The sequence below is a fragment of the Stenotrophomonas maltophilia R551-3 genome, from assembly GCF_000020665.1.
GTDB classification, from domain to species: Bacteria; Pseudomonadota; Gammaproteobacteria; order Xanthomonadales; family Xanthomonadaceae; genus Stenotrophomonas; species Stenotrophomonas maltophilia_L.
Genome location: NC_011071.1, coordinates 4,452,579 through 4,505,000 on the forward strand (window position 1 = coordinate 4,452,579; position 52,422 = coordinate 4,505,000).

The 52,422-nt window shown below is 66.2% G+C and carries 37 protein-coding genes, 2 rRNA genes and 1 riboswitch (2 of these 40 running past the window's edge); of the genes, 12 read left to right on the forward strand and 27 right to left on the reverse strand.

Annotated elements, in window-relative coordinates; all coding sequences use genetic code 11:
* Nucleotides 1-331, forward strand: partial view of an efflux RND transporter periplasmic adaptor subunit gene (locus tag SMAL_RS20090; protein WP_012512498.1) — the 3' end only. The gene continues 875 nt to the left of window position 1, outside the view; the window shows 331 of its 1,206 coding nt (coding positions 876-1,206); the start codon falls outside the window, past its left edge; the stop codon is at nt 329-331.
* A gap of 10 nt (nt 332-341) precedes the next feature.
* Entirely contained in the window at nt 342-3,551 is a 3,210-nt protein-coding gene (locus SMAL_RS20095) for an efflux RND transporter permease subunit (protein ID WP_012512499.1), read from the forward strand.
* A gap of 133 nt (nt 3,552-3,684) precedes the next feature.
* Here SMAL_RS20095 and SMAL_RS20100 read toward each other — a convergent pair whose 3' ends face one another.
* The gene (locus SMAL_RS20100; RefSeq protein WP_012512500.1) at nt 3,685-5,457 is read right to left on the reverse strand and encodes a DUF885 domain-containing protein; all 1,773 of its coding nucleotides are present in this window, start codon (nt 5,455-5,457) and stop codon (nt 3,685-3,687) included.
* Between the two features lie 237 nt (nt 5,458-5,694).
* On the opposite strand from SMAL_RS20100, the gene SMAL_RS20105 reads away from it, so the two are divergent.
* Nucleotides 5,695-6,639, forward strand: coding sequence for an IS481-like element ISStma3 family transposase (locus tag SMAL_RS20105; RefSeq protein WP_012510977.1), 945 nt, complete (start codon nt 5,695-5,697; stop codon nt 6,637-6,639).
* A 211-nt stretch (nt 6,640-6,850) separates the two neighbouring features.
* Here SMAL_RS20105 and SMAL_RS20110 read toward each other — a convergent pair whose 3' ends face one another.
* The 8 genes from SMAL_RS20110 to SMAL_RS20145 form a co-directional block, all read right to left on the reverse strand.
* Entirely contained in the window at nt 6,851-7,198 is a 348-nt protein-coding gene (locus tag SMAL_RS20110) for a lipid-A-disaccharide synthase N-terminal domain-containing protein (protein WP_032973852.1), read from the reverse strand.
* Complete coding sequence (locus SMAL_RS20115; protein ID WP_006402840.1) at nt 7,198-7,920, reverse strand: glycosyltransferase family 2 protein; 723 nt, start codon at nt 7,918-7,920, stop codon at nt 7,198-7,200. Before SMAL_RS20115 ends, SMAL_RS20110 begins: the two co-directional genes overlap by 1 nt.
* Before the next feature lie 90 nt (nt 7,921-8,010).
* Nucleotides 8,011-8,976 (reverse strand): NAD-dependent epimerase/dehydratase family protein, encoded by a 966-nt coding sequence (locus tag SMAL_RS20120; protein WP_012512501.1) that lies wholly within the window; start codon nt 8,974-8,976, stop codon nt 8,011-8,013.
* A gap of 45 nt (nt 8,977-9,021) precedes the next feature.
* Nucleotides 9,022-9,747, reverse strand: a complete 726-nt coding sequence (locus SMAL_RS20125; protein ID WP_012512502.1) for a suppressor of fused domain protein — start codon at nt 9,745-9,747, stop codon at nt 9,022-9,024.
* A 124-nt stretch (nt 9,748-9,871) separates the two neighbouring features.
* Entirely contained in the window at nt 9,872-10,795 is a 924-nt protein-coding gene (locus tag SMAL_RS20130; RefSeq protein ID WP_012512503.1) for a ParB/RepB/Spo0J family partition protein, read from the reverse strand.
* Nucleotides 10,795-11,592, reverse strand: coding sequence for a ParA family protein (locus tag SMAL_RS20135; protein WP_012512504.1), 798 nt, complete (start codon nt 11,590-11,592; stop codon nt 10,795-10,797). Before SMAL_RS20135 ends, SMAL_RS20130 begins: the two co-directional genes overlap by 1 nt.
* 112 nt (nt 11,593-11,704) lie before the next feature.
* Nucleotides 11,705-12,343, reverse strand: coding sequence for a 16S rRNA (guanine(527)-N(7))-methyltransferase RsmG (gene rsmG / locus SMAL_RS20140; RefSeq protein WP_012512505.1), 639 nt, complete (start codon nt 12,341-12,343; stop codon nt 11,705-11,707).
* Nucleotides 12,344-12,382: 39 nt separating this feature from the next.
* Complete coding sequence (locus SMAL_RS20145; RefSeq protein ID WP_012512506.1) at nt 12,383-12,982, reverse strand: 4'-phosphopantetheinyl transferase family protein; 600 nt, start codon at nt 12,980-12,982, stop codon at nt 12,383-12,385.
* Nucleotides 12,983-13,066: 84 nt separating this feature from the next.
* On the opposite strand from SMAL_RS20145, the gene SMAL_RS20150 reads away from it, so the two are divergent.
* Nucleotides 13,067-13,318: a GlsB/YeaQ/YmgE family stress response membrane protein gene (locus tag SMAL_RS20150; protein WP_012512507.1), complete on the forward strand. Its 252-nt coding sequence runs from the start codon at nt 13,067-13,069 to the stop codon at nt 13,316-13,318.
* A 72-nt stretch (nt 13,319-13,390) separates the two neighbouring features.
* Here the strand turns inward: SMAL_RS20150 and xth are convergent, their stop codons facing one another.
* From xth to SMAL_RS20170, 4 genes are all read right to left on the reverse strand, one after another.
* Nucleotides 13,391-14,158 (reverse strand): exodeoxyribonuclease III, encoded by a 768-nt coding sequence (xth, locus tag SMAL_RS20155; protein ID WP_006402858.1) that lies wholly within the window; start codon nt 14,156-14,158, stop codon nt 13,391-13,393.
* A 164-nt stretch (nt 14,159-14,322) separates the two neighbouring features.
* Complete coding sequence (locus tag SMAL_RS20160) at nt 14,323-15,732, reverse strand: coniferyl aldehyde dehydrogenase (protein ID WP_012512509.1); 1,410 nt, start codon at nt 15,730-15,732, stop codon at nt 14,323-14,325.
* A gap of 184 nt (nt 15,733-15,916) precedes the next feature.
* A complete protein-coding gene (locus tag SMAL_RS20165; RefSeq protein ID WP_006403045.1) occupies nt 15,917-17,578 on the reverse strand; it encodes an MFS transporter in 1,662 nt (553 codons plus the stop codon).
* A gap of 98 nt (nt 17,579-17,676) precedes the next feature.
* The gene (locus tag SMAL_RS20170) at nt 17,677-19,104 is read right to left on the reverse strand and encodes a DcaP family trimeric outer membrane transporter (protein ID WP_006403150.1); all 1,428 of its coding nucleotides are present in this window, start codon (nt 19,102-19,104) and stop codon (nt 17,677-17,679) included.
* Between the two features lie 245 nt (nt 19,105-19,349).
* Here SMAL_RS20170 and acs point away from each other — a divergent pair, with 245 nt between their 5' ends.
* Nucleotides 19,350-21,293: an acetate--CoA ligase gene (gene acs, locus SMAL_RS20175; protein ID WP_012512510.1), complete on the forward strand. Its 1,944-nt coding sequence runs from the start codon at nt 19,350-19,352 to the stop codon at nt 21,291-21,293.
* A 121-nt stretch (nt 21,294-21,414) separates the two neighbouring features.
* Nucleotides 21,415-22,080, forward strand: a complete 666-nt coding sequence (locus SMAL_RS20180; RefSeq protein WP_005420420.1) for a response regulator transcription factor — start codon at nt 21,415-21,417, stop codon at nt 22,078-22,080.
* A 54-nt stretch (nt 22,081-22,134) separates the two neighbouring features.
* On the opposite strand, the gene SMAL_RS20185 is transcribed toward SMAL_RS20180, so the two are convergent.
* The 8 genes from SMAL_RS20185 to glyQ all read right to left on the reverse strand — a co-directional run bounded on the left by SMAL_RS20185 (nt 22,135) and on the right by glyQ (nt 38,625).
* Nucleotides 22,135-22,590 carry an REP-associated tyrosine transposase gene (locus SMAL_RS20185; protein WP_012512511.1) on the reverse strand — a complete coding sequence of 152 codons (456 nt, stop codon included), beginning with the start codon at nt 22,588-22,590 and terminating at the stop codon, nt 22,135-22,137.
* Nucleotides 22,591-22,756: 166 nt separating this feature from the next.
* Nucleotides 22,757-23,332 carry a manganese efflux pump MntP gene (locus SMAL_RS20190; RefSeq protein WP_012512512.1) on the reverse strand — a complete coding sequence of 192 codons (576 nt, stop codon included), beginning with the start codon at nt 23,330-23,332 and terminating at the stop codon, nt 22,757-22,759.
* An 88-nt stretch (nt 23,333-23,420) separates the two neighbouring features.
* Nucleotides 23,421-23,510: riboswitch (yybP-ykoY riboswitch) on the reverse strand.
* 262 nt (nt 23,511-23,772) lie between these two features.
* Nucleotides 23,773-27,231 (reverse strand): hybrid sensor histidine kinase/response regulator, encoded by a 3,459-nt coding sequence (locus SMAL_RS20195; protein ID WP_012512513.1) that lies wholly within the window; start codon nt 27,229-27,231, stop codon nt 23,773-23,775.
* A 135-nt stretch (nt 27,232-27,366) separates the two neighbouring features.
* Nucleotides 27,367-29,514, reverse strand: a complete 2,148-nt coding sequence (locus SMAL_RS20200; protein ID WP_012512514.1) for a S46 family peptidase — start codon at nt 29,512-29,514, stop codon at nt 27,367-27,369.
* A gap of 189 nt (nt 29,515-29,703) precedes the next feature.
* On the reverse strand, nt 29,704-33,561 hold the full coding sequence (locus SMAL_RS20205; protein WP_012512515.1) for a translocation/assembly module TamB domain-containing protein: 3,858 nt from the start codon (nt 33,559-33,561) through the stop codon (nt 29,704-29,706).
* On the reverse strand, nt 33,558-35,354 hold the full coding sequence (locus SMAL_RS20210) for an autotransporter assembly complex protein TamA (RefSeq protein WP_012512516.1): 1,797 nt from the start codon (nt 35,352-35,354) through the stop codon (nt 33,558-33,560). Before SMAL_RS20210 ends, SMAL_RS20205 begins: the two co-directional genes overlap by 4 nt.
* A gap of 212 nt (nt 35,355-35,566) precedes the next feature.
* Nucleotides 35,567-37,642, reverse strand: a complete 2,076-nt coding sequence (gene glyS, locus SMAL_RS20215) for a glycine--tRNA ligase subunit beta (RefSeq protein WP_012512517.1) — start codon at nt 37,640-37,642, stop codon at nt 35,567-35,569.
* A gap of 71 nt (nt 37,643-37,713) precedes the next feature.
* A complete protein-coding gene (glyQ, locus tag SMAL_RS20220; protein WP_006403404.1) occupies nt 37,714-38,625 on the reverse strand; it encodes a glycine--tRNA ligase subunit alpha in 912 nt (303 codons plus the stop codon).
* An 83-nt stretch (nt 38,626-38,708) separates the two neighbouring features.
* Here glyQ and SMAL_RS20225 point away from each other — a divergent pair, with 83 nt between their 5' ends.
* Genes SMAL_RS20225 through SMAL_RS20235 form a run of 3 tightly spaced genes read left to right on the forward strand, consistent with a single transcriptional unit; the run spans nt 38,709 to nt 42,225 of the window.
* Nucleotides 38,709-40,544: a GspE/PulE family protein gene (locus SMAL_RS20225; protein WP_012512518.1), complete on the forward strand. Its 1,836-nt coding sequence runs from the start codon at nt 38,709-38,711 to the stop codon at nt 40,542-40,544.
* Nucleotides 40,516-41,262: a glutamine amidotransferase gene (locus SMAL_RS20230; RefSeq protein WP_012512519.1), complete on the forward strand. Its 747-nt coding sequence runs from the start codon at nt 40,516-40,518 to the stop codon at nt 41,260-41,262. Before SMAL_RS20225 ends, SMAL_RS20230 begins: the two co-directional genes overlap by 29 nt.
* Before the next feature lie 51 nt (nt 41,263-41,313).
* Nucleotides 41,314-42,225 (forward strand): BPSS1780 family membrane protein, encoded by a 912-nt coding sequence (locus SMAL_RS20235; protein WP_012512520.1) that lies wholly within the window; start codon nt 41,314-41,316, stop codon nt 42,223-42,225.
* Between the two features lie 90 nt (nt 42,226-42,315).
* Here the strand turns inward: SMAL_RS20235 and tatC are convergent, their stop codons facing one another.
* The 4 genes from tatC to SMAL_RS20255 all read right to left on the reverse strand — a co-directional run bounded on the left by tatC (nt 42,316) and on the right by SMAL_RS20255 (nt 44,777).
* Nucleotides 42,316-43,065, reverse strand: coding sequence for a twin-arginine translocase subunit TatC (gene tatC / locus SMAL_RS20240; RefSeq protein WP_006403544.1), 750 nt, complete (start codon nt 43,063-43,065; stop codon nt 42,316-42,318).
* Complete coding sequence (gene tatB, locus SMAL_RS20245; RefSeq protein WP_006403547.1) at nt 43,062-43,559, reverse strand: Sec-independent protein translocase protein TatB; 498 nt, start codon at nt 43,557-43,559, stop codon at nt 43,062-43,064. Before tatB ends, tatC begins: the two co-directional genes overlap by 4 nt.
* A gap of 15 nt (nt 43,560-43,574) precedes the next feature.
* Nucleotides 43,575-43,802, reverse strand: coding sequence for a Sec-independent protein translocase subunit TatA (tatA, locus tag SMAL_RS20250; protein ID WP_012512521.1), 228 nt, complete (start codon nt 43,800-43,802; stop codon nt 43,575-43,577).
* Between the two features lie 75 nt (nt 43,803-43,877).
* A complete protein-coding gene (locus SMAL_RS20255) occupies nt 43,878-44,777 on the reverse strand; it encodes a lipid-binding SYLF domain-containing protein (protein WP_012512522.1) in 900 nt (299 codons plus the stop codon).
* A 165-nt stretch (nt 44,778-44,942) separates the two neighbouring features.
* On the opposite strand from SMAL_RS20255, the gene hemH reads away from it, so the two are divergent.
* From hemH to SMAL_RS20270, 3 genes are all read left to right on the forward strand, one after another.
* Complete coding sequence (gene hemH / locus SMAL_RS20260) at nt 44,943-45,905, forward strand: ferrochelatase (protein WP_012512523.1); 963 nt, start codon at nt 44,943-44,945, stop codon at nt 45,903-45,905.
* The gene (locus SMAL_RS20265; protein ID WP_012512524.1) at nt 45,902-46,756 is read left to right on the forward strand and encodes an alpha/beta fold hydrolase; all 855 of its coding nucleotides are present in this window, start codon (nt 45,902-45,904) and stop codon (nt 46,754-46,756) included. The genes hemH and SMAL_RS20265 overlap by 4 nt, the downstream gene beginning before the upstream one ends.
* Before the next feature lie 290 nt (nt 46,757-47,046).
* The gene (locus SMAL_RS20270) at nt 47,047-49,152 is read left to right on the forward strand and encodes a methyl-accepting chemotaxis protein (protein WP_012512525.1); all 2,106 of its coding nucleotides are present in this window, start codon (nt 47,047-47,049) and stop codon (nt 49,150-49,152) included.
* 430 nt (nt 49,153-49,582) lie between these two features.
* Here the strand turns inward: SMAL_RS20270 and rrf are convergent.
* Nucleotides 49,583-49,697 (reverse strand): 5S ribosomal RNA (gene rrf / locus SMAL_RS20275).
* A gap of 125 nt (nt 49,698-49,822) precedes the next feature.
* Nucleotides 49,823-52,422 (reverse strand): 23S ribosomal RNA (locus tag SMAL_RS20280) (it continues 280 nt past the right edge of the window).

Genomic DNA, 52,422 nt, shown 5'->3' on the forward strand with positions numbered 1-52,422 from the left:
CCAGCAGGGCGGCGTGGCGGTGATCCGTGCCACGCCGGTGGACGCCTCCTTGCCGCCGGCCGGTTCGCCGGTATCGGCGGTGGTGGTCACCGAAGGCCAGGACGGTTCGCTCAGCGTGCCGGCCGATGCGGTGCAGAACGTCGACGGCAGCAGTGCAGTGTTCGTCGCCGTCGAAGGCGGTTTCAAGGCGCAGCCGGTGCTGGCCGGACGCCGTGCCGGCGACCGCATCGAGATCCTCGGTGGGCTGACCGGCAGCGAGCGCATCGTTGGCAGCAATGCCTTCCTGCTCAAGGCCGAACTGGCCAAGGGCGAAGCCGAGCACGGCCACTGAGGAGGCGATCATGTTCAAGCTGATCATTGAAACAGCGGTACGCCACCGCTGGCTGGTGGTGTTCATGGCGGCGCTGATCGCCGCCATGGGCCTGTTCCAGCTGGGCAAGCTGCCGATCGACGCAGTGCCGGACATCACCAACCGCCAGGTGCAGATCAACACGGTGGCACCGGCGCTGACGCCGGAGCAGATCGAACGGCAGGTGACCTACCCGCTGGAAACCGCGCTGGCCGGCATTCCCGGCCTGACCACCACCCGTTCGTTGTCGCGCAATGGCTTCTCGCAGGTCACCGCGATCTTCACCGATGCCACCGACATCTACTTCGCCCGCCAGCAGGTAGCCGAACGCATGCGCGAAGCATCGGAAGACCTGCCCGATGGCGCGTCGCCGATGCTGTCGCCGGTCACCACCGGCCTCGGCGAGGTGCTGATGTGGACCGTGGACTTCACCGCGTTCGATCCGGCCAAGCTGGCCAAGCCCGGTGAAGCGGGTTGGCAGGCCGGCGAGGTCTACCGCACGCCGGAAGGCAACCTGCTGCGTACGCCGGAAGAACGTGCGACCTACCTGCGCACCGTGCAGGACTGGATCATCGCGCCGCAGATGCGTTCCAGCCCGGGGCTGGCCGGCGTCGATACGGTCGGCGGCTACGTCAAGGAATACGGCGTGCATCCGGACAGTGCGAGGCTGGCCGCGCACGGACTCGGCCTGGCCGACCTGGTCACTGCCCTGCAGCGTTCCAACGTGCAGGCCGGTGCCGGTTTCGTACAGCGTGCCGGCGAAGGCCTGGTGGTACGTGCCGACGGCCTGGCGCTGACCACCGACGATCTGGCACAGGCCCCGGTAGCCACCCGCAATGGCGTGGTGGTGCGCGTGGCCGATGTGGCCGACGTCGACCTGAGCCGCGCACCGCGCTTGGGTGCGGCCAGCCGCAACGGCCATGAAGCCGTGCTGGGTACCGCGCTGATGATCGCCGGCGGCAACAGCCGCACCGTGGCCCAGGCCGCGGCCGCGCGCCTGGAACAGGTCAACAAGTCGCTGCCGGCCGACATCGTGGCGGCACCGGTGCTGGACCGCAGCGTGCTGGTCAATTCGACCATCAAGACCGTGGCCAAGAACCTCACCGAGGGTGCGCTGCTGGTGGTGGTGGTGCTGTTCCTGCTGCTGGGCAACCTGCGTGCAGCAACGATCACCGCGCTGGTGATTCCGCTGTCGTTCCTGTTCGCAGTGATCGGCATGAACCGCTTCGGCATCAGCGGCAACCTGATGAGCCTGGGTGCACTGGACTTCGGCATCCTGGTGGACGGTGCGGTGATCGTGGTCGAATCGACGCTGCTGATGCTGGGCCAGCGCCGCGCCGAACTGGGTCGTGCGTTGACCGCGATGGAACGCCTGCGCGTGGCCGCCGATTCGGCGATGAAGATGGCACGCCCGGCGGCCTTCGGCCAGTTGATCATCCTGCTGGTGTTCGCGCCGATCCTCACCCTGGAAGGCGTGGAGGGCAAGACGTTCCACCCGATGGCGGCCACGTTCATGCTGGCCCTGATCGGTGCCTTCATCTTCTCCTTCACCTTCGTGCCGGCGATGGCCGCGCTGCTGGTGCGCGAGCCGAAGGTGAAGGATGGCGATGCGCATGCCGATGATGGCGAGCACGAAACCAAGCTGATCCGCGTGCTGCGCGCGCGCATCGAACCGGTGATCCGCAAGGCCGTGGACCATCCGCGCACGGTGGTGGTAGGCACGGTGATGATGGTGGTGGTGGGCATTGGTTCGTTCTCGCTGCTGGGCCGCGAGTTCATGCCGACGCTGGACGAAGGCAACGTGGCGATGCAGGCCCTGCGCGTGCCGTCGACGTCTCTGGAGCAGTCGCTGGCGATGCAGCTGGCACTGGAAAAGGCGATTGCCAAGCAGCCGGAAGTGGAAACCGTGTTCTCGCGCACCGGTACCGCCGAGGCGGCGATCGATCCGATGCCGACCAACATCTCCGACAGCGTGATCGTGCTCAAGCCACGCAAGGACTGGCCGGATCCGAAACTGGGCAAGGATGCACTGGTGGCACGCTTCGAAAAGCTGGCCGGGCAGCAGCTGGGCAACAGCTTCGAGTTCAGCCAGCCGATCGAACTGCGCTTCAACGAGCTGATTTCCGGTGTGCGTACCGATCTGGCGGTGATGATCTTCGGCGATGACTTCAGCCAGCTGCAGAAGGTGGCCGACCAGGTGGCGCTGAAGCTGCGCGCGGTGGAGGGCGCGGCCGATGTGCGGGTCGAACAGATCTCCGGCCTGCCCACGCTCAACGTGGCGATCGATCACGTGGCTGCGGCGCAGTACGGCCTGACCGCGGCGGATGTGAGTGACGCGCTGGCCACCGGCATCGGTGGTACCGCCGCCGGCAAGATCTTCGAAGGCGACCGTCGCTTCAACGTGGTGGTGCGCCTGGACGATGCCTCGCGCAATGATCCGGACCAGCTGGCCTCGCTGCCGATCGCCACGCCCGCGGGGCTGGTGATTCCGCTGTCGTCGGTCGCGCGCATCACGGTCAGCGAAGGACCGAACCAGATCAGCCGCAACAACGGCAGCCGCCGTGTGGTGGTGCAGGCCAACGTGCGTGGCCGCGATCTGGGCGGCTTCGTCGGCGAGGCACAGGCGGCGGTGGCTGATGTTGCATTGCCGCCAGGCGCCTACCTGACCTGGGGTGGCCAGTTCGAGAATCTGCAGCGCGCGGAGAAGCGGCTGGCGACGGTGGTGCCGGTGGTGTTCCTGCTGATCGGCAGCCTGCTGTTCATGGCCCTGCGCAGCGGCAAGGAAGCCGTGCTGGTGTTCAGCTGCGTACCGTTGGCGCTGGTCGGCGGCATTCTTGCGCTGCTGCTGCGTGGCATGCCGTTCTCGGTGTCGGCGGCGGTTGGTTTCATCGCCGTCTCCGGCGTGGCCACCTTGAACGGCCTGGTGCTGATGCAGGCGATCCGCGAGCGCCTGGATGCCGGTGACCTGCCGCTGCAGGCGGCGATCAACGGTGCGTCGAGCCGCATCCGCGCGGTGCTGACCACGGCGCTGGTGGCGATCGTCGGCTTCATTCCGATGGCGATCGCCAGCGGTTCCGGTGCGGAAGTGCAGAAGCCGCTGGCCACGGTGGTAATCGGTGGCCTGATCACCGCCACCGTGCTGACCCTGCTGGTGCTGCCGACCTTTGCAGCACGCGTGGCCAAGCCAAGGGCGGTGGGCTGAAAGACCACGGGGTCGGATCGTGCGATCCGACCCCGTTTTCCGATCCCTGGTAGTGCCGGCCGCTGGCCGGCAATGTCGAACGTTTGCGGTGCATGCGGGTTGCCGGCCAGCGGCCGGCACTACCCTTGCACGGTCAGGCCTTCTTGCGTTCGGCGATGTAGGCCTGGATCTGCTGTTCCAGCACCGGCAGGGGCACCGAGCCCTGCTTGAGCAGGGTGTCGTGGAAGCCCTTGATGTCGAACTTGTCGCCCAGCTCCTTCTCTGCCTGCGCACGCAGGCGCACGATGGCGATCTCCCCCAGCTTGTAGCTCAGCGCCTGGCCCGGCCAGGAAATGTAGCGGTCCACTTCGGTGGTCACTTCATGCTCGCTCAGCGCGGTGTGGTCACGCAGGTAGGCCAAGGCCTGCTCGCGGCTCCAGCCCTTGCTGTGCACGCCGGTGTCGATCACCAGGCGCGTGGCGCGCCACATCTCGTAGGTCAGGCGGCCGAAATCCTCATACGGGGTTTCGTAGATGCCCATTTCCACGCCCAGCTTCTCGCAGTACAGCGCCCAGCCTTCGCCATAAGCGGAAATATAGGCGTTGCGGCGGAACTCGGGCAGGTTCTTCTGCTCGGCGGCAATGGCACCCTGCAGTGCGTGACCCGGATCGGACTCATGCAGGGTCAGCGCCGGCAGGTTGTAAAGCGGGCGCGACGGCAGGTTGTAGGTGTTGAGCCAGTAGGTGCCCATGCCACCGCGGCCGGCGGTCCAGAACGGCGCGATGTCCGGCGGCACCGGCACGATGGTGAAGCGCGCGCGCGGCAACGTCATGTACTTGCCCAGCTGGCCATCGGCCCGCTTGGAGATCCATGCGGCGCGCGACAGCAGCTCTTCCGGCGTCTTGGCATAGAACTGCGGATCGGTGCGCAGGAAGGTCAGGAACTCGGCGAAGCTGCCCTTGAACTTCACCTGCTTGATGATGTCGTTCATTTCCTTCTGGATGCGTGCAACTTCATCCAGACCGATGCGATGGATCTCGTCCGGCGACAGGTCCAGCGTGGTGTATTCGTGGATCTGCTGCTTGTAGTACGCCTTGCCGCCCGGCATCGCTTCGGCGGCCAGCGTGGTGCGCGCCTGAGGCACGTATTCGTTGACGAAGAAGGTGCGCAGCTGCTGGAACGCCGGCACGACCTTGCCACTGATCGCTTCGCGCGCCTGCGCCTGCAGCCTGGCCTGCTCTGCGGCCGGAATGCTGTTGGGCAGCTTCTTGAACGGTGCGTATAGCGGCGACTCGGTGGGATCCATCAGCTCGGCGACGGTGGCGATGGACACTTCGCGGCCATCGAGCACCGCGCGCGGCACGCTGAAGCCGCGCTTCAGGCCAGCGCGCATGTTTTCGGTCTGCTGGCCGAAGTAACGCGGTACATCGTTCAGGCGTGCGATGTAGTTCTGGTAGTCCTGCACGGTCTTCATCTCGCGCCGGGCCATGAAGGACAGGTTGGACCAGAACGAGGAGTCGGCGTTGAACGGCATCTCGTAGCCACGCAGGCGCACTTCTTCGGCCAGGTTGAACACCTGATCGCGGTAGATCGCGTAGTTGACCTGGTTGTCGGGCGACAGAGTCTTCGGGTCGATTTTCTTCAGCGCAGCGAGGGTTTCATCCCACACCTTCAGGCGCGCCTGCTGCGCGGCCGGGCCGACGTCGGGCATGCGGGTGGCGTTGGCCGGGGCGTCTTCGTCCTCGCTGGCCTCACCACCGCCTTGCTGGCGCCACTTCCATTCCTTTTCGTACAGCGCGCGGAAGGCGGCATCGGCGGGCGATTCGGTGGCCACGCTGGCCGGTGCGGCGGCGGCGGGCGGTGCGGCCAGGGCCACGGCGGGGGTGGACAGGGCGAGCAGCAGGGCGACAGCAAGACGGGTTTTCACGAGCACAGGTTCCCGGGAAGGCAGACCCCGATCATGGCACCGCCCATCGCCCGTGGCATGGGACGAAGGTCCTGCCTGCGCAGCAGGCAGGACCGGGGACGGCCGCAGGCCGGGACCCCAGCGCCGAAGGCGCGTGGTAGAGCCGACTGTTAGTTGTGATCTCTCTGTAGGTTGTTCATCCGGGACATCTTTGGAAAATGGTGGTTACCACACCGTTCCAGTCCCCAAAGAGCCCGGATGAACAATCATAAAAATGCCCGTTTGACGCCGTTTAGTCGAGCGCTTCTGGTCCGCCGCATCCTCCACGAGGGCCTACGCCCGGAAGAAGCAGCTCAAGCGTGTGGCGTAAGTGTGCGTACGGCCTACAAGTGGCTGGCCCGATTCCGCCAGTTCGGGGCACCGGGCCTGGAAAACCGCAGCTCACGGCCTCACCAGACGCCGCATGCCACACCTGCTCCGGTAGTCGAGCAAATCAAGGAGCACCGCCGTAAGCGGCAGACCTACCTGACCATCTCCAAGGCGCTGGGGGTCGGCCACAGTACGATTTCAAGGCTGATGCGCGCCCACGGCCTCAATCGGTTGTGTCGGCTTGATCCGCCCAAGGAGGTCATCCGATACGAATACGATCAGCCCGGAGGGCTGCTGCATCTGGACATCAAGAAGCTGGGCAACTTCCAGCGGCCAGGGCACAGAACCGATGCCAAGCGCAGGGGAAACGCCGCCGGCGGTGGCTGGGGCTACGTCCACGTGGCCATCGACGATCACTCCCGGGTCGCCTTCAGCAGCGTCCACCCCAACGAACAGGGCGAAACCGCCTGTCAGGCGTTGCTGGGCGCTCTGGAGTACTACGCCAGCCTGGGAATCACCTTCAAGCGGATCCTGACCGACAACGGTGCCTGCTATCGCTCTACCGCCTTTGCCAAGCTGCTCAAATCCCTTGGGATCAAGCACATCAGAACCAAGCCCTACACGCCGCGGACCAATGGCAAAGCCGAGCGCTTCATCCAGACCAGCCTGCGCGAGTGGGCTTACGCCTGCGAGTACGCATCCTCGGACCAGCGCAATTCCGTGTTGAACCAATGGCTGCACCACTACAACTGGCACCGTCCCCATATGGCGATCGGCGGCCAGCCACCTATCTCAAGAGTACGGCTGAACAACGTAGTGGGTTTACACAGTTAGTCGGCTGCTCTTCCGCCAGACACAGCAAACCCCGCGCTGCGCGCAATAGTCGACTGACAGTCGACTCTACCCACAGCAGGCAGGACCGGGGACCGGCCGCAGGCCGGGACCCCAGCGCCGAAGGCGCGTGGTAGCGCGGGGCCATGCCCCGCGAGCGCGCAGCGCGGCCAACGGATACAGCCGCCGGGCATGGCCCGGCGCTACCGGGCGCTCAGTGGCTGGCCTTGTCCCGTTTCCAGCCGCGGTGCTTGATGTCCAGCTGCAGGCTGTACAGCGCGGTGAACGCCGGGAACAGGTTCTGCAGCACGCCCACCGAGTCCTGCTTGGCCGAGAACAGGAAGTAGCTCAGCGTCATCAGGCTGCCGACCACGCTCATGTACCAGAACAGGCGCGGGATGACCGGCTTGCCAGCGCGCTTGGAGGCCACGAACTGGACCAGCCAGCGCCCACCGAACATCAGCGCACCGGTGTAGCCGATCAGTTTCCAGCCGGTCACATGCAGGCCGGTCCAGTACAGCCAGGTCAGCGGCTGGTCGAGCCAGTGCAGGGCCAGGCCCATCATCGCTCTTCCACCGCGGTGCGCTTGCTGCGGGTGATCAGCCACGCCACGCCGCGCAGGTCACGGATGCCGACCAGCGCACGGCCCAGGTTGTTGTACTTGGAAACGCCGGCGGTACGGTGGCGATGGTTGACCGGCACGCTGGTGGTCTTCCAGCCGGCACGCTGCATCAGCGCTGGCAGGTAGCGGTGCATGTGGTCGAAATACGGCAGGTCGAGGAACGCGCTGCGCTCGAACAGCTTGATACCACAGCCGGTGTCGGGGGTGTCATCGCGCAGCATGCGTGCGCGGATGGCATTGGCCCACTTGCTGGCCCAGCGCTTGCTGCCGCTGTCCTGGCGGTTGACGCGCCAGCCGGCGAACAGCTTCACCTGCGCCGCTGCGGCATCACGTGCAGCCAGCAGCTTGGGAATGTCGGCAGGATCGTTCTGCCCGTCACCATCGAGAGTCGCGATCCACGGCGCCAGGGCGTGCTTGACGCCGGTGCGCACCGCCGTGCTCTGCCCACTCTGGTTCACGTGGTGCAGCACCCGCAGTTCCGGGGTGGTGGCCTTCAGGCCCTGCAGCACTGCCAGGGTGTCATCGCGCGAGTGGTCATCGATGTAGACGATCTCGAACGGCAAGCGGCCACGCAGAGCAGCGGTGATTTCGGCCACCAGTGGCGCGACGTTGTCGCGCTCGTTGAACACGGGGACGACGACGGAAAGCTCGGGTTGGCTCATGGGGGGACTCGGCCAAGAGGGAACAAAGACCGCGCATTCTCCGAAGCCAAGGTTATCCGAAGATGAATCCGGCTGTGTGAGGATCCCTCCTCAGGCGCGGTCGCCAAAATACTCGCGGCACCACTGCACGACGGGCGGCAGCCCCGCTTCGATCGGGGTCACCGCGTCGAAGCCGAATGCGTCATGTGCACGCCGGGTATCCGCCATCGTGCGCACCATGTCGCCCGGCTGCATCGGCTTGTAGACCTTCTGCGCAGGGCGGCCGGCAGCCTGCTCGATCACGCTGATGAAGCGCTCCAGCTCGACCGGCGTATGGTTGCCGAGGTTGAACACCCGGTGCGGCACCGGACCATCGGCCGGATGCGCGAGCGCGCCGAGGATACCGGCCACGATGTCGGAGACATGTGTGAAGTCGCGCTGCATGCGGCCTTCGTTGAACACATCGATCGGCCGCCCGGCCAGCACCGCGCGCGAGAACAGCAGCGGCGCCATGTCCGGCCGGCCCCACGGGCCATACACGGTGAAGAAGCGCAGGCCGGTGGCATGCAGGCCGTACAGCTGTGCGTAGGTGTAGGCCATCAGCTCGTTGGCCGCCTTGGTCGCCGCGTACAGCGAGCGCGGCTGGTCCACGCGCTGGTCTTCGGAAAACGGCGGCGTGGCCGAATCACCGTAGACCGAGCTGCTGGAGGCATACACCAGATGCTGCACGCCACGGTGGCGGCACAGCTCGAGCATGTTGACGAAGCCGATCAGATTGCTGTCGACGTAGGCCTGCGGGTTTTCCAGCGAATAGCGCACGCCCGCCTGTGCAGCCAGATGGATCACCGCCGTCGGCTTCACCTCGTCGAACAGCGCGGCCAGGCCCTGCTGGTCGGTCAGGTCGAGGGTGCGCAGGTCCAGCGTCGGGCACAGCGCGGCCACGCGGTCGCGCTTGATCTGCGGGTCGTAGTAGTCGTTGAAGTTGTCCAGGCCGACCACGGACTGGTCGGCCTCCAGCAGCGCGCGGGCGGTGTAGGCACCGATGAAGCCGGCAGCGCCGGTGAGCAGGATGGTCATGGCAGGGCCTGGAAGCAGAAGTACAGGCCCCTGATGTTACCGGCCTCAGAACAAACCGAAACGCTTCTTCGCCACGTTGACGCGGCCAGGCTCGATCACATCCTTGATGTCCTTGGCGTCGAAACGGTCCAGCAGGGTCTCGGCGTCCTTCTTCAGCTTCAGGTCCATCTCCTGCGGATACAGCGGCACGATGGCCATGAACTGGATGATCTTGCCATCGTCCAGCTCCAGCGAGCCGAAGTCGTCCGGAGTGGTGACCGGCGGCAGCACGATGGCCCCGTCGAACCCCACGCCATCGGCATACGGCTCGGACGGATGACCGTTGGGAATGGTGTGACCGAAGCCCAGCCAGGTGTCGTACTCGTGCGGCAGCCGCGCCAGCGTCTTCAGCAGACGCACCGGCCAGTAGTTGCGCTCATCCTCGAAGGCGCCATCGCTGATCGGCCAGTCGGCCGGCAGGGTCACCATCAACTCCATGTACGCCGAGCCGGGTGCACCTTCGGGCAGGGTCATCGGCAGATCGCTCATGCCCGAGGTCACCAGGCGCAGATAAGGATGGGCTTCGGTGGCCGGCACCACGTGCACATCGATATGCACGATGTCGGAGATGATTTCGTGGAAGACCCCGGAGACGGGCCCCAGATGGCGCTCGATATGCGCGCTGATCGCCTCGATGTGTTCTTCGCCGTGCGCCGGCGTGAAGTCCTTCTCGCGGCTGTGCACGAGGATCGGGCTGCCGCCCGGGCTGACGTTGTCTACTTCAATGGTCATGTCCTGCTCCCTGGATGGGCCACGGGCCGGAGAGCAGTGCATCCCCCGGCGCGCGCGGCGGTGCGTTCCCTGTCAATTACAGGACGCGGCGGGAACAGGCCGCACCCCTGTCACTGCGCCGGGCTCAGCCCTGGCGCGTGCGCAGCTTTTCCAGCACACCGTCCAGGGTATCCAGGTCGGTGTAATGGATGATCAGCTTGCCCTTGCCACCGCGGCCGTGGCTGATCGCCACCTTGGCACCCAGCGATTCGGACAGCTCGGTTTCCAACGAAGCGATATCGGCCTGCTGCACCTTCGGCGTGGCCACCGGACGGTTGCTCGGCACCTTGCCGGCGGCGAAGGCCTGCGCACGGCGCTCGACCTCACGCACCGACCAGCCTTCATCGGCCGCTTCCTGCGCCAGCTTGCCGGCCAGCTCGGGGGCCAGGGTCAGCAGCGCGCGGGCGTGGCCCATTTCCAGGCGGCGGGTTTCCAGCAGCAGGCGGATCGCCACCGGCAGCTCCAGCAGGCGCAGCAGGTTGGACACCGCCGCGCGCGAGCGGCCGACGGCCTCGGCGGCCTCGGCATGGGTCAGGGTGAATTCGCTGATCAGGCGCTGCAGCGCCTCGGCTTCTTCCAGCGGGTTGAGGTCTTCGCGCTGGATGTTCTCGATCAGCGCCATCGCGATGACGGTGCGGTCTTCCAGCTCGCGCACCACCACCGGCACTTCGTCCAGGCCGGCCAGCTGAGACGCACGCCAGCGGCGTTCACCGGCGACGATTTCGTAGTTGCCCGCCGGCAGCTGGCGCACCAGGATCGGCTGGATCACGCCCTGCGACTTGATCGAGTCGGCCAGCTCGGACAGCTTGCCCTCGTCCATCTCGCGGCGCGGCTGGTACTTGCCCGGCTGCAGCTGGCCCACGGCCAGCTTGCGCAGCACTTCACCCGGCAACGGTTCGATCACCGCGGTACTGGCCTGCACCTGGCTGACCGCACCCTTGGGACCCAGCAGGGCATCCAGGCCACGGCCGAGGCCTCGCTTCTTGGCTGCCGGCTTGCTGCTGGTCATCAGACGGTCTCCACGGCCTTGCCGGCCTTGTTGCGTTCGTTGTTGCGGCGGATGATCTCGCCGGCCAGGCCCAGGTAGGCCACGCCACCGCGCGAGGCGCGGTCGTAGCCGACGATGCTCTGGCCATGGCTGGGTGCCTCGGCCAGGCGCACGTTGCGCGGCACGATGGTGCGGAACACGCGGTCGCCGAAGTGCTCGGTGAGCTCGGCCGAGACCGCGTTGGCCAGGTTGTTGCGCACGTCGAACATGGTGCGCAGCACGCCTTCGATCTCCAGCGCCGGGTTGAGGTTGGCACGCAGCGCTTCGATGGTTTCCACCAGCGCGCTCAGGCCTTCCAGCGCGTAGTACTCGCACTGCATCGGCACGATCACCGAGTCGGCGGCGGCCAGCGCGTTGAGCGTCAGCAGCGACAGCGCCGGCGGGCAGTCGATCAGGATGTAGTCGTACTCGTCGCGGATCGGCGCCAGCGCACGCTTCAGGCGCTGCTCGCGCTCGCTCTGCGCCATCAGCTGGATCTCGGCCGCAGTCAGGTCGATGTTGCCCGGCAGCAGGTCGTAGCCTTCGGCCGTCTGCACGCGCACATCGGCGGCGCTGGACTCGCCCAGCAGCAGATCGTAGGTGGAGGAGACCAGCTCGCGCTTGTCCACGCCACTGCCCATGGTCGCGTTGCCCTGCGAATCCAGGTCGACCAAGAGCACGCGCTTGGGTGCGTTGGCCAGGGAAGCGGCCAGGTTGACGGCGGTCGTGGTCTTGCCGACGCCACCCTTCTGGTTGGCGATGGCGATGATGCGGGCCATGCGGGTGTGCCTCGTCGACGTGTGCTGGGACCGGTCATTATGCGTACAACCGGCCCCTTGCGGAAATCGTGAATCGCCAACCCGTTGTTCCACAAGGGGCTGGCGACGGGAATCAGGGACCTGTAACGGTGACCAGGTGGCGTTCGCCGGCCAGGCCGGGCACGCTCAGCGGGGTCACCTCGCGCACCTGCCAACCAGCCGGCAGCTCCGCGATCTCTTCATGCGGGTAGACGCCCTTCATGGCCAGCAGCACGCCACCGGGGCGCAGCAGGTGGCCACCAACGCGGACGATGCCCGCCAGGGTGTCCATCGCGCGCGCGGTCAGCTGGTCGTAGTGGCCAGCTTCGTCCAGCGCCTCGGCGCGCGATTCGGCCACGCGGGCATTGCCCAGACCGAGCTGGCGCACGGCCTCGCGCATGAAGCGCGCCTTCTTGCCGTTGCTCTCCACCAGGGTGACCTGCAGGCCCGGGCAGGCGATCGCCAGCGGGATGCCGGGCAAGCCGGGACCGGTACCGAGGTCGGCCAGGCTGCCATCAGCCACGAACGGCTGCATCGCCAGCGAGTCGAGCAGGTGGCGGGTGACCATCTCCTGCGGGTCGCGGATGGCGGTGAGGTTGTAGGTGCCGTTCCAGCGGTGCAGCAGGGCCAGGTATCGCAGCAGCGGCGGCGCCAGCGCGGCGTCCAGGCCCATGCTGGCCAGGCCCTGTTCCAGCGTGGCAGCCACGCTGGCGGGAAGTGGGTGTTCGCTCATGCCGACATTATCGCCGGTTTTGCGCGCTGATTCCCCGCTTCAGTGCGGATACCAGGCCAGAGCAGCGCGGAATTGCCCGGTGGCCTGCCATTCGTGCAGATGCCAGCGCGCGGCCACGCCCAGTTCCGGGTCGCACCAGCGCAGGTGCAGGGCGCCATCGGCCCCCGGGGCCAGCTGCAGGCGGTGCAGGCCGAACGAGATGCCCTGCCCGTGTGCCTTCAGCATGGCTTCCTTGGCGCACCACACGCGGAAGAACCAGTGCTCGCGCCCGGCCTCGTCCAGGCTTTCCAGCCAGGCCACTTCCTCGGGGTGGAAGAAGCGCTGCACGATCTCCATCAGGCGGGCCCGCGGCCGCAGCAGCTCCAGGTCGACGCCCAACCGCACGCCCTCGCCCAGTGCCACCAGCAGCACCTCGCCACTGTGGCTCCAGCCGGTGCCGTAGTGGGCCAGCGCGCCGCTCAGCTCCGGCCGGCCCTTGTCATCGCGAACCAGTGGCAGCGCCTCCGGGTCGGTGCCCAGCGCCTGCGCCAGCACCTGCCGCGCCTGCGGTTCGCCGCGGTGGCCCGGCACGTGCGGGCGCCGCCAGACCGTCACCGGCCCAAAGCGCCACGGGCCGTCAAGGGTGGCTGGCAGGCTCATCCGCACGCGCCCATCACGCAATTGCACGACGGGTTCACAGCCATGCGCGTCAACTGGTCACAGTTCCCCACCGGAGGTTCGATCATGGGCATCATCGTTTGGCTGATCGTCGGCGGCATCGTAGGCTGGCTGGCCAGCATCATCATGAAGCGCGATGCCCAGCAGGGCATCATCCTCAACATCGTGGTCGGCATCGTCGGCGCGCTGATTTCCGGCTGGCTGTTCGGCGGCGGCATCAACGAAGCGATCACCATCCGCACCTTCCTGTTCTCGCTGATCGGTGCGGTGATCCTGCTGGCGATCGTCAACCTGTTCACCCGCAAGAGCATACGCTGACGCGGCGGTCGTGCCGGCCGCTGGCCGGCAGACGCATCACAACGGGCCCGGCATTTGTCGGGCCCCGTTCGTTCAACCGATCTGCACCCACGCTGGCGCATGATCGCTGGGGCGTTCCCAGGTACGCGGCTCGCGGTCGATGCCCGAAGCCACCGCACTGCCCTTCAGCGCGTCGGAGACCAGGGTCAGGTCGATGCGCAGGCCCAGGTCGCGGCGGAAACCGGCGGCACGGTAATCCCACCAGCTGAACACACCGGCCTCGTCGTTGTGCAGGCGGAAGCCATCGTGCAGGCCTAGCTGCAGCAGCTTGTTCAATGCACCGCGCTCGGCGGTGGAGGTGAGGATGTGGTTTTCGTTCCACACCTCCGGGTCGTGCACATCGCGCGCATCCGGGGCGATGTTGAAATCGCCCATCACGATCAGCTTCGGGTGCCGCTGCAGTTCTTCGGCGATCCAGGCATGGACCGCTTCCAGCCAGCGCAACTTGTACTCGTACTTGTCGGTGCCGATGTCCTGGCCGTTGACCACGTACAGGTTGATCACCCGCAGGTCGCCGAAGGTACCGGCGATGACGCGCTTCTGCTCGTCCTCGAAGCCGGGAATACCGATCTGCACATCCTGCGCCGGCTCACGCGACAGCAGCGCCACGCCGTTGTAGGTCTTCTGGCCGGCGAACACGCTGCGGTAGCCCGCGGCGATCAGCGCCGAGTCGGGGAACTTGTGGTCCTCCAGCTTGGTTTCCTGGATACCGACGATGTCCGGACCGAACTCCTTGAGCCACTGCTCCAGGTGCGGCAGGCGGACATTGAGCGAATTGACGTTCCACGAGGCGATCTTCATGGGGGCCATTCTACCCGGGTGGGCTTAGGTAGAGGCCGCCCCTGGTCGGCACTTCGGGCCCACGCGTGCCAACCAAGGTTGGCACCTACCGGTAGTGCCGGCCGCTGGCCGGCAACCCCATGAACCGTCGGCAAGACCCTGCAGTTGCCGGCCGGCGGCCGGCACTACCGCAGCAACAGCTTCAACAACCCCGCAATCTTCGAATACGGCGGCCGCAGCCGGTCGCTGGCGGCCCAGCGCGACTGCCACAGCACCGGCAGCCGCTTGCTCATCGCATCGAACCCGGCCCGGCCGTGGTACGCGCCCATGCCGCTGGCCCCTACCCCGCCAAACGGCAGGCCATCGGCGGCGAAATGCAGCAGCGTGTCATTGACCGTCACCCCACCGGCCACCACCTGGCCGAGGATGCGCTCCACCGTCGCCGTGTCATGGCTGAAGGGATACAGCGCCAGCGGCCGGTCACGCGACAGTACGTCGGCCAGCGCAGCATCCAGATCCGGGTAGGCGCGCACCGGCAGGATCGGCCCGAAGATTTCCTCGCGCATCAGGTCCAGGTCGTCCGGCGGGTCCAGCACCACGGTCGGCACCAGCAGGCGCTCGCGGTCGGCGCGCGCCTCATCCACCTGCGCCAGCGGAATCACCGGCACCCCGCGTTGCCGCGCCTGCGCCAGATAGCCCTGCAGGCGCCGGTACTGGCCTTCATTGATGATGCGCGTGTAATCGTCGGCATCGCTGAAGTCGCCGTAGCGTTCGCGTACCTGCTGCTGCAGCGCCTGCACGAACTCGCGCTGGCGCGCGGTGTCGATCAGCGCGTAGTCCGGCGCGATGCAGGTCTGCCCGGCGTTGAACCACTTGCCGGTGGCCAGCCGCGCTGCGGCTTTGTCCAGGGGGAAATCGCGGCAGACGATGGCCGGCGACTTGCCGCCCAGTTCCAGCGTGACCGGCACCAGATGCTCGGCGGCGGCCGCCATCACCTTGCGGCCAACCGCCGTCGAGCCGGTGAACAGCAGATGGTCCAGCGGCAGCGATGACACCGCCGCCGCTACATCCGCCCCACCCTGCACCACCGCCACGCGATCGGGCGGGAACACACTGGCCAGCAGATCGGCCAGGAACGCGCTGGTGCGCGGCGTGTGTTCCGAAGGCTTGAGCAGCACGTGGTTGCCGGCGGCGATGGCGGTAGCCAAAGGCACCAGTGCCAGCGTGACCGGGTAGTTCCAGGGCGAGATCACCCCGACCACGCCCAGCGGCGTCGGCCGCAGCTGCGCGCGCGCCGGCCATAGTCGCCAACCGGCACGCACCCGCTGCGGCTTCGACCAGCTGCGCAGGTGACGGCGCAGGTGGTCGATGGCCGACAGCACACTCATCCCATCGGCCAGTTTCGATTCAACGTGGGCGCGATGGCCGAAGTCCTCGGCGATGGCCTGCGCCATTTCTTCCAAGCGCGGCCTCAGCGCCTCGCGCAGGCGGCGCAGATCGGCTTCGCGCTGGTCCAGCGTGGGGCGCTGCGACTGCCACTCGCTGCGCAGGGCGCGCAGGATGAGGGGGAGGGAGGTCGGCGTTGTGGTGATCATGGCCCGACTATACGGCGTGCTGTGCAACGCAATGGTAGTGCCGGCCGCTGGCCGGCAGCCCCATGGATCTCCGGCAGACATCGTGCATTTGCCGGCCAGCGGCCGGCACTACCAAAAAGAGGGCCGCGGTCTGCACCGCGGCCCCTGAAACCTGATGGGTGCCGACCGTTGGTCGGCACGCCGGTTACTTGGTGATATCCACGTCCTTGGTCTCGCGCAGGAACAGGCCGCCGATCACCACCGACATCAGCGCGATGATGATCGGGTACCACAGGCCGTAGTACAGGTTGCCGGTACCGGCCACCAGCGCGAACGAGATCGCCGGCAGGAAGCCACCGAACCAGCCGTTGCCGATGTGGTACGGCAGCGACATCGAGGTGTAGCGGATGCGGGTCGGGAACAGTTCGACCAGGTAAGCGGCGATCGGGCCGTAGACCATGGTCACGTACAGCACCAGCAGCCACAGCATGAAGATGGTGCCGGCGATGTTGATGCGGGCGCCATCCGCCTTGGCCGGGTAGCCGGCGGTGGTCAGGGCGGTCTTCAGTTCCGCACCGAACGCATCGGCCTTGGCCTTGCCGTCTTCCTTGGTCAGGCCAGCAGCCTCATACGAGGTGACGCTGGCGCTGCCCACGTTCACCATCGCCAGCGAACCGGCGGCGGCGGGCTGCACGTCATACGGCACACCGGCCTTGGTCAGCGCAGCGGTAGCGACGTCGCAGGAGCTGGTGAACTTGCGCAGGCCGACCGGATCGAACTGGAACGAACAGGTGTTCGGATCGGCAACCACCAGCGCCGGCGAGTTGGTGCGGGCTTCTTCGATGGCCGGGTTGGCGAAGTGGGTCAGGCCCTTGAAGATCGGGATGTAGGTGACGGCGGCCAGCAGGCAGCCGGCCAGGATGATCTTCTTGCGGCCGATACGGTCGGACAGCCAGCCGAAGAAGATGAAGAACGGCACGCCCAGCGCCAGCGCGGCGGCGATCAGCAGGTAGGACGTGGTGGCATCGACCTTCAGCATGCTGCTGAGGAAGAACAGCGCGTAGAACTGGCCGCCGTACCACACCACCGCCTGGCCGGCCGCAGCACCCAGCAGGACCAGCAGCATCAGCTTCAGGTTGCCGCCCTTCAGACTGTCACGGAACGGCGTCTTGGAACCCTTGCCCTCGGACTTCATCTGCTGGAACAGCGGCGACTCGCTCAGCTGCAGGCGGATCCACACCGACACGCCCAGCAGCAGGATCGAGACCAGGAACGGAATACGCCAGCCCCAGGCTTCGAAGGCTTCGTTGCCGAGGAAGTAGCGGCAGGCCAGGATGATCAGCAGCGACATGAACAGGCCGAGCGTGGCCGTGCACTGGATGAAGCTGGTGTACAGGCCGCGCTTGTCGTCCGGTGCGTGTTCGGCCACGTAGGTGGCGGCACCGCCGTACTCGCCGCCCATCGCCAGGCCCTGGGCCAGGCGCAGGATGATCAGGATCACCGGTGCGGCGAAACCGATCGAAGCGTAGTTGGGCAGCACGCCGACCAGGAAGGTCGAGATGCCCATGATCAGGATCGTGACCAGGAAGGTGTACTTGCGGCCGATGCGGTCGCCGAGGCTGCCGAAGAAGGCCGCGCCGAACGGACGCACGAAGAAGCCGGCAGCGAACGCCAGCAGGGCGAAGATCATGCCCGTGGTTTCATTGACGCCACTGAAGAACTGCTTGGCGATGATCGCTGCAAGCGAGCCGTACAGGAAGAAGTCATACCACTCGAACACCGTGCCGAGGCTCGACGCGAAAATGACCTTCTTGTGGCCCTGGGTCAGGGTGCCCGCTTTGTGTGCGGTGCTGGGTGTGCTGGACATGGGACGCTTTCCCTCTGTAGATGCCGGCCTGGGCCGGTGGGTGCCAACCGTTGGTCGGCACGCAATTCGGTAGGTGCCAGCCGTTGGCCGGCACGCTCTTAGAAGCTGTACTTGGTAGTGAACTGCAGTCGGGTGATGTCACCCTTGTTGCCGTTCTCCACTTCGCGACGGCCATACATCAGCTCTGCACCGATATCGACCTTGGGCAGCGGCGAGTAGAAGATGTTGCCGCGGATGCTCTGCACACTCTTGGTCACCAGCGGGCCAAGGATGCTGTCGTTGTCGTAGTCGCTGCGCGCGTAGATCAGGTTGGTGCGCAGCTTCGGCGAGAACGCATGCCGCCAGCCCACGTAGCCGGCAAGCACGCCGGTCGGGTTGAGCTCGTCGCGGGCCACGTCGTAGGCGCTGTCGGCGGTGATGCCCAGGCCGATGTAGCGGGCGATGCCTTCGCCGCCAGTCAGCTGGTAGTGCAGAGAATCGCTGTCACCCATCACCCACTTGCCGCCCAGGGTCAGGCCGCCGGCCACCTTGTCGGCCTTGGCGCCGGTGGCCTGGTTGTCGACCTTCAGCTGACGGACGATGCCGCCGACGCCGAAGGTGCCCCAGTTGCCCTTCCAGCCGTAGCGCATGGTCAGATCAGGCAGGCTGCCACGATCGGAGTTGGCGCTGGCATTGGTCCAGGCGCCGGTAACCGGGTTGCGGGTACCGGTGAGGGTGGTGGTTTCCGGATTTTCCAGCGCGACGCTGAAGCCACCCTGGGTGTAGCGCACCTGCGCCTGGCGCACGAAGATCACGCCGTCGGTGGGGCCGACGAAGTCGACCGCTTCCGGCAGTGCGGCCGCGTCCATGAAGTTGGACCAGGTCTGGCCCGCCATCCAGTTGTTCCAGTACATGTAGGCGTGGCGCAGGGTCACACCGTAGGTATTGGTGGCGGTCTGGTTGCCCAGCGAATTGCCGAAGAAGTCCATCTCGAAGAACGCGCCGGCCTTGTTGCCCGATTCGCTCACGTTGTCGATGCCCAGGTTGAAGCGCGAGAACTTGGCATGGGCGTTGAAGTCGGTGCCCGAACGCTTGCCGCTGCCGCCGGCGCCTTCTACCGGGGTCTGGCCCGGCAGGTACAGCGAGCGGCCGGTGGCGTCGTCGGCCAGCTGGCCATCGCTGGTCTGGGTGGCCAGGAAGTCGGCCTTGATGAAGCCGCCGATCTTGACCGTGGTACCCGGCGCGGCGCCCGGGGTGATGGTGGTGACCTGGATCGGTTGCTTGCCGGCCGGCACCGAAGCGACCGGCTTCTGCTCGGCCTGCACGGTGCGGACTTCGGTTACGGCCTGCTGGGTCTGGCTGATCTGGGTCTGCTGTTGCTGTTGCGAAGACAGCAGCGCTTGGACCTGGCGTTCCAGTTCGGCAACGCGTGCTTCCAGCGCTTTCTCTTTGGCGGTCTCTGCGAACGCCATGCCCGGTGCGACCAGGGCGACCAACAGGCAGGCCGCCAAAGGTTTGCGCACGGCTTTCAACGTACGGTGGCTCATGTTGCCCTCTCTCCCAAGTGGCAAGGTGATGCCGCGCGTGGGGCACGGTCGAGCCGAGACTGCGGGGCGTTCACGCACACCGGCTATTCGCCATTGGTCGAACCCGGCCCTGCAGGACGCTCACTTTCGACCATGGTCTAAGCAAGGTGGTGACGCGGGCGGGGGTGGATGGGGCAAACTGAGGGGGATCGGTCGCTGCGATGCTGCGACCGCACATACAAAGTCAACGTGCAAGTGAGGGTGCCATGGCTGATATCTACCCCGTCGATCCGCAGTTCGCCGCCAAGGCACGCATCGACAAGACGTCCTATGAACAGCAGTACCAGGCTTCGGTCACCGACCCGGATGGTTTCTGGGGCAAGGCCGCCGAGCGCCTGGAGTGGATGCGCAAGCCGACGAAGATCAAGAACGTCAACTACGACCTGTCCGACTTCCACATCAAGTGGTTCGAGGATGGCGAGCTCAATGCCAGCGTGAACTGCCTGGACCGCCAGCTGGAGACGCGTGGCGACAAGACCGCCCTGCTGTTCGAGCCGGACGGCCCGGACGCACCGGCGCAGCACGTGACCTATCGCGAGCTGTACGAGCGTACCTGCCGCCTCGGCAATGCGCTGCGCAACCTCGGCGTCAAGAAGGGCGACCGGGTCACCATCTACCTGCCGATGATCGTCGACGCCGCCGTGGCCATGCTGGCCTGCGCGCGCATCGGTGCGATCCACTCGGTGGTGTTCGGTGGCTTCGCGCCGAACTCGATCGCCGACCGCGTCAGCGACTGCCAGAGCAAGCTGATCATCACCGCCGACGAAGGTCTGCGCGGTGGTCGCAGGATTCCGCTGAAGGCCAATGTTGATGCCGCGCTGAAGCTGCCCGGCACCAACACCGTCGAAACCGTGCTGGTGGTGCGTCACACCGGTGGCGCGGTGGACATGCAGGCCCCGCGCGACCGCTGGTTCCACGACGTGGTGGACAGCCAGCCTGCCATCTGCGAGCCGGAACGCATGAACGCGGAAGACCCGCTGTTCATCCTCTACACCTCCGGTTCCACCGGCAAGCCGAAGGGCGTGCTGCACACCACCGGTGGCTACCTGCTGTACGCGGCCTACACCCATGAAGCGGTGTTCGACCTGCGCGAGGACGACATCTACTGGTGCACCGCCGACGTCGGCTGGGTCACCGGCCACAGCTACATCGTGTACGGCCCGCTGGCCAACGGCGCGACCTCGCTGATGTTCGAAGGCGTGCCGAACTACCCGGATACCTCGCGGTTCTGGAACGTGATCGACAAGCACAAGGTGTCGATCTTCTATACCGCGCCGACCGCCATCCGTGCACTGATGCGCGAGGGCGAGGAGCCGGTGAAGAAGACCTCGCGTGCCTCGCTGCGCCTGCTTGGCAGCGTTGGCGAACCGATCAACCCGGAAGCCTGGCGCTGGTACTACGAAGTGGTTGGCGACAGCCGCTGCCCGATCGTCGATACCTGGTGGCAGACCGAGACCGGCGGCATCCTGATTTCGCCGCTGGCCGGCGCGATGGATCTCAAGCCGGGTTCGGCCACCCTGCCCTTCTTCGGCGTGCAGCCGGCGTTGGTCAATGCCGATGGCGAGATCAAGGACGGCCCGACCGAGGGTAACCTGATCATCCGTGATTCCTGGCCGGGCCAGATGCGCACGGTGTACGGCGACCACCAGCGCTTCATCGATACCTATTTCCGTACCTACCCGGGCAGCTACTTCACCGGCGACGGTTGCCGCCGCGATGAAGACGGCTACTACTGGATCACGGGCCGCGTCGATGATGTGATCAACGTGTCCGGCCACCGCATCGGCACCGCCGAAGTGGAAAGCGCGCTGGTCTCGCACCCGAAGGTGGCCGAAGCCGCCGTGGTTGGTTTCCCGCACGACGTGAAGGGCCAGGGCATCTATGCCTACGTAACCCTGGTGGCCGAAGAGGCGCCGACCGATGAGCTGCACAAGGAGCTGATCGCGTGGGTGCGCAAGGAGATCGGCCCGATCGCCACGCCGGACCACCTGCAGTGGGCGCCGGGCCTGCCCAAGACCCGCTCGGGCAAGATCATGCGCCGCATCCTGCGCAAGATCGCCGAGAACGCACCGGACCAGCTCGGCGACACCTCGACCCTGGCCGATCCGTCGGTGGTGGCGTCGCTGGTGGACGAGCGCAAGGTGCGCTGATGGCGTGACCGCAGGCGCAGGACGCGCCAGGGACGTGGCCGGGAGGAGGGACCCGGCCGTGTCCGACCCGTCCTGCACCTGCCATCACGTCGCTCTTTTTCCTGATCGATAAGCTCGACCCATGACCACCCTCCTGATTGCCGATGACCACCCGCTGTTCCGCGAAGCCCTGCGCGGCGCCGTGCAGCGGGTCATCCCCGGCGTGCAGCTGTTCGAAGCCGACAGCGTGGAAGCGCTGTACGCGCTGGCCGACCAGCACAACGACGCCGACCTGGTCCTGATGGATCTCAACATGCCCGGTGCGCAGGGTTTCAACGCGCTGGTGCACATGCGCTCGCTGCATCCGCAGCTGCCGGTGGTCGTGGTGTCCGCGCGCGAAGAAGCCACGGTGATGCGCCGCGCGCTCGACCACGGCGCGCTGGGCTTCATTCCGAAGTCTGCGGATTCGGACACCATCGGCCACGCACTGGGCACCATCCTCGATGGTGAGACCTGGGCGCCGCCGGAAGCGCACAACGTGCCGCCCACCGGCAGCGAGGAACGCGAAGTCGGCCAGCGCCTGCGCGAGCTGACCCCACAACAGTTCCGCGTACTGCAGATGCTCGGCGCCGGCCGTCTGAACAAGCAGATCGCCTACGACCTCAACGTGTCCGAAGCGACGATCAAGGCCCACGTCACCGCGATCCTGCGCAAGCTGGGCGTGACCAACCGCACCCAGGCCGTGCTGATGGCCGGCAAGCTGGCCATCGACGACGACGCCATCGTGCTGCCGCCGGAAGAAGACTGAGCCCGCCTTTGTAGAGCCGAGCCCATGCTCGGCTGCTGTTCGCCGAAGGTCGCGCTACTCCCGCAGAGGCCATCTGCTCCAGGCGTGAGGAAACTCGCCAAGAAACGTAGCCAGCCCAGCACGAACCGGATTGGCCGCAATGTACATCGCCTGCTTGCGCAGGCATTCATCGCTGCGCAGCGCGTGGTCGTAGTAGCCCGGCTGCCAGATCGGCGCGTTGGCTTCCACCTGCCTGGCAATGGCCCGTCCGCTTCTGGACTTGAGGATCTGCATGCACCCGGCGAGCGTTCCGCGTCGCAGTTCGATCAACCAATGAAGATGGTCCGGCATGATCACCCACGCGAGGGAGAAGGTCCGCCCCGTCCGCTCTACTGTGCGCAACGCTTCGATCAGAAGATCGACGTTGGCTTCATCGTCGAACCAGCGTCGACGCGCGTATGTCACAGCGGTGATCGCATAGACATTGCCGGTCTGCGACCACCGGCCATTACGGAGTGCGGGGCTGGACATGCCCGAAGACTATGCTGCGCCCGACAGGCTCTCCATCGGGGCAACACCGCATCGCCTGTCGGCCGATGCCCCGCTGTAGAGCCGAGCCCATGCTCGGCTGCGTTTGACCTTAAGCCCGCGCTACGCGCGTGATCCGAGCATGGGCTCGGCTCTACAGGGGCGGCCGTTACGCCACGCCGTGCAGGTGTTCGTACAGGATCGTCGCGCCGATGATCACCAGGATCACACCGCCGATGATCTCGGCACGCTTGCCCACCATGCTGCCCAGCACGCGGCCGAGCATGATGCCGACGGTGACCATGGTCAGCGTGCACAGGCCGATGACCACGGCCATCACGCCGATATGCACGTCCATGAAGGCCAGGCCGATACCCACCGCCATCGCATCGATGCTGGTGGCGAAACCCGTCAGTGCCAGCTTCCAGAAGCCGTGGTGCTGCGAGGGGTCTTCGTCTTCCTCGGCACTGTCCGGACGCAGACCGTTGTAGATCATGTGGATGCCCAGCGCGCCGAGCAGACCGAAGGCGATCCAGTGGTCGAAGGCTTCGACGTACTGCAGGGCGGCACGGCCGAGCAGCCAGCCGATGATGGGCGTGATCGCCTCGATGACGCCGAAGATGATGCCGGCACGGAGTGCGTCGCGGAACACCGGCTTGCGCATGGCCGCACCCTTGCCGATTGCTGCGGCGAAGGCATCGGTGGACATGGCAAAGCCGATCAGGAGGATCGAAATGGGGGACATGGGCGGCTGCTGAGGTCGGGCTAGGACGGACGCACGGCCTGCGCTCGCGCCCAACCTGACGTTGCGCGCGCGGGCCGCTGGTCTCGCCAACCATCATGGTTGTCCACGCCACGGCGCACTGGCCGAGTATGTTGACGTGGACGATTCCTGCGAAGGAATCCGGCTACTCCCCAAGGGGACGCGAAGCTTAGCATCGCGATTCGCGCGTGGCGCATTTCCAGCGAAACGCGCAGGCAGGGCTGGTTTGTATAGCGATGGCTATAACAGGACTTCCGCGACGCCGCGCTTCGCGCGTGAGCCGAGCATGGGCTCGGCTCTACAGAACCCCGCGGCACCTGCATTTGTAGAGCCGAGCCGACGCTCGGCTGCTCTTCGATCCGACGACGGAGTCCCGCGCCCCGAGCGGGAGCCGAGCATGGGCTCGGCTCTACAGTCGCGATCTAGGCATCACCACTGCCGGTGTCGCGCAGCGCGCCGAGGAAGGCGCGCAGCGAGGCTGGCTTGATCGGCTTGGTCAGCACGCGGTATCCGCGTTCGCGAGCCATCCGCTTCAGCTCGTCGCGACCATCGGCAGTCAGCAGCGCGCCGGGCAGCGCATAGCCTGCCGCCTCGCGCAGCGCCACCAGCGCATCCAGGCCATCCATGCGGTCGTGCAGGTGGTAATCCACCAGCATCACCTGCGGGCGCTCGGCGATCTTCTCCAGCGCCTGGTCAACGGTGGCGGCAGTGATCACCTGCACCTGCCAACGGCCCAGCAGCGCGCGCATGCCGTCGAGGATCTCTTCGTCGTTGTCCACGCACAGCACGCGCAGGCCGGCCAGCGAATCACTGCGCACTGGCGCGGCTACGCTCTGTGCAGGTGTGACCAGCTCGGTGTAGCCCGGCAGCGGTGCCACCCGCGGCAGGATGATCGAGAACATCGAACCACTGCCCACGCGGCTGCGTGCGTTCAACCGATGATCAAGCAGGCGCGAGATACGCTGGCAGATCGACAAACCCAATCCCAGCCCCTGCTCACCCCAGTCGAAAGGCTGCTGGTAGCGATGGAACTCGTCGAAGATCTGCCGCATGTGGTGCTCGGGAATACCCGGGCCGGTGTCCCACACCTGCAGTTCCACCTCGTCGCCGCGCTGCCGCACCGCCAGCACGATGCGGCCCTGGCGCGTGTAGCGCAGCGCATTGGCGAGGAAGTTCTGCAGCACGCGGCGCAGCAGGCGGCGGTCACTGCGCACCCACGCCGGGCGCGCGAACAGGTCCAGGCGCAGGCCACGACCGGCGGCGACCGGGGTGTACTGCGCGGCCAACTCGCGCATCAACGCGCTCACGTCGAACTCGCCGATCACCGGATGCAGGCCGCCGGCATCCAGCCGCGACACATCCAACAGGCCATCAAGCAGTTCCTCGGCCGCACGCAGCGACGCATCCACGCGTTCGGCCAGGTGCTTCTGCTCGTCACTCACATGATCGCTGTCGCGCAACGCCGAAGCGAACAGACGTGCGGCATTCAATGGCTGCAGCACGTCATGACTGATCGCGGCCAGGAAGCGGGTCTTCGACTGCTGCGCGACTTCGGCCTCGTGCGAACGCTCGGCCACGCGCTGTTCCAGTGTTTCGTTGGCCTCCAACAGCGCGCGTTCGGCGTGCTTGTAATCGGTGATGTCGTTGTAGCTGGTCACATAGCCACCGCCCGGCAATGCCTGGCCGCGCATCTCGATCACCTTGCCATCGCTGCGGGTGCGCTCGAACACGTGCGGCGAACCGGCCCGCATGTAGCCGATGCGGCGGTTGATCTGGATTTCGATATCGCCCTCGCCCAGCTCACCCCGCTCGGCGTTGTAGCGGATCAGGTCAGCCACCGGCCGCCCGACGTAGAGCATGCCGTCGGGGTAGCCGAACATGTCCTGGTAGCGGCGATTCCACGCGGTCAGCCGCATGTCCGGGTCGACCACGCTGACCCCGGCGCTGATGTTCTCCAGCGTGGTCGAGAGGATCTCGCGGTTGAAGCGCAGCTCCTGGCCGGCCTCATCCAGCACCGCCACCACTTCACCCAGGTCCATGCCCGAACCGCGCAGCAGGCTGGTCAGCAGAAGGCGTGCCGATGCCGCACCGATCGACGCAGCCAGCAGACGCTCGGTGAACTGTACCCACGGCCGGTCCGCAGGCGCCGAGGATTGCAGTTCGCGGCCCAGCGACTGCGCCTGCTCGAAGAACGAACGCCGCGCATGGCGCTCGCCGACCACGCGGGAGGCCAGCGCCAGCAGGTCACCCACATGCACGTGACCAGGCCAGCCACCGGCCACCGACGGGCGCTCGGCATACGGGTCGAGGAACGGCGCGGCGCGCAGACGCTCGTCCACACCGGGACGCCAGCGCGCGGACACCAGCATCATCGTCGCCGCATTGACCAGCAGCGACCAGAACGTGCCATGGGTCAGCGGATCCCAGCCGGTCATGCCGAACAACTGCTGCGGGCGCAGCCAGGCGATGCCAAACGGGCCGTTCTGTACCCAGCCGTCGTCCATCCAGCCGGCGATGGTCATCGCAGGCAGCAGCAGGGTGTAGAGCCAGGTGGCGAAGCCCAGCAGCATGCCGGTCTCGACACCGCGACGGCTGGCACCGCGCCAGTACAGGCCACCGATCAGGCCGGGCGCGAACTGGGCCACCGCGGCGAAGGCCATCAGGCCGTACGAGGCCAGCGTGCTGTCGTTGCTGCTGCTGCGGTAGTAGCTGTAAGCCATCAACGCCAGCAGCAGGATCGCCAGACGGCGGATCCACAACACCCGTGAAGCGACGTCGGCCGCTTCCTGGTGATCACCACTGCGGCGCAGCAGCACCGGCATCACCAGGTCGTTGCTGACCATGGTGGCCAGCGCGATCGAGGACACGATGACCATGCCGGTAGCGGCGGAGAATCCGCCTACGTAGGCGATCAGCGCCAGGGCGTTGCGCCCCTCGGCCAGCGGCAACGCCAGCACCATCGAATCATCGGCGACGCTGCTGCCGGTGCCGAACAGGCTGACACCCGCGGTAGCGATCGGCAGCACCATCGCCGAGATCAGCACCAGGTAGCCACCGAACATCCAGCGCGCGCGGCGCACATCGCGTACGTCACCGCACTCGACCACGGCCACGTGGAACTGGCGCGGCAGGCAGATGATGGCGAGGAAACTGAGCAGGGTCTGCGAGATGAAGCCCACCGGCGGCAGCCCGGTGAACAGTGTATGCACCGACTCCACCACCGCCTCGTTGCGGTCGCTGAGCCAGACGTAGGCGAACACGCCCACGGCCACCATCGCTACCAGCTTGATCACCGACTCCAGCGCGATGGCCAGCATCATGCCGTGGTGGTGCTCGGTAGCGTCGACCTGGCGGGTGCCGAACAGGGTGGCGAACAGCGCCATCAGCAGCGCCACGTACAGCGCCGGATCGCTGAAGAAGCCGGTCGGGCCGGTGTTGCCGGTCAGCACCTGCAGGCTCATTGCCACCGCTTTGTACTGCAGGGCCAGGTACGGAATGATGCCGATCAGCGCGATGATCGCCACCAGCGCCGCCAGCCGCCGCGAGCGACCGAAGCGCGAAGAAATGAAGTCGGCGATGGACACCACGTTCTGGCTGCGTGCGATCAGCGCCAGGCGCTCGATGATGCGCCAGCCGAACAACAGCAGCAGCAACGGACCGATATAGATCGGCAGGTAGCCCACGCCGTTGCGCACGGCGGTACCGACCGCACCGTAGAACGTCCACGACGAGCAGTACACGGCCAGTGCCAGGCTGTAGACCACCGGCCGCAGCCACGGCCGGTCGGGGTACATCGGCCGACGGTCACCCCACCACGCCACGCCGAACAGCAGCGCGGCATAGGCAACCGAGACCAGCAGCAGGATCCAGCTGGAGACCACGCGCGCGTTTCCGTCGGAAGAACCCGCAGTGTAGGCCAGGCGTGGCCGGGGGTGCGGGCTCGTTGGGGACAACCACCCCCACCAAGGTGGGGGCCTACGCGGTGCGGGCCACGACCATTGGTCGTGGCCGGCTTCTTACTGGGCCGGCACGCCCATTTCCTTCAGCAGTTCCGGCGCCGGGTAGACCTTGGCCAGCAGCCAGCGCAGGTAGCGCATGTCCACGTGCACGGCGCGCTTGTAGCGCGGGTCGAACCACCAGCTGGCGCTGACCGATTCCCAGTTGCTGTCGAAGTTCAGGCCGATCAGTTCGCCCTTGGCGTTGAGCACCGGCGAGCCGGAGTTGCCGCCGGTGGTATCCAGGTTGGTCAGGAAGTTGACCGTCTGGGTCTTCAGCGCCGGGTCGGCGGTGCTGCCGAAGTCACCCTTGGCGATCGCGGCCAGCAGCGGCTTGGGCGCATCGAACGGATAGGCGTTGGTGTTCTTCTCGACGATGCCGGCCACGGTGGTCACCGGCGAGTAGGTCACGCCGTCGCGCGGATGCAGCGCCTCGACCTTGCCGTAGCTGATGCGCAGGGTGCGGTTGGCATCCGGGTACACCGCGCGGCCCTGCTTGGCACGCCAGGCGAACAGCGCCTGCATGTAGGCCGGGCGCAGGCGCAGCTGCTCGCCTTCGCGGGTCTTGCTTTCGTTCTCGATGCGCAGCTGCGCGGCCACCAGCGGGCCGGCCACGGCGATCAGCGGATCGGCGGCCAGTGCCTTGCCTTCGCGTGCAGCAGCGAAGCGCGACAGGCGCTGCGCCTCGTCACCCAGCTGGGTGCCGGCGTACAGGGTGTCCAGTGCCTTGGCCAGCTGCTCCGGGGTACGGCCGAAGGCCGTATCGAACTCGGCCACGCGCTGCGCGTCCGGCAGCTGCTGGTAGCGGGTCAGCAGGGTGGTCAGCAGCGCCTTCTCGACCTCCGGCGCGTAACGGCGCTGAACCTGCTTGAGCACGCCTTCGATCATCGCCTGGTCGCGCTGCTGGAAACCGCTCTCGCGCTGCGCGTCCGGCTTGGCCGACTCGATGCGCAGGCGTTCCAGCAGCAGCGCCGAGCGCAGCAGCTGGCTCTGTGCGGCCATCTGGTCCAGCAACAGGTCACGTTCGCCCACCGCCGCGCCCTGCGACAAGTTGGTCAGCAACGCCTTGATGTCGCCCTGGTACTTGCGGTCGGTGGCAGCCAGCATCGCCGTCTCGTCGGCGGCACGCTGGGCCTTGGCGTCGCTGCGCAACAGGCCTTCCAGCTCACCGGCGGCGCGCTTGCGGTTGTTCTTCAGCGACTGCAGCTGCGAGGCGTAGCGGGTGCGCGCCTGCGCGTCCTTGGCGCTGGCGGCCTCGATGGTGTCGATCATCTGCTGGAACACCGACACGCGGCGCGGCAGCACGGTATCGATCTGGCCGGCGAATTCGGCCGCGGTACGGTGGCGATAGGTGATGCCCGGGTAACCGGCCAGCATCGCGTAGTCACCTTCCTTCGGACCTTCCACCGACATCTGCAGGTGCGCCGGCGCCTGGTAGGGCACGTTGTCCTTGCTGTAGGCGGCCGGCTTGCCGTCCTTGCCAACGTAGGCGCGCAGAAGGGTGAAGTCGCCGGTGTGGCGCGGCCACATGAAGTTGTCGATCTCATCGCCGTAGTTGCCGATCGCACGGGGCGGCGCATAGACCAATCGCACGTCGCTCAGTTCCAGCTGGGCGATGCGGTAGAAGTCGGTGCCGTAGTACATGTTGGCCACCGAGCAGCGCACGCTGCCGTCCTTCTCGCACTCGGCCACGATCTGCTTGCTGGCCGCATCGACGGCATCGAAGTAGGCGCGGCCGGTCTTGCCACGCGCCTGCGCCAGCACCTGGTCGGTCACCTTGTCGAAGCCGACGGTGACCAGCACGCGGAAGTCCGGGTTGGCCGGACGCTCGTCGGCGCGGCCCTTGGCGATGAAGCCACCATTGATCAGGTCGTGCTCGGGCGAGCTGTTGTACTGGATCACGCCCATCGCCACGTGGTGGTTGGTCAGCAGCAGGCCGTCGGCGGATACGAACGAGCCGGTGCCACCACCGGCACGCACCACCGCGCTCAGTGGCGGCGCAGTGACGTTGGCCAGGTCGGCCGGATTGCCCTTGAAACCTGCGGCCTGCAGCGGCTTGGCCAGTTCCGGCAGCTGGGTCGGCATCCACATGCCTTCATCGGCGTGGGCGCCGGCGGCGAGGGTCAGGCCCAGGGCCAGGGCGGTAGGAAGGGCTTTGCGTGATGACATGAGGCAATCCGGTACGACAGAACAGCCCGGGACCATAGCCGCTGGGGCCGGATGGGGCAACGGCCGATGGTTGGGGGCACGTACCTGTAGAGCCGAGCCCACGCTCGGCTGCTCTTCTGCCCGCCCCCCAACCCGCGCTGTGCGCGGAAGCCGAGCATGGGCTCGGCTCTACAGAGATCGCGCGGCGGGTTACTTCTCCCGCCGCCAGTTGATCGACCCACGGTTTTCCACCGTGCTCGATTCCACTTCCACGTCGAAGCCACGACGCAGCAGGTACTTCAGCGTGATCACCGAACCGGCACCGACCAGCGACACGCCGTAGCCGACGTACAGCTTGGGCGAGATGTACTTGCCGACACCGATCACCGAGCCACCCAGCGCGCGCGACTGGCTCACGCCGGCATCATCCAGACCCAACTTGGCACCGAGCTGGGAAGCCAACAGGCCACTGCCTGCCGACAGCGCCGCCGAGGCCGCATTGACCTGCTGGGTCTGGTCGCTGCTGGCACCGGTCAGGCTGCGCCCCAGCACCAGGTAACCCAGTGCCTCGGACTGCGACATCGCCGGCTCGGACCACACATCCGCACGCGGCTGCTGCGCCCGCCCGGTCACGTCGATGCCCGCGGTGACATCACCAATCCGGCGCTCGGCGCGGATGTTGATGCGCGGGTCGGAGACCGCGTTGTAGTTCCACGTGAGGTTGCCGCGGGTAATGGTCAGATCCTGGCCATAGGCCTTGTAGCGACCACTCACTTCCAGCCCGCCATTGGCGGTCATCTCGCGACCGGGCTTGGCCCAGACCTGCATCTTGCCGGTCAGCGCGCCCTTCAGGCCGAAGCCGGTCATCTTCACCTTGTCGCCGAGGCTGACGGTCAGCTCCATGTCCAGCGGCGAGGTGCGCGACTCTTCCGGATCGGCCGGATCCAGCACCACCACGTCTTCGGACACCGAGGTGCCACGGTCCAGGCGCTCCAGGTCGATGTCGGCCTCGGGCACATGCACCGTACCGCGCAGTTCCATCGCGGCCTTGGCCAGGGTGAAGTCGAGATTGGGATTGGCGACGATGCGCAGCTCGCTGGTGTTGGACAGCAGCACGTTGTCGCCGTGGATCTTCAGCTGCAGCGGCTGCGCATCGCCGAACCACGACAGGCCGCCATCGACATACAGCGTGCCCTGGCCGGAATTGGCCTGCGCGGTGATCTTGGCCGAACCATCAGGCTGGGCCACGAAGCTGCCCTTGCCCTGATCGAAGGTCAGGCCCAGCGCCGGGAATTCGCCCTTGAAGTTGCTCAGTTGCGCGTCGCCGCCCAGCGACGGCTGGCCGCGCGTACCGCGCAGGCTGACGTGGCCTTCGATCAGGCCGGTCGGACGCACGATGTCCGGCGAGAACAGCTCCAGCCAGTACAGCCGCGACATGTTGAGGTAGAGCTCGCCGTTCAACGGCGCGCTGGCTTCCCAGCCGGTCTGCATCTTCGCATCGACGAAGCCGTTGCCCTGGAAGCCCATGCCCAGGTAGCCCTTGATGCTGGCCGGGGTCATGTCGAGCTTGAGCGAGAACTGGTCGTAGCGCACCAGTTCGCCACGGGTGGTGTCGCCCACCGTGTTGCGGTTCTCGCCCAGGCGCACGCCGCCTTCCTTCGAGCGCACTTCCACATGGCCTTCCCAGGCGTTGCCGCGCGGGCGGATCTGCGCGTCCAGGCTGACATCGCCACGCAGGTAGATGCGGCGGCCGGACTGCGGCGGCAACCACGGCTGCACCAGCGCCAGCGGCAGCGCATCACTGCGCACCACCAGGCCCTCACGCGGCCAGTTGGCCTGGGCGCACAAGGCACCGCTGCTGGCAGTAGCCAGGCAGGCTTCGCCCAGCGTGTAGTTGCTGCCGTTGATCGCGAACGCCGCCGGTGCACGCAGCGACCAGGCATCGCCCTTCACCGGTGCGATGCGCAGCGCGGCCAGCTCGCCACGCCACTGCGCGCCCTGCTGGCGGATGCTGCCCTGCAGTTCGACCGCGCCCAGCTCGTTGCGGGTCTGCGCGGCCAGGCGCAGGTTGGAGACACTGCCCTGCGCGTCGATGTTCAGCCGCTCCAGCAGCATGCCGGCATTGACCTGCTGGCCCTGGATCGCCAGCGTGCCGCTGTCGCCCCGCCACGGCAGCCGGCCCTTGATGCTCACGCTCTCGGCGCCGTAGCCATCCCAGTTGAGATTGTTGCCGACCAGGTCGGCGGTGATGTCCGGCGCATCGCGCGGGCCCTTCACCTGTACCTGGCCACGCAGGCCACCATCGGCACCCGGCAGCAGGTCACTGAGCTGCAGCGGCTCGAAGCGCGCGTCGATGTCGAGGCGATCGCCGACCTTGCCCGAAGCGGTCACCCGGCTGCTGCCCAGCGACAGTTTCAGATCGCCCTGGCCCTGCTCGCCCTGCAGCGCGAACTTGCCCTGCGCATCAAGATTGCGCTGGCGCAGGATGCCCTTCAGCGACGGCAGGTCCACCGTGGCTTCCAGCGTGCCGGCAGTGCCCGGCGGCGCGTTGGCCGGCGGTGGCAGCTGGCGCCCCTTGGAGGCCAGATTGCCGGACAGGCGCCCATCCCAGCCTGGCGCGAAGTAGCCTGGGTCGAAAGCCTTCAGCGTGGCCTTCGCATCCCAGTCCAGCTGCGGTGCCCAGGCCACCTTGCCTTCCACCTGCAGCTGACCGCCCGGGGTCTGCGCCTGCAGTTCGCGGATCTCAGCAGCCTGATCATTGCCACGCACGTCGAAGCGCAGCTGCGCTTTCTGCTTTTCGCGCTCGACTTCGGCACGGCCGATCGCCGCCCAGGCCTTCAGGGTACCGGCCAGGCCAAAACGTGCTTCCTTCAGGGTCACCGGTACCGGCGCACTGCCGGCGGTGTTCGGATCCGCTGCCGGCACGTAGGTCAGGTCATGCGCGACCACCGAGAAGTTGAGCTTCTGCTGGTCTTCCTGGCTGAAATCGGCGTTACCTTCCAAGCGCGCTTCGCCACCGAAGCCCTTCACCAGCAGCGGCGAGACCTTCAACACCTGGTCCTGCAGCGATACCACCGACGGTGCCAGCTCCAGTTCCTGATCGCCCTGCTTCACCTTGCCGCGCAGGTTGGCATTGCCACCCTTGCCGGCGGCGGTGAAGTCCAGCGCCAGCGGGGCAATTGCCGAACCCGCCAGTGCCGGTGACAGCAGCGCCAGATCCAGCTCGTCGCTGCGCACGCTGGCGCTCCAGCTCGGATCGGTACGGCCATCGAACACCAGCATCGCGTGCAGCGGCTTCGGCGCACGCCCGGCCACCGCCACCTCCATGTGCGACAGGTCGCCGCGCGCGACCAGGCCGATCGTGGCGGCAGTGCGGCCACGTGGCGCCGGCAGCACCGCAGTGACGGTCACATCGGTGTCGTAGTCCTTGGCCGGGATGTAGCGGCCCTGGGCAGTGAAATTGCCCATGTCGCTGTCCACCACCAGCTTGTGTGCCTGGAACTCGCCATTGGCGATCTCGATGCCGCCGCGCACGCGGCTGATGTCGATCACCGGCTCGTTGGCCTGGCTGATGCGGAAGCCGTCGATGGCGATGGCATCGGCCTGGATCGCCAGCGGCATTTCGATCTGCGGCAGCGAATCGGGCCACGACGGCAGCTTGAACGGCTCGTCGCTCTTGGCCAGGTTCAACGTCGCGTTGGTCAGTTCCAGCTTGTCCAGCAGCAGCTTGCGGCCCAGCAGCGGGCGCAGGTCCGGCTCCAGGTGTGCACGCTCGGCATGGAAATGGATGTCGTCGTAGCGGAAGTCGACGTTGTACAGGGTCAGCGGGCCGGCCACCGGGCCGTCCACCTTGTCCCAGGTGAAGCTGGCGCCCACCGGCAGCCGCGCCACCACCTGTGCCAGCAGCACATCGCGTCCGGCCACGGTCTGCAGCAGCCAGTACACCGCCAGCAGGGCCAGCAGCACCAGGCCGACCACGCCGGCGCCGGACCACGCCCAGAAGCGGCGGCGGCGGTAGAAGCGCACGCGCGGCGGCGGCGTGTTCGGGGTCGGTGCGGGCGTGCTCACAGGTCCGCTCCGATGTTCAGGTACAGCTGGAACTGCGAATCCGGGTTGTTCAGGCCATGCGCGATATCCACGCGCACCGGCCCCACCGGCGACTTCCAGCGCACGCCGAAGCCAACGCCGGTGTGCAGATCGATGGTGTTGTCGAAGGCGCTGCCGGTATCGACGAACACCGCCGCGCCCCACGGACCGCCATTGAAGTAGTGCTCGTATTCGGCCGAGCCGATCACCAGGTTCTTGGCACCCAGCGCGTATTTGTCTGGTGCCGGGGTCCGCGGTCCGACTTCGCGATAGGCGTAGCCGCGGATGCTGCGGTCGCCACCGGCGAAGTAGCGCAGGCTGGGCGGCATCGCCACCAGATCGCTGGTCCAGGTGGTGCCACCTTCGCCGCGCAGGATCAGGCGGTTGCTTTCACCCACCGGGATGTACCAGCGCAGCACGGCGTTGGCCTGCACGAAGCTGGTATCCGAGCCGGCGCCCTCGACGCCGGCACGCATTGTCGCGGTACCGCTGATGCCCTTGCGCGGGAACATTTCGTCGTCGACGTTGACGTAGTCGGCCACCATCTGCGGGTAGACCAGCGTCGAGGTGTTGTAGACCGCGTCGGTGAACTCGGTACCCGAGGCATAGCGCCAGCGCTCACGCAGCGCGTTGATCGAGGCGATCGCGGTCCAGTGCTCGTTGATCTCGCCGCTGCGGCTGGCGATCAGCTTGAAGTTGCGCAGGTCGATGTAATCGGTCTGCTCGTCATAGGCACTGGCTGCGAAGGTGTACCAGCCATCAAGCCACTTGAAGGCGGGAATACGGTAGCTGGTGACCAGGCTCTTGCGCCTCTGTGCATAGTCCAGCTGCGTGTTCATCTTGTGGCCGCGGTTGTTCAGCCACCGCCGCTCGATGCCACCGCGCACACCCGGGCCACTCTCGCTGCCGTAGCTCAGGCCGGCGGTGTAGATGGTGCGCTTGGCGCGGGTCAGCTTCACGTCCACCGGCACATCGCCGTTCTCGTCGGCCTGGTCCGGCCGCGGCTGGATGTCGATCACGCTGAAATAGTCCAGCTTGGTCAGCGACTCGCGCAGCCGGTCCAGCTTGCCCTCGTGGAAGTAACTGCCCTGGTCCCAGTAGACCAGCGGGTCGAACAGCTTGTCGACGAAGTAGTCCTGCTCGAAACGCACCGGGCCCATGTTGTAGCGGCGGCCGCTGTCCCAGGTCAGGTCGATGTCGGCAGCGTTGTCGGCACGGGTGATCTGCACCTGGCGCTGGGTGTAGTCGGCGTCGAAGTAACCGCGCTCGGCCAGGCGGCGGGTGACGGTGATCTTGCTGGCCTCGTACTGGGTATGCACGAAGCGCTGGCCCTTGCGCGGCTTGAACTTGGCCAGGTCGTCCTGCAGGTACTGGTCGTACATCGCCGGGCCGGTGATGTCGATGTGCTCGCGGCGCACGGTCACCGGGGTGCCCTTGTCGACATGGATCAGCACGCGTACGTGCTCGTCCTCGCGCGGCGCCTCGACCTTGATCACCGGGTTGTAGTACCCGAACGGCTCCAGCGCCTGGCGGGTCTGCCGCTCGGCCTGGGACAGCAGGTACTCCAGGCGCGATTCGCCCTGTTCCTTGCCGATCGTGTCGTACAGCGACAGCGATTCCTGGATGTTCTCGATGATTGCGGCGTCGTCGCCCTTGTCCAATCCCTTGATGTCCACCTTGTCGATGGTGCCGCGCGCATGGGCCACGGAGGTGGCGGCCAGCGTCAGGACCATCAGCGGCAGGGCGTATTTCTTTGGCTGCATGCGGCACAGCATACCGACCGGAGGTGACGATGCGAAATGCATCACGTCATTGGGGATCGGTTGTTAAGTGGCGGTCAAAATACGCGCCTTTGTGGCGATCATCGTGATCGCAGGGGAGGATGCCGGCATCGTGCCCGATGCCGGCAATGACCCCGATGGACATCCGCCGGCGATTGGGTGCGCGGGGCAATGCCGGCCAGCGGCCGGCACTACCGATACCGGCATCAGCTCGACAGATGCTCGATCGCCGCCACCTTGCCCAGGCGCTCGCCCAGCATCGTCAGCAGCGCAAGACGATTGCCACGCAGCGCCAGATCGTCCGCATTGACCATCACCCCATCGAAGAAGGCATCGACCTGCTGGCGCAGCCGCGCCAGCCGTGCCAGCACGGCCACGTAGTCCTTCTGCTGCAGGCTGGTGCCGGTGTCGTCGATGGCCGCGGTGACCGCTTCGGCCAGCGCGCGCTCGGCGTCTTCCTGCAGCAGCGCCGGGTCGATCTGGCCCGGAATGTCGCCTTCGGCCTTGCGGAGGATGTTGCGGATGCGCTTGTTGGCCGCAGCCAGCGCCTCGGCTTCCGGCAACGCCGCGAAGGTGCCGATCGCATCCAGGCGGCGGTCGAAGTCGTACAGCGAGGTCGGCTTCAGCTCGGCTACGGCGTTGAAGTGCGTGGCCGGCACGCCCTTGTCGCTGTAGTAGCCCTTCAGGCGGTCGAGGATGAAGTCGTACAGCTCGCCGACGTCGGCCTGCACGTTGCGCGCGGCCAGGCCGGCGTTGGCGCTGGCCAGCAACGCGCGCAGATCCAGCTCGAAACCGCTTTCGATGATCGTGCGAGCCAGGCCCAGCGCGTTGCGGCGCAGGGCGAACGGGTCCTTGTTGCCGGTCGGCTTCAGGCCTGCGGCGAAACCACCGGCCAGCGTGTCGACACGTTCAGCAATCGCCAGCACCTTGCCCAGCGGCGACAGTGCGATGTCGTCACCGCCGAAACGCGGCTGGTAGGCCTCGTCGATGGCCAGCGCCACCTCCTCCGCTTCGCCACCGGCCACAGCGTAGTGGCGGCCGGCGATGCCCTGCAGTTCCGGGAACTCGTTGACCATGCGCGACTGCAGGTCGTTCTTGGCCAACTGCGCGGCCCGCTTGGCCTGCGCGGCGTCGGCGCCGACCTGGGGGGCGATCACTTCGGCCAGGGCGGCCACGCGTGCCACCTTGTCGGCCACGCTGCCCAGCTTGGCCTGGTAGGTCACCGTCTTCAGGCCGTCACCCATCGACACCAGGCCCTGCTTCAGGTCCTCGTCGAAGAAGAACTTGGCATCGGCGAAGCGCGGGCGGATCACGCGCTCGTAGCCCTTGGCCACTTCGGCCACATCCTTCGATTCGATGTTGGCGATGCCGATGAACTTCTCTGTCAGCGTGCCGCTGTCATCCAGCACCGGGAAGAACTTCTGGTTGATCTCCATCGTTTCGATCAGCGCTTCCTGCGGCACCGCCAGGAACGCGCGCTCGAAGCTGCACAGCACTGCAGACGGCCACTCGACCAGGTTCACCACCTGCTCCAGGTTGTCGTCGGTGATGCGGGCGCTGCCACCGGCCTTGGCCGCGGCGGCCTCGACCTCGGCGACGATGCGCGCACGGCGTTCGCTCGGGTCGACCAGCACGAAGGCGGCGCGCAGGGCTTCAACGTAGTCCTGCGGCTGTGCCAGCGACACCGCCTGGTCGTGGTGGAAACGATGGCCACGGCTGACGCGACCGGCCTGCAGGCCGAACAACTCGGCTTCAACCACGTTGGCACCGTGCAGCAGCACCAGCCAATGCGCCGGGCGCGCAAAGCCCCAGGCGTGGTCGCCCCAGCGCATCGGCTTGGGAATCGGCATCGCCGCGATCGCCTCGCGCAGGATCTCCGGCAGCAGGCTGGCAGTGCTCGCGCCCGGGGTCACCGCGCGGTGCACGAAGCGCTCACCCTTGTTGTCGCTGGTCTTCTCCAGCGCGGTCCAATCGATCCCGGCCTTGGCGGCGAAGCCCTGCAGGGCCTTGGTCGGCAGGCCTTCGGCATCCAGCGCGATGTTCAGGTACGGGCCCAGCACTTCGCTGTGCTGTTCCGGCTGTTCCAGGCCAACGCCCGGCAGCAGCACGGCCAGGCGGCGCGGGGTCGACAGCGGGCGCGCATCGCCCAGTTCCAGTGCGACGCCGCGCTTGCGCAGGCCGTCGACAACGCCATCGAAGAAGGCCTGGGCCAGGCCCGGCAGCGCCTTGACCGGCAGCTCTTCGGTGCCCAGTTCGATCAGCAGGGGGGACAGTTGGCTCATCGTTTCAATCCTGTGGTGGGGGTGCAGCGCGCGACGCGTCCGGCGCCCCGGAGTAAGGGGGAGAGCGGCCGTCAGGCCTTCTTCGCGCCCGGGAAGCCCAGCTTCTCGCGCTGCTCGTAGTACGCCTTGGCCACCGCCTGGGCCAGCGCGCGCACGCGCAGGATGTAGCGCTGGCGCTCGGTCACGCTGATCGCGCGGCGCGCATCCAGCAGGTTGAAGGTGTGGCTGGCCTTCATCACCTGCTCGTAGGCCGGCAGCGGCAGGTTCACTTCCACCAGCTTCTGCGCTTCACGTTCGCAGGCATCGAAACGGTGGAACATCTCTTCCACGTCGGCGTATTCGAAGTTGTAGGTGCTCTGCTCCACCTCGTTCTGGTGGTAGACGTCGCCGTAGGTCACCGGCTGGCCGTCCGGGCCGTAGGTCCAGACCAGGTCGTAGACGTTGTCGCAGTTCTGCAGGTACATGCACAGGCGCTCGAGACCGTAGGTGATCTCGCCCAGCACCGGGCGGCACTCCAGGCCACCAGCCTGCTGGAAGTAGGTGAACTGGGTCACCTCCATGCCGTTGAGCCAGACTTCCCAGCCCAGGCCCCAGGCGCCCAGCGTCGGCGATTCCCAGTTGTCCTCGACGAAACGCAGGTCGTGCACCAGCGGATCGATGCCCAGTGCCTTCAGCGAATCCAGGTACAGCTGCTGGATGTTGTCCGGCGCCGGCTTCATCGCCACCTGGTACTGGTAGTAGCGCTGCAGGCGGTTCGGGTTCTCGCCGTAGCGGCCGTCGGTCGGGCGGCGCGAGGGCTGCACGTAGGCCGCGTTCCAGCTCTCCGGACCGATCGCACGCAGGAAGGTGGCCGGGTGGAAGGTACCGGCGCCCACCTCCAGGTCGAGCGGCTGGATGAGCACGCAGCCCTGCTGGGCCCAGAACTGGTTCAGGGTCTGGATCAGGCCCTGGAAAGTGATCGGAACGGTCGGGGTCGCGGACATGCGTACGAGTCTTGGCCGGCAAGGGGGTGCGCTAGTATAGCGGCCGACCTGCGGGGCATTCCGTACCCGGGAGGAGCAGGCAGATGGAACATCGGCTGCCGGTGGGCACGCCCGGCGAGGCTGGCGGCGTACCGCTGCCGTGGGGTCGCCTGCAGTTCGAACAGGTGGGCGCGGCCCTGATCGCTGATGGCCTGGTGGCCGAGCAGGAGCGCGAACGCATGCGGTTTTCCGCACAAGGCGCGCGCAATGCCAGTGAAGTGCACCCGCTGGTGCTGCTGTCCAACCTCAAGCTGGCGGCCAGCGGCGGCGGCGAACTGACCCTGGAACGCCTCACCGAGTGGCTGGCGCGGCGCACCAGCAGCCGCTACCTGCGTATCGATCCGACCCGGGTCGACGTTGCCGCCGTCACCGCACTGGTCTCGCATGCCTATGCACGCCGCCACCGCTTCCTGCCGCTGGCGGTGGATGCCGAGCGCGTGCTGGTGGCCACCAGCGAGCCGCTGGTGCAGGAATGGCGCCGTGACCTGCAGCACCTGACCCGGCGCCGCATCGAACTGGCGGTGGTCAACCCGCTGGACCTGCACCGCTACACCATGGAGTTCTACGGGGTGACCCGTTCGGTGCGCGGCGCCCGAGGCGACGTGCGTGGCGAAGCCAATACCACCCTGCCCAGCTTCGAACAGCTGGTGGAGCTGGGCCGCACCGGCGACGTCAACGCCGACGACCAGCACATCGTGCATATCGTCGACTGGCTGCTGCAGTACGCCTACGAGCAGCGCGCGTCGGACATCCACCTGGAGCCACGCCGCGAAATGGGGCGCATGCGCTTCCGCATCGACGGCGTGCTGCACAAGGTGTTCGAGGTACCGCCGGCGGTGATGACCGCGGTGGTCAGCCGCATCAAGGTGCTCGGCCGCATGGACCTGGCCGAACGCCGGCGCCCGCAGGATGGCCGCATCAAGACCCGTTCGCCGGGCGGCCGCGAGGTCGAGATGCGCCTGTCGACCATGCCCACCGCCTTCGGCGAGAAGTGCGTGATGCGCATCTTCGACCCCGATGCCGCGTTCAAGAGCATCGACCAGCTCGGTTTCAGCCCGCAGGAGGCGGCGGGCTGGAATGCACTGGTCGAACGCCCGCACGGCATCGTGCTGGTGACCGGCCCGACCGGCTCGGGCAAGACCACCACCCTGTATTCGACGCTGAAGCGCCTGGCCACGCCGGACGTGAACGTGTGCACGGTGGAGGACCCGATCGAGATGATCGCGCCCGAGTTCAACCAGATGCAGGTGCAGACCAATATCGACCTGGACTTCGCCAGCGGCGTGCGCACCCTGCTGCGGCAGGACCCGGACATCATCATGATCGGCGAGATCCGCGACCTGGAAACCGCGCAGATGGCGGTGCAGGCCTCGCTGACCGGCCATCTGGTGCTGTCCACCCTGCATACCAACGACGCGCCCTCGGCGGTCACCCGCCTGCTCGACCTGGGCGTGCCGCACTACCTGCTGGCCAGCACCCTCAACGGCATCCTTGCCCAGCGCCTGGTGCGCACGCTGTGCCCGCACTGCAAGCAACCGCACAGCTTCGGCGCGGCCGATTGGGCGGTGCTGGCTGATAGCCATGCTGCATATCCAGATGCCGCCACGCCCTGTCGGCCGGTCGGTTGCCTGGAGTGCCGGCGCACCGGATTCCTCGGCCGCATCGGCCTGTATGAGTTGCTGCCATTGGGTTCGCGGCTGCGCGGGCAGATCCGCGCCGACATGGATCTGGCCGGTTTCACCCGCGCCGCGCGGGCTGAAGGGCTGCGAACCCTGCGTCAGGCCGGGCTTGAAAAGGTGGCGCAGGGGCTGACTACAATCGAGGAAGTCCTGTCAGTCCTGCCGCCCCCGGATGAACCCAGCCCCATTCCTGATCCTTGAAACCGGCCGCCCGGTGCCGTCACTGCGCCGCTACGGGCGCTTCCCGCACTGGATCCGCGTTGCCGCCGGGCTGGAAGAGCACGAGACGGTGGTGGTCGATGTCGAACACGGTGGTGACCTGCCCGACCCGCATGCCTTCGCCGGCGTGCTGGTGACCGGCTCGGCTGCCTTCGTCACCGACCATGCCGAATGGAGCGAGCGCAGTGCAGCGTGGCTGCGCCAGACCGCCCACGACGACCTGCCGGTGTTCGGCATCTGCTACGGCCACCAGCTGCTGGCGCACGCGCTGGGCGGCGAGGTGGCCTATAACCCGGCCGGCCGCGAGTCCGGCACGATCGAGCTGGAACTGCAGCCGCAGGCCGCGCAGGACCCGTTGTTCCAGGGCCTGCCGCAGCATTTCGCCGCCCATGCCACCCACCTGCAGACGGTGCTGCGCGCGCCGGACGGTGCCGAGGTACTGGCGCGCTCTCCGCTGGACGGCTGCCATGCCTTCCGCTGGGGGCGCCAGGCCTGGGGCGTGCAGTTCCATCCCGAGTTCGCCACCCACCACATGCGCGGCTACGTGCGTGCCCGCGCCGACTGCATCGGCCGCCACGGCGGCTGCGCCCGCAGCATCGAGCGTGCGGTCAGTGCCGCACCGCTGGCCCGCCAGCTGTTGCGCCGCTTCGTCCGCCAGGCGCGGCTGTCTTCAGCCCAGCCGGCGACAAAACAGGGATAATCGGCGGCACGGGTGACTGCCCGGCCCCCTTTCTGTCCCTCCCGGATGTCCATGAAAGAGATTCGCAAGCTGCCGGCCTCGGCGGGCGCTCAATGGTTGCTCGATACGTTCTCCCTGTACCGGCGTGCGCCGCTGCAGCTGGCCCGGATCGGCCTGACCTGGCTGCTGGTGAGCTGGGTGGTGACCCTGCTGTCGACGCTGATTCCCGGTGCCGCCGGCATGGCCGTGCAGCTGATGACCCTGGCCATTTCGCCGATCATGTTCGGCGGCATGCTCTATGCCGTGGGCGAGATCGACGAAGGCCGCCCGGGCCTGGCCTCGCACCTGCTGCAGCCGATCCGCGACCACCGCGTCAGCCACCTGCTGGTGCCGCTGGCGATCCAGGTGCTGGCGGTGCTGCTGCTGGGCGCACTGTTGTTCATGATGATCGGCCGCGAGGGCTTCACCGCCTTCAGCGAGGTCATGACCAAGATGGAAGAAATCAGCCGCAGCGGCCAGCAGATCAAGCCGGACGACGCGGCCGCACTGGTCGCCAACCTGCCGGCCAAGCGCATCGCGCTGTGGATGCTGCTGGTGTTCCTGAGCGCGGTGGCGCTGTCGCTGGCGATGTTCACCCAGCCGGCGCTGGTGGTGTTCGACAAGCAGAGCGGCATGCATGCGCTGCGCCTGAGCCTGCAGGGCTGCATCGAGAACATCGGCGCGATGTTCGTGTTCGCCGCGCTCGGCCTGATCGCCGCGTTCTGCATGTACATCCTGTTCGTGATCGTGATCCAGGTCGCGATGCTGATCGGTGGCCCGCTCGCCGCGGCCTTCATCGCCCAGCTGGTGCTGACCACGGTGCTGATGCCGCTGTATGTCGGCGCGGTCTACGCTGCGTGGAAGCAGATGTTCGTGCACCGCGGCAGCCGCGCGGCCCCGCCGATTCCGACCACGCCGACCTCGAGCGACGTGTTCCACGCCTGACGGTCGCTCAACGGTAGCGCCGGGCCATGCCCGGCGGGCGGCATCGCATCGAGAACCAAGACACGCCGGGCACGGCCCGGCGCTACCGCATCAGGCGGCGGGTTTCTTCACTACCGACGACGGCACCAGCCAGCGTGCGGCGTGGATGCCCAGTTCGTAGAGCAGGCACATCGGGATCGCCAGCATCAGCTGCGAGACCACGTCCGGCGGGGTCAGCACCGCCGCCACCACGAAGATGCCGACGATCGCGTAACCGCGGCCTTCCTTGAACTGCTGCGGCGTCACCCAGCCCAGCAGCACCAGGATCACCATCGCCACCGGCAGTTCGAAACTGCCGCCGAAAGCGAAGAAGATCGCCAGCACGAAGTCCAGGTAGGCGTTCGCATCCGGAGTGATCGCGATCACGTCCGGGCTGAAGGTGGTCAGGAAGTGGAACACCGCCGGCAGCACCAGGAAGTAGGCGAAGGCACAGCCGGCGTAGAACAGCAGCACCGACGACACCAGCAACGGCACCGCCAGGCGCTTCTCGCGCGCGTACAGGCCCGGGGCGACGAACGCCCACAGCTGGTACAGCAGCCACGGCACCGCCACGAACAGGGCGACGAAGAAGGTCAACTTCAGCGGGGCGAAGAAGGCGCCGGCGGGGTTGGTGGCGATCATCGTCTGCCCGTTCGGCAGCTGCGAGACCAGCGGTTCGGCCAAGGCGTTGTACAGCTTCTGGGTGAATGGCAGCAGGCCCAGCAGCACTACGCCCAGGCCCAGCAGCGCGCGTACCAGGCGTCCGCGCAGTTCCACCAGATGTTCGACCAGCGAGCTTTCGCCGAAGTCCTGTTCACTCATGGATGACGCTCCGTGCTCTGCGTCGGCGGCGTCGGGCCGGCTTCAGCGGACGTGGCAGGAACGGCCCCTGAAGAAACAACGCCTTCCGTAGCAGCCGTGGTCGAAACCGGTCCGCTGTCCTGTGCCGGCGCATCGGTCTCGGACGGCTGGCTCAGGTGTGGCGGCAGATCCGCCTGTGCGGGTGTACGCACCTCCTGCACAAGGTCATCGCCCTGCTGCTGCGCCTGCTGCGCTTCGCGGCGGATTGCTTCACCGCTGGCACGCAACTGGTTCTCGGTGTCCTGCATGCCCTGGCGCACGTCCTGCATCTGCCGCTTGATGTCCTCGGCCTGCAGTTCGCGCTCCAGTTCCTGTTTCACCGAATCCCACTGATTGCGGGCACGACGTACCCACAGGCCGGCAAAGCGGGCCGCCTTGGGCAGGCGCTCAGGACCGAGCACCACCAGGGCAACCACCGCAATCACCAGCAGTTCGCTGAAGCCGATATCAAACACCGCAACCGCTCCGGATCAGCGTGGGGTGCGGTCGTGCTCGTCCTGCGCGGTGCGCGAGGCATCCTGGCTGCGCGATTCATCGCCCAGCTGCGCGTTCGGCTTGTCCTCGTCGCGCATGCCCTTCTTGAATTCCTTGACCGCCGAACCGAGATCCTTGGCGCCGCTGGTCAGGCGCTTGGTGCCGAACACCAGCAGGACGATGGCCAGCACGACCAACCAATGCCAGATGCTGAAACTGCCCATAAAGACGCTCGTTACGTTAGTGATCAGGCTGTCGAGCATAGCGCACCGGGTGTTAGCCGGCGCGCGTGACGAAAGTCAGTTTCCGCCCAGCGTTTCCGTGCGGATTTCACCGTCGGTGACCGGCTGGAAGCCCTGCTGCTGCGGCGGCGGGGTCTGCGGCACGTTCTGCAGCGGCGCGGTGGTGGCTTCGGCCGGCGCGGCCGGCGCTGCCTGAACAGGCGCCGGCGCGGCAGCCGGGGCGGCTGCCGGGCGCGGGGCGTTGCCGCCATTGCCGTTGCCGTTGCGGTTGTTGCGAGCGGCGTAGGTGGCCTCTTCCAGGCGGTCGCGGAAGGCGACCACATCCATCGACGGCGAACCCGCCGCACGGCCTTCGAAGATCATCCGCGGTGTGGTGTTGCTGCCGTAGGCGTCGAGGTTGGCGGCATCGTCGATCTGCAGCACCGCACCATCAAGAGCAACACCGGCGAACAGGCCCCGGGCGCGGGACCACGACCAGATCTCGGCCTTCAGCTGGCCGTCGGTCGCAGCAGCGGCATTGCGGCCAACCGGGCCCGCCGCGACACCGGCATCGGCGCCAAGGGTGAACTTGCCGTTGACCAGATTGTCCAGGCTGCGGTCGTTGCGGAACACCAGCACCACGTCGGAGGACTGCACACCGGCCTGGAAGCCGATGCTGCCACCGGTAAGCTTGATGAACACCGGGTTGGACCAGGCGCCGTTGGGCATGCGTACCGACATCAGGCCATGCCCACGGCGACCACCAATGACCAGACCGGCCTTGATCGTGTCGGGAATGACGATGACGGCGCGGCCTTCGTCCAGCAATTTGTCAGGAATACCCTGTTCAGGAATTCCCTGGATTTCGGCCAGCACACGTACCGCATTGCGGGCGCGCTGGTCTTCCTGCGGTCCGGCCATGGCCTGGCTGGACAGCAGAGTGGCGGCGATCAGCAGGGCTTGGATCGGGCGACGCATGGCAGGCTCCAGAAGTCAGTCCATAGGAAGATATAGCAAGTGACTGAAATTAATAGTGTTGCCATGAATCGCCAATGAGCGTTGCCCACTCACATTGACGTGGGCTATGCCTGCAATCCGAACCCTGCATCCCGGCGCGGCATCGGATCGGCGACAATAGCCACCATGCTCGACGCACCCGATACCGCCGTGTTGGCGGTCAACCTAGGCACGCCCGAGACGCCGACGGCTCCTGCCGTACGCCGTTACCTGGCTGAATTCCTGTCCGACCCCCGCGTGGTCTCGATCCCGGCGCTGCTGTGGCAGCCACTGCTGCGCGGCCTGATCCTGCCGCTGCGCAGCAGCCGTTCGGCGGCCAAGTACGCCCAGGTCTGGCTGCCCGACGGCTCACCGTTGATGGTGTACACCCGCCAGCTGGCGCAGGCCATGCAGGCGCTGCTGCCGTCGCTGACGGTACGCCATGCGATGCGCTACGGTGAACCGGCACTGGGCAGCGAGCTCGACTGCCTGGCCGCCGAAGGCGCGCGTCGCATCGTGGTGCTGCCGCTGTATCCGCAGTACTCGACGACCACCACCGCCTCGGTCGAAGACCGTGTCGATGCCTGGCAGCGCCGCAACCCGGGAGTGACCGTCAGCCTGGTCCGCGACTATTCGGTCGATCCGGGCTGGGTCGAGGCGGTTGCCGGCTCCATCCGGCGCTACTGGGAGCAGCAGGGCCGCGGCCAGACGCTGATGTTCTCCTTCCATGGCATCCCACAGCGCCTGGCCGATGGCGGTGACCCGTATCCGCAGCGCTGCGAGGCCAGTGCACGTGCCATCGCCAATGCACTGGGCCTGGCCAGCGACGAGTGGCAACTCGGCTACCAGTCGCGCTTCGGCCGCGAACGCTGGCTGCAGCCGTACGCCGAGCCCAGTCTGTGGGCGCTGGCCGAATCCGGCGTGAAGCAGATCGACGTGGTCTGCCCGGGTTTCGCCACCGACTGCCTGGAAACATTGGAAGAAGTGGCGATGGGCTTCACCGAAACGCTGGCCGAACGCGGCGCGACGATGCGCTATATCCCGTGCCTCAACGCCGAACCGGATCACGCGCGTGCGCTGGCACGGCTGGCCGTGGCGTCACTGGCATGAGCCTGCAGCCGTTTGAGCTCGAGGTGGGTGGCGCCCGCGTCGCCGGCCTGCGCAACCACGGCGACGGCCCGCGTGTGCTGGCCCTGCATGGCTGGCTCGACAACGCGACCAGCTTCATGCCGCTGGCACCCCATCTGTCATCGTTGCAGCTGGTGGCGATCGACCTGCCCGGCCATGGCCACAGCGCGCATCTGCCGGCCGGTGCCAGCTACACCACCGCAGCCGCGATCTGTCACGTGCTCGATGTCGCCGATGCGCTGGGCTGGGACCGCTTCACCCTGCTCGGCCATTCGATGGGCGCCGGCATCGCCAGCCTCACCGCGTCGGTCAGCGACCGTATCGAACGGCTGGTGGCGATCGAAGCACTCGGTGGCCTGCGCGGGCCCGAGGAAGAAACCGCCAACCGCCTGCGCGAGCATGTGAATGCCACCCGTGGCCTGGCCCGCAAACAGCTGCGTGTATTTCCCGACCTGGCCGCACCGATCCGCGCGCGGATGATGACCAACCAGCTCAGCGAAGGCTGCGCACGGCTGCTGGTCGAACGCGGCGTCGAACCCGTGGAAGGCGGCTACCGCTGGTGCAGTGATCCACGCCTGATGCTGCCCACCGCGATCCGCCTCAGCGAAGGCCAGATCGACAACCTGCTGCAGGCCATCGCCTGCCCGACACAGGTGATCTATGCCACGCCGGCGCAGTCCTACTATCCGGAGCCGATGCGTAGTGATCGCCTGCGGCACCTGCGTGATGGACGGCTGGCGGTGTTTCCCGGCAACCACCACCTGCATATGGAAGACCCGGCACGGATCGCCGAAGTGATCCTGCGCTTCTTCAACAACGACAACGCCGGCTGAGTCCGGACCGGCGCGCACTTCACTCTGCGCGCCTGCGGCCGATACACCAGTTGCGGGCCCCTGCGCCCGCGGCACGCGGGTCCGGTCGGGCCTGCGGCGTGTGTCTGGTTCTGCAAGGAAGTCCGCATGCCCGCTTTACTGCACCGTCACCCACAGGATGGGGTCACGGCGCGCCGTCGCTGCGGCGTTGATCGCGTCGCATTCCCCCAATTCCCGGTCCATGCCATGACCACGCCGTTGCGCGTGCACCAGGGCATGGCCGTTGTCGTTTGTTGATCCAGGAGTCGCCGATGTCCATTGCATCTTCCCGCCCCCCCGATACCGCCCGCCTGCCACATCTGCAGCAGCTCGCGCGCAGTGCTGATCGTCGCCTTCTGCTTGGCAGTGCGGCCCTGGCCGTGGCCGGCCTGCTGCTGGCTGTGCGCGGCCCGCAGGTGCTGAGCGCCTCGTTGGCCGCCGTCGCGGTATTGCCTGCCGTGTGGCTTGCTGGCCCGCAGGCGGGTCAGGCCATCGCCCGCAATGGCCTGGCGCTGCTGTTGTCACTGCAGTTGACGCTGTTGTGTGCGATCACCGGTCTGTCGCCGGCGCTGCCGATTGCACTGCTGCTGGGCGCGCTGCTGGGTCATCGCGATCGCCTGCCGGTGTGGTTGGCCGGTGGTGTCGGCACGCTCGCACTGCTGGCGCCGATGCTGGATGGCGCTGCGGTGCTGCCGACCGTGCTGCCGGCCGCCCTGCTGGCCGGCCTGACCCTGTTCCTTGGCCAGGTCGCGCTGCGCCTGCGCCAGCAGACCGAAGCCCTCGGCCACGGTCCACGCCGACTGGCCGCGCTCGCGCGTGATATCGCCACCGGCGCCGATCTCGGTGCACACACGGACACGAGCGCCTATGCCCCGGGCTCGCTGGCGCACGCGCTGGCCGATACCGCCCGCCACGTGCAGGCGCAGCGCGGCCGCGAAGCAGAGGCCAATGCCGAGAACGCACAGATCCGCCAGGCACTGGATGCATCGCGCACGGCAATGATGATTGCCGACAATGATCACGTGATCCGCTACGTGAACCGCTCGGTGGTGGCCCTGCTGCGCAACCAGCAGGCCACCCTGCGCCAGGCGTTTCCCGATTTCGACGCCGAACGCCTGGTTGGCAGCAGCATCCATCGCTTCCATGCCAACCCTGACCGCATCCGCGCCATCCTCAACGGCCTGCAGGTGACCCACAACGGCAAGGTGCAGATCGGCCCGGTGCACTTCGCACAGGTAGTCACCCCGGTGTTCGACGCGCAGGGCGCGCGGCTGGGCTTCGCCGTGGAGTGGCACGACCGCACCCATGAGCTGGCCCTGGAAAACGCAGTTGCCGGCATCGTCGCTGCAGCTGCCGCGGGTGATCTCGATCAGCGCCTGCAGGCCAGCGAGGGCGCCAGCTTCCTGGATGGGCTGACCGGTGGCATCAATCAGCTGCTCGATACCTTGGGCGGCACTATCGATGAAGTGCGGCAGATGCTTTCGGCCCTGGCCAACGGTGATCTCGACCGGCGCATGCACGGTGAATACCACGGTGCCTTCGCTGCGATCCAGCGCGACGCCAATGCCACCGCCGGGCAGTTGGCGCGGATGGTCGGCCACATCCAGCAATGCGCGGCGTCGATCAGCACCGCAGCCAGCGAGATTGCCGCCGGCAACGGCGCGCTGTCCGAACGCAGCGAGCGTCAGGCCGCGCACCTGCAGGAAACCGCGGCATCGATGGAGGAACTGACGGCCACGGTGCGCCAGAACGCCGCCCACGCGCGGGAAGCCAGTACGTTGGCGGCCGCCACGCAGAGCGCGGCCAGCGACGGCAACGCCGCGATGCAGCAGGTGGTCGACACCATGCAGGCCATCGAGGGCGCGTCGAAGCGGATCGGCGACATCACCGGCGTCATCGACGGTATCGCCTTCCAGACCAATATCCTGGCACTGAACGCCGCGGTGGAAGCAGCACGGGCCGGCGAGCAGGGCCGCGGCTTTGCCGTGGTCGCCAGCGAGGTTCGCGTCCTGGCACAACGTTCGGCTGCTGCAGCCCAGGAGATCAAGAAGCTGATCGACGAAGCAGGTCGCCAGGTCGGCGACGGTGCACAGCAGGTGGCCGACGCCGGCCAGCGCATGCAGGGCATCGTGGGCGGCGTGGAGAACGTCAGTCACCTGATGCGTGAGATATCGGCCGCCTCCCAGGAGCAGTCGATCGGTATCGAACAGATCAACCAGACCGTGGTGCAGATGGACCAGGCAACCCAGCAGAACGCTGCGCTGGTGGAGGAAGCGACCGCCGCGGCGCGCGAGCTGCAGTCGCAGGCCGGAACGCTGACCGAAGCGGTATCGGTGTTCCGCCAGCAGTCACCGCAGGGGATTGCCCTGGTCGCCTGATCGCGACCAACAACCCGATCTGATGAGGACGGCGCCCGCAGGGCGCCGTCTTTCTTTGCGTGTTCTGCGTGACGGGTCAGGAAAAGGTGGTTGCCGGAGTCGCTGGATCCGCCAGCGCCGGCTACCGCTGGTAGCTGCCAACCTTGGTTGCCATCGGAGTTCCGGCGCGGAGAGCATCCACGCATGGCGTGGATCTGCTGCCGGTCAGCCTGCCGTGGGTAGCTGCCAACCTTGGTTGGCGCCGCTCTTCCCGGGAACAATCCATCCGCACGCGGCCTGGATCTGCAGGTAGTGCCGGCCGCTGGCCGGCAGCTTTATCCCTGCGCCCTGCGCCGAAGGCGCAATCCCGCATCGGAAGATAATCCCCGAATCATTATCCGGGACACAAAGAAAAACCCCGCTGCGTGAGCAGCGGGGTTTTGGGTATAAACCCTGGCGATGACCTACTCTCGCATGGCTTAGGCCACACTACCATCGGCGCAGCTACGTTTCACTTCCGAGTTCGGGATGGGATCGGGTGGTTCCATAGCGCTAATTTCACCAGGGAGGCTTTTGGAGAGTCGCACTCGTCCCGGAGGACAAGGCGCCAGCCTCGCATAGTTCTTGTGACGTAGCGTGCACTTGGATGCTCTTACGACGCTGTCGTAAAGCCAAGGCAACTTGAGGTTATATGGTCAAGCCACACGGATCATTAGTATCAGTTAGCTCAATACATTGCTGTACTTACACACCTGACCTATCAACCACATAGTCTATATGGTTCCTTCAGGGGGCTTGTGCCCCGGGAGATCTCATCTTGAGGCGCGCTTCCCGCTTAGATGCTTTCAGCGGTTATCGCTTCCGAACATAGCTACCCGGCAATGCCACTGGCGTGACAACCGGAACACCAGAGGTTCGTCCACTCCGGTCCTCTCGTACTAGGAGCAGCCCCTCTCAAATCTCCAACGCCCATGGCAGATAGGGACCGAACTGTCTCACGACGTTCTGAACCCAGCTCGCGTACCACTTTAAATGGCGAACAGCCATACCCTTGGGACCGACTACAGCCCCAGGATGTGATGAGCCGACATCGAGGTGCCAAACACCGCCGTCGATATGAACTCTTGGGCGGTATCAGCCTGTTATCCCCGGAGTACCTTTTATCCGTTGAGCGATGGCCCTTCCATACAGAACCACCGGATCACTAAGTCCTAGTTTCCTACCTGCTTGATCCGTCGATCTTGCAGTCAAGCACGCTTATGCCTTTGCACACAGTGCGCGATGTCCGACCGCGCTGAGCGTACCTTCGAGCTCCTCCGTTACTCTTTAGGAGGAGACCGCCCCAGTCAAACTACCCACCATACACGGTCCCCGACCCAGATAATGGGCCCAGGTTAGAACGTCAAGCACGACAGGGTGGTATTTCAAGGATGGCTCCACTGCAGCTAGCGCCACAGTTTCATAGCCTCCCACCTATCCTACACAGACGAACTCAACGTTCAGTGTAAAGCTATAGTAAAGGTTCACGGGGTCTTTCCGTCTTGCCACGGGAACGCTGCATCTTCACAGCGATTTCAATTTCACTGAGTCTCGGGTGGAGACAGCGCCGCTGTCGTTACGCCATTCGTGCAGGTCGGAACTTACCCGACAAGGAATTTCGCTACCTTAGGACCGTTATAGTTACGGCCGCCGTTTACTGGGGCTTCGATCAAGAGCTTCGCCTTGCGGCTGACCCCATCAATTAACCTTCCAGCACCGGGCAGGCGTCACACCCTATACGTCCACTTTCGTGTTTGCAGAGTGCTGTGTTTTTGATAAACAGTCGCAGCGGCCTGGTTACTGCGACCCTCTTCAGCTATAGCTCGCACGAGCCACCAAAAAGGGTGCACCTTCTCCCGAAGTTACGGTGCCATGTTGCCTAGTTCCTTCACCCGAGTTCTCTCAAGCGCCTGAGAATTCTCATCCTACCCACCTGTGTCGGTTTACGGTACGGTCTGCGTAAGCTGAAGCTTAGGAGCTTTTCCTGGAAGCGTGGTATCAGTGACTTCGCCATAAAGGCTCGTCTCGGTGCTCGGTCTTAAAGGATCCCGGATTTGCCAAAGATCCAAACCTACCGCCTTTCCCCAGGACAACCAACGCCTGGTACACCTAACCTTCTCCGTCCCTCCATCGCACTTACGCGAGGTGCAGGAATATTAACCTGCTTTCCATCGACTACGACTTTCGTCCTCGCCTTAGGGGCCGACTCACCCTGCGCCGATTAACGTTGCGCAAGGAAACCTTGGGCTTTCGGCGTGCGGGTTTTTCACCCGCATTATCGTTACTCATGTCAGCATTCGCACTTCCGATACCTCCAGCAGACTTCTCAATCCACCTTCAACGGCTTACGGAACGCTCCTCTACCGCGCATAACAAAGTTATGCACCCCAAGCTTCGGTTTTGTGCTTAGCCCCGTTAAATCTTCCCCGCAGACCGACTCGACCAGTGAGCTATTACGCTTTCTTTAAAGGGTGGCTGCTTCTAAGCCAACCTCCTGGCTGTCTGTGCCTTTCCACATGGTTTTCCACTTAGCACAAAATTTGGGACCTTAGCTGTGGGTCTGGGTTGTTTCCCTTTTCACGACGGACGTTAGCACCCGCCGTGTGTCTCCCATACAGTCCGTCTCGGTATTCGGAGTTTGCAATGGTTTGGTAAGTCGCGATGACCCCCTAGCCATAACAGTGCTCTACCCCCGAGAGGATACATATGAGGCGCTACCTAAATAGCTTTCGAGGAGAACCAGCTATCTCCGGGTTCGATTAGCTTTTCACTCCTAATCACAGCTCATCCCCGTCTTTTGCAACAGACGTGGGTTCGGGCCTCCAGTACCTGTTACGGCACCTTCACCCTGGCCATGACTAGATCACCCGGTTTCGGGTCTACTGCCCGCGACTATGCGCCCTTATCAGACTCGGTTTCCCTTCGCCTCCCCTATACGGTTAAGCTTGCCACGAACAGTAAGTCGCTGACCCATTATACAAAAGGTACGCAGTCACTCCTTGCGGAGCTCCTACTGCTTGTACGCACACGGTTTCAGGATCTATTTCACTCCCCTCTCCGGGGTTCTTTTCGCCTTTCCCTCACGGTACTGGTTCACTATCGGTCGGTCAGTAGTATTTAGCCTTGGAGGATGGTCCCCCCATGTTCAGACAGGGTTTCACGTGCCCCGCCCTACTCGTCTTCACTGAAATGGCCCTTTCAGATACAGGGCTATCACCTTCTATGGCCGCTCTTTCCAGAGCGTTTTCCTAG

Excerpts from the sequence above, each read along its gene's own strand:
- SMAL_RS20135 (WP_012512504.1), bottom strand. The coding sequence starts at position 11,592 with ATGGCCCGCATCATCGCCATCGCCAACCAGAAGGGTGGCGTCGGCAAG.
- hemH (WP_012512523.1), top strand. The coding sequence starts at position 44,943 with ATGCTCGACGCACCCGATACCGCCGTGTTGGCGGTCAACCTAGGCACG.
- SMAL_RS20095 (WP_012512499.1), top strand. The coding sequence starts at position 342 with ATGTTCAAGCTGATCATTGAAACAGCGGTACGCCACCGCTGGCTGGTG.
- xth (WP_006402858.1), bottom strand. The coding sequence starts at position 14,158 with ATGAAGATCGCCTCGTGGAACGTCAATTCGCTCAATGTCCGCCTGCCG.
- tatC (WP_006403544.1), bottom strand. The coding sequence starts at position 43,065 with ATGAGTGAACAGGACTTCGGCGAAAGCTCGCTGGTCGAACATCTGGTG.
- SMAL_RS20105 (WP_012510977.1), top strand. The coding sequence starts at position 5,695 with ATGAACAATCATAAAAATGCCCGTTTGACGCCGTTTAGTCGAGCGCTT.
- SMAL_RS20255 (WP_012512522.1), bottom strand. The coding sequence starts at position 44,777 with ATGCGTCGCCCGATCCAAGCCCTGCTGATCGCCGCCACTCTGCTGTCC.
- SMAL_RS20165 (WP_006403045.1), bottom strand. The coding sequence starts at position 17,578 with ATGTCCAGCACACCCAGCACCGCACACAAAGCGGGCACCCTGACCCAG.
- SMAL_RS20130 (WP_012512503.1), bottom strand. The coding sequence starts at position 10,795 with ATGACCAGCAGCAAGCCGGCAGCCAAGAAGCGAGGCCTCGGCCGTGGC.
- SMAL_RS20265 (WP_012512524.1), top strand. The coding sequence starts at position 45,902 with ATGAGCCTGCAGCCGTTTGAGCTCGAGGTGGGTGGCGCCCGCGTCGCC.
- SMAL_RS20160 (WP_012512509.1), bottom strand. The coding sequence starts at position 15,732 with ATGATCACCACAACGCCGACCTCCCTCCCCCTCATCCTGCGCGCCCTG.
- SMAL_RS20115 (WP_006402840.1), bottom strand. The coding sequence starts at position 7,920 with ATGAGCCAACCCGAGCTTTCCGTCGTCGTCCCCGTGTTCAACGAGCGC.
- SMAL_RS20120 (WP_012512501.1), bottom strand. The coding sequence starts at position 8,976 with ATGACCATCCTGCTCACCGGCGCTGCCGGCTTCATCGGTGCCTACACC.
- SMAL_RS20225 (WP_012512518.1), top strand. The coding sequence starts at position 38,709 with ATGGAACATCGGCTGCCGGTGGGCACGCCCGGCGAGGCTGGCGGCGTA.
- SMAL_RS20150 (WP_012512507.1), top strand. The coding sequence starts at position 13,067 with ATGGGCATCATCGTTTGGCTGATCGTCGGCGGCATCGTAGGCTGGCTG.
- glyQ (WP_006403404.1), bottom strand. The coding sequence starts at position 38,625 with ATGTCCGCGACCCCGACCGTTCCGATCACTTTCCAGGGCCTGATCCAG.
- SMAL_RS20230 (WP_012512519.1), top strand. The coding sequence starts at position 40,516 with ATGAACCCAGCCCCATTCCTGATCCTTGAAACCGGCCGCCCGGTGCCG.
- SMAL_RS20125 (WP_012512502.1), bottom strand. The coding sequence starts at position 9,747 with ATGACCATTGAAGTAGACAACGTCAGCCCGGGCGGCAGCCCGATCCTC.
- SMAL_RS20110 (WP_032973852.1), bottom strand. The coding sequence starts at position 7,198 with ATGGGCCTGGCCCTGCACTGGCTCGACCAGCCGCTGACCTGGCTGTAC.
- SMAL_RS20170 (WP_006403150.1), bottom strand. The coding sequence starts at position 19,104 with ATGAGCCACCGTACGTTGAAAGCCGTGCGCAAACCTTTGGCGGCCTGC.
- SMAL_RS20235 (WP_012512520.1), top strand. The coding sequence starts at position 41,314 with ATGAAAGAGATTCGCAAGCTGCCGGCCTCGGCGGGCGCTCAATGGTTG.
- SMAL_RS20145 (WP_012512506.1), bottom strand. The coding sequence starts at position 12,982 with ATGAGCCTGCCAGCCACCCTTGACGGCCCGTGGCGCTTTGGGCCGGTG.
- rsmG (WP_012512505.1), bottom strand. The coding sequence starts at position 12,343 with ATGAGCGAACACCCACTTCCCGCCAGCGTGGCTGCCACGCTGGAACAG.
- SMAL_RS20200 (WP_012512514.1), bottom strand. The coding sequence starts at position 29,514 with ATGTCATCACGCAAAGCCCTTCCTACCGCCCTGGCCCTGGGCCTGACC.
- SMAL_RS20270 (WP_012512525.1), top strand. The coding sequence starts at position 47,047 with ATGTCCATTGCATCTTCCCGCCCCCCCGATACCGCCCGCCTGCCACAT.
- glyS (WP_012512517.1), bottom strand. The coding sequence starts at position 37,642 with ATGAGCCAACTGTCCCCCCTGCTGATCGAACTGGGCACCGAAGAGCTG.
- SMAL_RS20180 (WP_005420420.1), top strand. The coding sequence starts at position 21,415 with ATGACCACCCTCCTGATTGCCGATGACCACCCGCTGTTCCGCGAAGCC.
- SMAL_RS20185 (WP_012512511.1), bottom strand. The coding sequence starts at position 22,590 with ATGTCCAGCCCCGCACTCCGTAATGGCCGGTGGTCGCAGACCGGCAAT.
- acs (WP_012512510.1), top strand. The coding sequence starts at position 19,350 with ATGGCTGATATCTACCCCGTCGATCCGCAGTTCGCCGCCAAGGCACGC.
- SMAL_RS20210 (WP_012512516.1), bottom strand. The coding sequence starts at position 35,354 with ATGCTGTGCCGCATGCAGCCAAAGAAATACGCCCTGCCGCTGATGGTC.
- SMAL_RS20190 (WP_012512512.1), bottom strand. The coding sequence starts at position 23,332 with ATGTCCCCCATTTCGATCCTCCTGATCGGCTTTGCCATGTCCACCGAT.
- tatA (WP_012512521.1), bottom strand. The coding sequence starts at position 43,802 with ATGGGCAGTTTCAGCATCTGGCATTGGTTGGTCGTGCTGGCCATCGTC.